Annotated in this window: 61 protein-coding genes, 1 tRNA gene and 1 pseudogene (1 of these 63 running past the window's edge); 16 read left to right on the top strand and 47 right to left on the bottom strand. The window is 45.7% G+C overall.

Going from position 1 to position 56,582, the window contains the following annotated elements; all coding sequences use genetic code 11:
* Positions 1–175: 175 nt before the first annotated feature.
* Positions 176–568, bottom strand: a pseudogene (locus AC3ITG_RS10305) (phage holin family protein); the annotation flags it as partial.
* 439 nt (positions 569–1,007) lie between these two features.
* Here AC3ITG_RS10305 and AC3ITG_RS10300 point away from each other — a divergent pair.
* The gene (locus AC3ITG_RS10300; protein WP_024629188.1) at positions 1,008–1,604 is read left to right on the top strand and encodes a helix-turn-helix domain-containing protein; all 597 of its coding nucleotides are present in this window, start codon (positions 1,008–1,010) and stop codon (positions 1,602–1,604) included.
* Between the two features lie 665 nt (positions 1,605–2,269).
* Here AC3ITG_RS10300 and AC3ITG_RS10295 read toward each other — a convergent pair.
* Positions 2,270–3,424, bottom strand: a complete 1,155-nt coding sequence (locus AC3ITG_RS10295) for a sn-glycerol-1-phosphate dehydrogenase (RefSeq protein ID WP_489253667.1) — start codon at positions 3,422–3,424, stop codon at positions 2,270–2,272.
* A 159-nt stretch (positions 3,425–3,583) separates the two neighbouring features.
* Here AC3ITG_RS10295 and AC3ITG_RS10290 point away from each other — a divergent pair, with 159 nt between their 5' ends.
* On the top strand, positions 3,584–3,763 hold the full coding sequence (locus AC3ITG_RS10290; protein WP_063564909.1) for a hypothetical protein: 180 nt from the start codon (positions 3,584–3,586) through the stop codon (positions 3,761–3,763).
* A gap of 59 nt (positions 3,764–3,822) precedes the next feature.
* Here the strand turns inward: AC3ITG_RS10290 and AC3ITG_RS10285 are convergent.
* A tRNA-Leu gene (locus AC3ITG_RS10285) sits at positions 3,823–3,906 on the bottom strand.
* Between the two features lie 232 nt (positions 3,907–4,138).
* On the opposite strand from AC3ITG_RS10285, the gene AC3ITG_RS10280 reads away from it, so the two are divergent.
* The 4 genes from AC3ITG_RS10280 (at position 4,139) to AC3ITG_RS10265 (ending at position 7,373) form a co-directional block, all read left to right on the top strand.
* Positions 4,139–5,326, top strand: a complete 1,188-nt coding sequence (locus AC3ITG_RS10280; protein ID WP_489253666.1) for an adenosylhomocysteinase — start codon at positions 4,139–4,141, stop codon at positions 5,324–5,326.
* Positions 5,327–5,366: 40 nt separating this feature from the next.
* Positions 5,367–6,359 carry a Gfo/Idh/MocA family protein gene (locus AC3ITG_RS10275; protein WP_489253665.1) on the top strand — a complete coding sequence of 331 codons (993 nt, stop codon included), beginning with the start codon at positions 5,367–5,369 and terminating at the stop codon, positions 6,357–6,359.
* A 56-nt stretch (positions 6,360–6,415) separates the two neighbouring features.
* On the top strand, positions 6,416–6,811 hold the full coding sequence (locus AC3ITG_RS10270; protein ID WP_489253664.1) for a DoxX family protein: 396 nt from the start codon (positions 6,416–6,418) through the stop codon (positions 6,809–6,811).
* 202 nt (positions 6,812–7,013) lie between these two features.
* Entirely contained in the window at positions 7,014–7,373 is a 360-nt protein-coding gene (locus AC3ITG_RS10265; protein ID WP_376032877.1) for a winged helix-turn-helix transcriptional regulator, read from the top strand.
* A 77-nt stretch (positions 7,374–7,450) separates the two neighbouring features.
* Here AC3ITG_RS10265 and AC3ITG_RS10260 read toward each other — a convergent pair whose 3' ends face one another.
* The 5 genes from AC3ITG_RS10260 to AC3ITG_RS10240 all read right to left on the bottom strand — a co-directional run bounded on the left by AC3ITG_RS10260 (position 7,451) and on the right by AC3ITG_RS10240 (position 12,179).
* Positions 7,451–9,067, bottom strand: a complete 1,617-nt coding sequence (locus AC3ITG_RS10260; RefSeq protein WP_413377076.1) for a sensor domain-containing diguanylate cyclase — start codon at positions 9,065–9,067, stop codon at positions 7,451–7,453.
* A 180-nt stretch (positions 9,068–9,247) separates the two neighbouring features.
* On the bottom strand, positions 9,248–9,997 hold the full coding sequence (locus AC3ITG_RS10255; RefSeq protein ID WP_489253663.1) for a spermidine synthase: 750 nt from the start codon (positions 9,995–9,997) through the stop codon (positions 9,248–9,250).
* 97 nt (positions 9,998–10,094) lie between these two features.
* A complete protein-coding gene (locus tag AC3ITG_RS10250; RefSeq protein WP_053783582.1) occupies positions 10,095–10,997 on the bottom strand; it encodes a LysR family transcriptional regulator in 903 nt (300 codons plus the stop codon).
* Positions 10,998–11,139: 142 nt separating this feature from the next.
* A complete protein-coding gene (locus AC3ITG_RS10245; protein ID WP_489253662.1) occupies positions 11,140–11,877 on the bottom strand; it encodes an SDR family oxidoreductase in 738 nt (245 codons plus the stop codon).
* Between the two features lie 26 nt (positions 11,878–11,903).
* Complete coding sequence (locus AC3ITG_RS10240) at positions 11,904–12,179, bottom strand: Atu4866 domain-containing protein (RefSeq protein ID WP_489253661.1); 276 nt, start codon at positions 12,177–12,179, stop codon at positions 11,904–11,906.
* A 165-nt stretch (positions 12,180–12,344) separates the two neighbouring features.
* Here AC3ITG_RS10240 and AC3ITG_RS10235 point away from each other — a divergent pair, with 165 nt between their 5' ends.
* Positions 12,345–13,277, top strand: a complete 933-nt coding sequence (locus tag AC3ITG_RS10235; protein ID WP_489253660.1) for an AraC family transcriptional regulator — start codon at positions 12,345–12,347, stop codon at positions 13,275–13,277.
* A 61-nt stretch (positions 13,278–13,338) separates the two neighbouring features.
* Here AC3ITG_RS10235 and AC3ITG_RS10230 read toward each other — a convergent pair whose 3' ends face one another.
* Positions 13,339–13,776, bottom strand: coding sequence for a MerR family transcriptional regulator (locus AC3ITG_RS10230; protein ID WP_413377066.1), 438 nt, complete (start codon positions 13,774–13,776; stop codon positions 13,339–13,341).
* Between the two features lie 206 nt (positions 13,777–13,982).
* Between AC3ITG_RS10230 and AC3ITG_RS10225 the strand changes: the two genes are divergently transcribed.
* The 3 genes from AC3ITG_RS10225 to AC3ITG_RS10215 all read left to right on the top strand — a co-directional run bounded on the left by AC3ITG_RS10225 (position 13,983) and on the right by AC3ITG_RS10215 (position 17,462).
* Positions 13,983–14,867 carry an SDR family NAD(P)-dependent oxidoreductase gene (locus AC3ITG_RS10225; protein ID WP_489253659.1) on the top strand — a complete coding sequence of 295 codons (885 nt, stop codon included), beginning with the start codon at positions 13,983–13,985 and terminating at the stop codon, positions 14,865–14,867.
* A gap of 216 nt (positions 14,868–15,083) precedes the next feature.
* Positions 15,084–16,247 (top strand): oxalate decarboxylase family bicupin, encoded by a 1,164-nt coding sequence (locus tag AC3ITG_RS10220; RefSeq protein ID WP_413377062.1) that lies wholly within the window; start codon positions 15,084–15,086, stop codon positions 16,245–16,247.
* A gap of 75 nt (positions 16,248–16,322) precedes the next feature.
* Complete coding sequence (locus AC3ITG_RS10215) at positions 16,323–17,462, top strand: zinc-dependent alcohol dehydrogenase (RefSeq protein ID WP_489253658.1); 1,140 nt, start codon at positions 16,323–16,325, stop codon at positions 17,460–17,462.
* Positions 17,463–17,568: 106 nt separating this feature from the next.
* Here AC3ITG_RS10215 and AC3ITG_RS10210 read toward each other — a convergent pair whose 3' ends face one another.
* The 4 genes from AC3ITG_RS10210 to AC3ITG_RS10195 form a co-directional block, all read right to left on the bottom strand.
* Positions 17,569–18,354 carry a class I SAM-dependent methyltransferase gene (locus tag AC3ITG_RS10210; RefSeq protein WP_489253657.1) on the bottom strand — a complete coding sequence of 262 codons (786 nt, stop codon included), beginning with the start codon at positions 18,352–18,354 and terminating at the stop codon, positions 17,569–17,571.
* Positions 18,355–18,552: 198 nt separating this feature from the next.
* Positions 18,553–20,547: a PTS fructose transporter subunit IIABC gene (locus tag AC3ITG_RS10205; RefSeq protein ID WP_489253656.1), complete on the bottom strand. Its 1,995-nt coding sequence runs from the start codon at positions 20,545–20,547 to the stop codon at positions 18,553–18,555.
* A 135-nt stretch (positions 20,548–20,682) separates the two neighbouring features.
* Complete coding sequence (gene pfkB / locus AC3ITG_RS10200; protein ID WP_489253655.1) at positions 20,683–21,594, bottom strand: 1-phosphofructokinase; 912 nt, start codon at positions 21,592–21,594, stop codon at positions 20,683–20,685.
* 2 nt (positions 21,595–21,596) lie between these two features.
* Positions 21,597–22,343 (bottom strand): DeoR/GlpR family DNA-binding transcription regulator, encoded by a 747-nt coding sequence (locus AC3ITG_RS10195; RefSeq protein WP_489253654.1) that lies wholly within the window; start codon positions 22,341–22,343, stop codon positions 21,597–21,599.
* A 262-nt stretch (positions 22,344–22,605) separates the two neighbouring features.
* Here AC3ITG_RS10195 and AC3ITG_RS10190 point away from each other — a divergent pair, with 262 nt between their 5' ends.
* On the top strand, positions 22,606–23,289 hold the full coding sequence (locus AC3ITG_RS10190; RefSeq protein WP_090948877.1) for a G1 family glutamic endopeptidase: 684 nt from the start codon (positions 22,606–22,608) through the stop codon (positions 23,287–23,289).
* A gap of 114 nt (positions 23,290–23,403) precedes the next feature.
* Here the strand turns inward: AC3ITG_RS10190 and AC3ITG_RS10185 are convergent, their stop codons facing one another.
* The 4 genes from AC3ITG_RS10185 to AC3ITG_RS10170 all read right to left on the bottom strand — a co-directional run bounded on the left by AC3ITG_RS10185 (position 23,404) and on the right by AC3ITG_RS10170 (position 27,638).
* Positions 23,404–23,853: a hypothetical protein gene (locus AC3ITG_RS10185; protein WP_489253653.1), complete on the bottom strand. Its 450-nt coding sequence runs from the start codon at positions 23,851–23,853 to the stop codon at positions 23,404–23,406.
* 167 nt (positions 23,854–24,020) lie between these two features.
* Positions 24,021–25,448 carry an NAD(P)-binding domain-containing protein gene (locus AC3ITG_RS10180; RefSeq protein WP_489254448.1) on the bottom strand — a complete coding sequence of 476 codons (1,428 nt, stop codon included), beginning with the start codon at positions 25,446–25,448 and terminating at the stop codon, positions 24,021–24,023.
* Between the two features lie 598 nt (positions 25,449–26,046).
* On the bottom strand, positions 26,047–27,000 hold the full coding sequence (locus AC3ITG_RS10175; RefSeq protein WP_489253652.1) for an SDR family NAD(P)-dependent oxidoreductase: 954 nt from the start codon (positions 26,998–27,000) through the stop codon (positions 26,047–26,049).
* Between the two features lie 116 nt (positions 27,001–27,116).
* Positions 27,117–27,638, bottom strand: coding sequence for a TetR/AcrR family transcriptional regulator (locus tag AC3ITG_RS10170; protein ID WP_489253651.1), 522 nt, complete (start codon positions 27,636–27,638; stop codon positions 27,117–27,119).
* Positions 27,639–28,202: 564 nt separating this feature from the next.
* Here AC3ITG_RS10170 and AC3ITG_RS10165 point away from each other — a divergent pair.
* The 3 genes from AC3ITG_RS10165 (at position 28,203) to AC3ITG_RS10155 (ending at position 29,683) form a co-directional block, all read left to right on the top strand.
* Complete coding sequence (locus AC3ITG_RS10165; RefSeq protein ID WP_063568299.1) at positions 28,203–28,622, top strand: MarR family winged helix-turn-helix transcriptional regulator; 420 nt, start codon at positions 28,203–28,205, stop codon at positions 28,620–28,622.
* A 27-nt stretch (positions 28,623–28,649) separates the two neighbouring features.
* Positions 28,650–29,300, top strand: a complete 651-nt coding sequence (locus AC3ITG_RS10160; protein WP_413377043.1) for a nitroreductase family protein — start codon at positions 28,650–28,652, stop codon at positions 29,298–29,300.
* An 86-nt stretch (positions 29,301–29,386) separates the two neighbouring features.
* On the top strand, positions 29,387–29,683 hold the full coding sequence (locus AC3ITG_RS10155) for a putative quinol monooxygenase (RefSeq protein ID WP_053783565.1): 297 nt from the start codon (positions 29,387–29,389) through the stop codon (positions 29,681–29,683).
* 146 nt (positions 29,684–29,829) lie between these two features.
* On the opposite strand, the gene AC3ITG_RS10150 is transcribed toward AC3ITG_RS10155, so the two are convergent.
* The 6 genes from AC3ITG_RS10150 to AC3ITG_RS10125 form a co-directional block, all read right to left on the bottom strand.
* Positions 29,830–30,879, bottom strand: a complete 1,050-nt coding sequence (locus AC3ITG_RS10150; protein ID WP_489253650.1) for an NAD(P)/FAD-dependent oxidoreductase — start codon at positions 30,877–30,879, stop codon at positions 29,830–29,832.
* Positions 30,880–31,073: 194 nt separating this feature from the next.
* A complete protein-coding gene (locus tag AC3ITG_RS10145) occupies positions 31,074–31,889 on the bottom strand; it encodes a helix-turn-helix domain-containing protein (protein ID WP_489253649.1) in 816 nt (271 codons plus the stop codon).
* A gap of 192 nt (positions 31,890–32,081) precedes the next feature.
* Entirely contained in the window at positions 32,082–33,089 is a 1,008-nt protein-coding gene (locus AC3ITG_RS10140) for a FecCD family ABC transporter permease (RefSeq protein ID WP_489253648.1), read from the bottom strand.
* Entirely contained in the window at positions 33,086–34,093 is a 1,008-nt protein-coding gene (locus tag AC3ITG_RS10135) for a FecCD family ABC transporter permease (protein WP_489253647.1), read from the bottom strand. Before AC3ITG_RS10135 ends, AC3ITG_RS10140 begins: the two co-directional genes overlap by 4 nt.
* A 12-nt stretch (positions 34,094–34,105) precedes the next feature.
* Positions 34,106–35,080, bottom strand: coding sequence for an iron-hydroxamate ABC transporter substrate-binding protein (locus AC3ITG_RS10130; RefSeq protein ID WP_489253646.1), 975 nt, complete (start codon positions 35,078–35,080; stop codon positions 34,106–34,108).
* A 115-nt stretch (positions 35,081–35,195) separates the two neighbouring features.
* Positions 35,196–36,842: a helix-turn-helix domain-containing protein gene (locus tag AC3ITG_RS10125; protein WP_489253645.1), complete on the bottom strand. Its 1,647-nt coding sequence runs from the start codon at positions 36,840–36,842 to the stop codon at positions 35,196–35,198.
* 567 nt (positions 36,843–37,409) lie between these two features.
* Between AC3ITG_RS10125 and AC3ITG_RS10120 the strand changes: the two genes are divergently transcribed.
* Both AC3ITG_RS10120 and AC3ITG_RS10115 read left to right on the top strand, forming a co-directional pair.
* Positions 37,410–37,634, top strand: coding sequence for a type II toxin-antitoxin system HicA family toxin (locus AC3ITG_RS10120; RefSeq protein ID WP_076328831.1), 225 nt, complete (start codon positions 37,410–37,412; stop codon positions 37,632–37,634).
* Between the two features lie 84 nt (positions 37,635–37,718).
* On the top strand, positions 37,719–38,045 hold the full coding sequence (locus tag AC3ITG_RS10115) for a type II toxin-antitoxin system HicB family antitoxin (RefSeq protein ID WP_489253644.1): 327 nt from the start codon (positions 37,719–37,721) through the stop codon (positions 38,043–38,045).
* A gap of 75 nt (positions 38,046–38,120) precedes the next feature.
* Here AC3ITG_RS10115 and AC3ITG_RS10110 read toward each other — a convergent pair whose 3' ends face one another.
* From AC3ITG_RS10110 to AC3ITG_RS09995, 24 genes are all read right to left on the bottom strand, one after another.
* The gene (locus AC3ITG_RS10110; RefSeq protein ID WP_489253643.1) at positions 38,121–38,996 is read right to left on the bottom strand and encodes a DUF3037 domain-containing protein; all 876 of its coding nucleotides are present in this window, start codon (positions 38,994–38,996) and stop codon (positions 38,121–38,123) included.
* Complete coding sequence (locus tag AC3ITG_RS10105) at positions 38,966–39,970, bottom strand: HipA family kinase (protein ID WP_489253642.1); 1,005 nt, start codon at positions 39,968–39,970, stop codon at positions 38,966–38,968. Before AC3ITG_RS10105 ends, AC3ITG_RS10110 begins: the two co-directional genes overlap by 31 nt.
* Positions 39,971–40,122: 152 nt before the next feature.
* A complete protein-coding gene (locus AC3ITG_RS10100; protein WP_489253641.1) occupies positions 40,123–40,851 on the bottom strand; it encodes an N-acetylmuramoyl-L-alanine amidase in 729 nt (242 codons plus the stop codon).
* Positions 40,844–41,281 carry a phage holin family protein gene (locus AC3ITG_RS10095; protein WP_489253640.1) on the bottom strand — a complete coding sequence of 146 codons (438 nt, stop codon included), beginning with the start codon at positions 41,279–41,281 and terminating at the stop codon, positions 40,844–40,846. The genes AC3ITG_RS10100 and AC3ITG_RS10095 overlap by 8 nt, the downstream gene beginning before the upstream one ends.
* A gap of 73 nt (positions 41,282–41,354) precedes the next feature.
* Positions 41,355–41,486 carry a hypothetical protein gene (locus tag AC3ITG_RS10090; protein ID WP_489253639.1) on the bottom strand — a complete coding sequence of 44 codons (132 nt, stop codon included), beginning with the start codon at positions 41,484–41,486 and terminating at the stop codon, positions 41,355–41,357.
* 55 nt (positions 41,487–41,541) lie between these two features.
* Positions 41,542–42,123 (bottom strand): hypothetical protein, encoded by a 582-nt coding sequence (locus AC3ITG_RS10085; RefSeq protein ID WP_489253638.1) that lies wholly within the window; start codon positions 42,121–42,123, stop codon positions 41,542–41,544.
* A gap of 12 nt (positions 42,124–42,135) precedes the next feature.
* Complete coding sequence (locus AC3ITG_RS10080) at positions 42,136–45,000, bottom strand: hypothetical protein (RefSeq protein ID WP_489253637.1); 2,865 nt, start codon at positions 44,998–45,000, stop codon at positions 42,136–42,138.
* Positions 44,954–45,172: a hypothetical protein gene (locus tag AC3ITG_RS10075; RefSeq protein ID WP_489253636.1), complete on the bottom strand. Its 219-nt coding sequence runs from the start codon at positions 45,170–45,172 to the stop codon at positions 44,954–44,956. The genes AC3ITG_RS10080 and AC3ITG_RS10075 overlap by 47 nt, the downstream gene beginning before the upstream one ends.
* Positions 45,162–45,407 (bottom strand): hypothetical protein, encoded by a 246-nt coding sequence (locus tag AC3ITG_RS10070; RefSeq protein ID WP_489253635.1) that lies wholly within the window; start codon positions 45,405–45,407, stop codon positions 45,162–45,164. The genes AC3ITG_RS10075 and AC3ITG_RS10070 overlap by 11 nt, the downstream gene beginning before the upstream one ends.
* Positions 45,408–45,467: 60 nt before the next feature.
* Positions 45,468–46,076 (bottom strand): DUF4352 domain-containing protein, encoded by a 609-nt coding sequence (locus AC3ITG_RS10065; protein WP_489253634.1) that lies wholly within the window; start codon positions 46,074–46,076, stop codon positions 45,468–45,470.
* Between the two features lie 105 nt (positions 46,077–46,181).
* Complete coding sequence (locus AC3ITG_RS10060; protein ID WP_489253633.1) at positions 46,182–46,730, bottom strand: stalk domain-containing protein; 549 nt, start codon at positions 46,728–46,730, stop codon at positions 46,182–46,184.
* 43 nt (positions 46,731–46,773) lie between these two features.
* Positions 46,774–48,837, bottom strand: a complete 2,064-nt coding sequence (locus AC3ITG_RS10055; RefSeq protein WP_489253632.1) for a bactofilin family protein — start codon at positions 48,835–48,837, stop codon at positions 46,774–46,776.
* 4 nt (positions 48,838–48,841) lie between these two features.
* On the bottom strand, positions 48,842–49,201 hold the full coding sequence (locus AC3ITG_RS10050; RefSeq protein ID WP_489253631.1) for a DUF6711 family protein: 360 nt from the start codon (positions 49,199–49,201) through the stop codon (positions 48,842–48,844).
* A 12-nt stretch (positions 49,202–49,213) separates the two neighbouring features.
* The gene (locus tag AC3ITG_RS10045; RefSeq protein WP_489253630.1) at positions 49,214–52,231 is read right to left on the bottom strand and encodes a phage tail protein; all 3,018 of its coding nucleotides are present in this window, start codon (positions 52,229–52,231) and stop codon (positions 49,214–49,216) included.
* Positions 52,232–52,597, bottom strand: a complete 366-nt coding sequence (locus AC3ITG_RS10040) for a Gp15 family bacteriophage protein (RefSeq protein ID WP_489253629.1) — start codon at positions 52,595–52,597, stop codon at positions 52,232–52,234.
* Positions 52,566–52,877: a hypothetical protein gene (locus AC3ITG_RS10035; RefSeq protein ID WP_489253628.1), complete on the bottom strand. Its 312-nt coding sequence runs from the start codon at positions 52,875–52,877 to the stop codon at positions 52,566–52,568. The genes AC3ITG_RS10040 and AC3ITG_RS10035 overlap by 32 nt, the downstream gene beginning before the upstream one ends.
* Positions 52,878–52,902: 25 nt before the next feature.
* Positions 52,903–53,355 (bottom strand): phage tail tube protein, encoded by a 453-nt coding sequence (locus AC3ITG_RS10030; RefSeq protein WP_489253627.1) that lies wholly within the window; start codon positions 53,353–53,355, stop codon positions 52,903–52,905.
* Positions 53,356–53,364: 9 nt separating this feature from the next.
* Positions 53,365–53,754 carry a minor capsid protein gene (locus AC3ITG_RS10025; protein ID WP_489253626.1) on the bottom strand — a complete coding sequence of 130 codons (390 nt, stop codon included), beginning with the start codon at positions 53,752–53,754 and terminating at the stop codon, positions 53,365–53,367.
* On the bottom strand, positions 53,751–54,137 hold the full coding sequence (locus AC3ITG_RS10020; RefSeq protein WP_489253625.1) for a hypothetical protein: 387 nt from the start codon (positions 54,135–54,137) through the stop codon (positions 53,751–53,753). Before AC3ITG_RS10020 ends, AC3ITG_RS10025 begins: the two co-directional genes overlap by 4 nt.
* Before the next feature lies 1 nt (position 54,138).
* Positions 54,139–54,468, bottom strand: a complete 330-nt coding sequence (locus tag AC3ITG_RS10015; RefSeq protein WP_489253624.1) for a hypothetical protein — start codon at positions 54,466–54,468, stop codon at positions 54,139–54,141.
* Positions 54,465–54,830, bottom strand: a complete 366-nt coding sequence (locus AC3ITG_RS10010; protein WP_489253623.1) for a head-tail connector protein — start codon at positions 54,828–54,830, stop codon at positions 54,465–54,467. Before AC3ITG_RS10010 ends, AC3ITG_RS10015 begins: the two co-directional genes overlap by 4 nt.
* An 8-nt stretch (positions 54,831–54,838) precedes the next feature.
* The gene (locus AC3ITG_RS10005) at positions 54,839–55,162 is read right to left on the bottom strand and encodes a hypothetical protein (protein WP_489253622.1); all 324 of its coding nucleotides are present in this window, start codon (positions 55,160–55,162) and stop codon (positions 54,839–54,841) included.
* Positions 55,163–55,193: 31 nt separating this feature from the next.
* Positions 55,194–56,069 (bottom strand): capsid protein, encoded by an 876-nt coding sequence (locus tag AC3ITG_RS10000; protein ID WP_489253621.1) that lies wholly within the window; start codon positions 56,067–56,069, stop codon positions 55,194–55,196.
* Between the two features lie 36 nt (positions 56,070–56,105).
* Positions 56,106–56,582 carry the 3' portion of a phage scaffolding protein gene (locus AC3ITG_RS09995; RefSeq protein WP_489253620.1) on the bottom strand. It continues 114 nt past the right edge of the window, so only the last 477 of its 591 coding nucleotides appear in the window; the start codon falls outside the window, past its right edge; the stop codon is at positions 56,106–56,108.

The following is a 56,582-nucleotide window of genomic DNA, read 5'->3' as shown; positions in this document are numbered from 1 at the left end:
AAAAGACAATCTAATCGGGGCTGCTTTCATTCGCCTTTGATTTCTCTTGAGACATATTATCCGTCTGCTCACTTTGATTTGTCTGTTTTTCCGGGTCAACTTCTGCTGCTTGTTCTTTTGTCGCCTTATTCTCCACATTCGGCTGTGGTTGAGGCCATTCCCTGTCAGACAACCCCTCCTGTTTTTTCAGCACCGCTATAGCCTGTCTCAACTTGTCAGGCAATGGAAGCCCAATGCGGGCATAATTTTCGGTAATGGATATCAGCTCATTCACCAGATAAAAGTAGATGGCTCCCCCTTTAATGATGTCAGTTCCCATGAGCAGGTCAATTCGGTGGGCAAGCAGAATAACCGTTAACATGAGGCCTTTGCGCGCGAGCCCCCAGAATCCAACATTACTATTTAATCCCTTACCCGTTCTGACTGCCGCAGCGAGACCCGTAATATAATCCACAGCCATTGCAACCGCCAGCAAGCTAAGCAGCTGATCCCATCCACCAAAAGCAAACGTCAGGAACGCCCCTGAAATGGCAGCAAAGGTACTTACGGATGGACTCACGTTCCTCACCTCTCCCTCTCACTTGATCTCCATACAAGATATGTAAGAGTAAGAGATTTTGACAGTCCACATGCCTTGCTAAACAAGCGGATTTCTAATTTCAGATTTGTGCACATTGGAAATTGGTTCCTTTAACGGAAAACGAATATTTATGGGTAAATCAGGGAAATAAACCGCATCATATCAACAAAAAATAGATAAAAGTACTATAGTCTCACTAATAGGTAATTAGACTCATTTTATTTTTATTCATTATCTATTTGATCCCTTAAATTTAGTGAAACATTGTAATCTAGGAATATACTAGGATGTGAATTGCGTCTGGTCTAGTTCATAATTCCTCCTTTGTAGCGGATTCACGCATCCGTTCATTTGAAACAGGTGCACCCGGCACTTGAAAGTACCCCCATACTTATTGTAGTATTTGGTTAAAAAAATCGGAGGAAATATGCCTAATCAACCAGAACAACATTCCATCCAGGCGTGGTCTCTGATCAACCGTAAATATTTGGGAAAAGGCGTCCGTGTTAAACGATTCCGAAAACCGACACGCTGTCAAATCCGCAACCGTGTTCTTCTTGCCGTGCTGATGGCCAATGATATCAAGTTGTCTCAGCTCGCCGAAGATCTATCCATCTCTTCACGCAGTGTCAGCGCGTGGGTGTATGAAGGACGGATACCCGGCAGTACCAATTTGGACAAGGCATGCCAATTGCTCGGCTACCCGCGCCACATTCTTTTTAATGAAGAAGTGGTACGCAAAAGCCCTGTCATTTGTCAGCCCGAGCCTTCCCGCTTCATGAAGCGTACGGTGACCCGTTCTCCGGTTAGCAACCGTATTCTGACAGGCTTGTGTATGGTCCATGATTTGTCGGTGACAGATGTCAGCCACTGGATCGGGGTTCACCCCGGCACTTTCCGCAAATGGCTGCATCAGGGAACGCTGCCTTCTGCTGCGTTTCAGGAACAAGCGGAACAATTTTTCCGCATCCCGAAAACTATTTTGTTCGCAGATGTCATCTTGAAAGATCGCCACAATAACTAAATTAGCGAACAACCAAAAGGCTCTGTCCTCCCCCACGGGAAAGACGGAGCCTTTTTAAAGTACCATTTTTATCGTACAGATTATTAGGTTACCATTTCTCCAGTCGGATGCACTTCATATCGTCTCTCAGGGACTGTAAGCGGCCCTCTTGCCCTCCAACCAGCTTTGGATGCATGATCCCTTCCTCCCCAGTCACTCCTTTACCTGCGCCGATACAGCTTGCTCTCTGAACGAGGCGAAAATCACATTGTATAAAGGGACGGCGACTTATACCCATATATACCTCATGGATGCTAACTACCACTTCATTAAATCATTGATCATTTAAAGAAATAGAACTTCATCGTTAGCTTCATTTTCACAATATATTTGTACGAACAATTTATCTCACAATTTTTATAGAAAGTGAAAAAAGCCTGTTCCCCAAAGGAATAGGCTTAATTCACCCTCTATTTCAGCTTGAATAACGTTTGGTCCGATCCATTCCAAACCCTTGTATGACCGTGTTTTCCAAAAATCCATCTGGATATATTGCTTTCGATCAAGCACTAGCACCTCTATTGTAAACAACGGCACTTCCTTGTCTCGTACATTACATCCCGCACTCTTAATTTGTACGTACAACTAAATGCATGAGATAACATCTGTTCATATTTATTTCAACCTTATTTCGAACCCACGTTAAGAATTTCGTTGATATATTTCAGTCCTGTATAACGATTCCGAAGCAAATGAGCTGTGGTGAAAGCATGTTCTACCATCTCCATGGATACACCCAGTTGTTCAGTTGTTGTAGGTCCCCCAACTTGCTCAAGCCAAGCTGTAAGCTGAGATGCATCCGGAAGATTATCGTATATACGGAAAACCGGCTCGTCGGATTCTTGTGCAAGATCTTTGTATTTTACGGTCAGCAGTGCACAGGCCACTCCCACCTTGGCACCATGCAAAACAGGCTTGTGCCCTGCCTCCATCAGGTCCATCTCCCACCGATGGGACAGATGATGTTCTCCACCAGATGCAGGACGGGAATGATCAATGATCAGCATGGAAATGCCGGAAGCAATCAGCGCATCCATCAATACAGTCACACCATCGGCCCGTCCTTCAGCGATACCTTGTACATGCTCCACACAGGTCGTTAGTGCTTCTTCTGTCATGCGATAAGCTACGGGGCAGAACGGTTCTCCACCCAGATCCCTGGAAACCACCCAGTCCGCCAGTGATGTATATTTACCAAGCATATCTCCGAATCCGGCAGCATTCATCTCTTGGGGGGCTTGCTCCAAAATATCGATGTCCGCGAAAATAGCTTCAGGCGGTACCGCCTGGAAAGTCTGTTTGACGCCGCTTACAATAAGAGGTGCACCTGCCGAAGTAAATCCGTCAACCGAAGCTGCCGTGGGTACAGACAGAAAGGGCTTGTTCATTTTGGAGCAAACAAACCGCACCAGATCATGAATGGTCCCTGAACCAGCAGCAATGATTGCCTGACTTTCTTGTTTCACACCCAGAAGTACCTGCATAATCCCGGCCTCGTCGGCGATCACGTCCCCTGCTTTGTTCTCTGGCATGCATATCTCATCCACATGAACGCCCGCTTCTCGAATGTTCGTTACCACCTCGTATCCTGCTGCCGGACCCGTAAATCGATCATATACCACTGTTACACGTCTATACCCTTGCTCGGACAAATAGCCAGGTAACCGCTGAATAGCTCCATGCTCCAGATAGACCTGCATTTGCACCAATCGATGATCATGCCCACAAGTACAATTCTGCGCTTCTTCGTTCCATGCGGCAATTCGCTCGTTCATATTCATTCCCTCTTAACCTCCCTTAAGAAATATCATGCATAATTACATGGTTAAAACCACAAAATGAAAAAAGGAAATAAAATGTGAGTATTTTCCTGATCACACTTTACTTCCTGTTTTAAAAATTTGCAAACCCCAAACTCACATTCCCAAGCAGGTGAACCTATGAAATTAACCAAAGAAATAGGGATTTCTCTCGGATTTCTCGCAGGAACGACATTTGGCAGCGGCATAGCCTTTTTGTTTCGCTTTCAGGCATATGAGGTGATGGCCAGTGTTGCGCTCTTTGGTATTGCCGGAGCGATAGCAGGCCTATGTGTGCAACAATTCATATTCAATAAATAAAAAAACAAAAAAAGCTCGCGAATTGCCTTAATAGCAATTTCGCGAGCTTTTTTCTTCGATGCGGTCGAGAGGACTCGAACCTCCACGGGGGTTAGCCCACACGGACCTGAACCGTGCGCGTCTGCCAATTCCGCCACGACCGCATAATATGTATCTTCTCATCATGGATGAAAAGTACTCCGGTCAAGCAATTGCTTGTTTTACCGTAATTAAGAGTATACATGCTCTGAAATAAGTTTGCAATACCTTTTTCCCAGGTGCAATGAATAGGACATATGTCCTTTTTTAACCCCATCAAACTCCCTATCGTAGACATTACGCAGTTCAAGTGTCCTGTTGGACACGCTATACCTTGCATGAAAAGGAGAGTTTTGCATGACGATCAAGAACACAACACATGAACGTATTGAAGAAGGAAAACGCAGCATTCACTGGACGGAAATGCATATGCCACTGCTGGGCGAATTGAAATCCCAGTTTGCCAAAGAGCTTCCTTTTACCGGTTTAACCATCGGTATATGTATTCATGTGGAGCCCAAAACAGCTGTGCTATGCCGCACACTCCAGGCAGGTGGAGCCAACGTTGTATTGACTGGCAGCCCGGGCACAACCAAAGACGCCGTCGCTGCAGCTCTGCAGGAAGAAGGCTTCACGGTATATGGTCAACGTGCGGACAGACGCAATGAGCACCTGCAAAATATCCACAGCGTACTTCGTCACCACCCCCATCTCCTTATGGATAATGGAGCTGATCTGGCGCGCACGCTCATTCAACAGTATGATCCTAACTCTCTTATTGGTGGTACGGAGGAGACAACGACCGGGGCCAATCTTCTGCGTGAAGAGACGGGTGAGAACATTCCTTTCCCGATCATTGTTATTAATGACAGTCCACTCAAACGAATCATGGAAAATGAACACGGTGTCGGACAGACCATTATTGAAGGTTTCATGCGTACCACAAACCTGATTCTGCCCACACGTCGATTCGTCATCGTAGGTTATGGAACCTGTGGACGAGGCATCGCCAGGTATTTGCGGAATCTGGGCAGCCAGGTCGTCGTTGTTGAAACCGATCCGATTGCTGGCCTGGAAGCGGCGCTTGATGGATTCAGAGTGGCACGATTGGAGGATACATTTGCATTTGCCCAAGTGTACATTACTGTCACTGGCCGTCCTAACGCCATTCTGAAGGAACATTTTAATCAAATGAATGATGGAACGATCCTCGCCAATGCCGGACATTTTTCTTGGGAGATGGATCTGGAAAGTCTCCGTCAGGAGGCGGAGCATACGGAACAACTGACATCGGATATCGAACAATTTACATTAGCCAACGGACGTCGACTCATGCTGCTTACTCAAGGCGAGATGCTGAACCTGACTGGTGGCAGCGGCAACCCTGCCGAAACGATGGATCTGGGCTTGTCCCTGCAAGCCGCCTCCCTCCTATATCTTGTACAGCAACGCCAACATCTCACCCTCGGACCACAGCCGGTTCCTCATAGCGTTAACAACACCATTGCCGGACAGATGCTGAAGCATTTAAGCTACAAAATCTAATCAGTGTGATTGGTGATCTGCATTTAAAGGAGAGGTTCACATGAAAAAAGCGAAACTTTGTTTTATCGGTGCAGGATTCCATGCATCCACGAATATATATCCATCTGCTGTTGAAGCAGGAGCAGACATTCAGGCCATCGCCACCCGCAGTATTGAACGGTCAGGGGCGGCTCTCCTCCGTTTTGGGAGCAGCGGGAAAGCGTATGATAATACTCAGCTGATGCTGCAGAATGAAGACTGTGACGGCGTCGTTGTTGTGGCGCAACCAGAGGATCAGACAGCACTTGCCCTTGAATGCATCCGGGCTGGCAAAAATGTATACGTCGACAAACCCCTCGGATGGAACGCTGCCGAAGCTGCTGCTGTGGCTGAAGCTGCCCAAAAGGCAGGTGTGGTTGTCATGGTTGGATTTATGAAACGATATGCTCCGGTCTACATGAAACTCAAGGAACTGATTGATGGTGGATCATTGGGCAGAGCACGTTCTTTCCAAATGAAATTCGCTGTAGACAGCACACCATTCTGCAAGGATGAGGAACAATTCATAAAGCTCGCTGCCATTCATATGGTCGATCTGATGCGTTTTCTGTTCGGGGAAGCCATACAGGTCACAGGCACAACGGTTACGGACGGAGAACATATTAACCAGAGCATTTCCCTGAAATTTGATCATGGTGTGGTGGGCAGTGCCTACTTTGTTGGCATGAGTGCATGGTCACGCGAGAGCGAAAGTGTACTAGTCACCTTTGACAACGGATTTGCGTTAGCAGATGAAATTAACACACTTACGGTTCATCAATCTCGTACAGGGGATAACCTTCCCTGGAAATCCCTTGAGGAGCAGGATACTGTTTTCACCCCATCGGGCTCTCCCATGTCAGGGGCTTATCGCGATCTCTACTTACGAGGATTTGTAGGTGAGATGGCTCATTTTATGGAATGCTGCCAGAGCAAATCTGATCCACATTCCAGTGGTAAGGATAATATTGAAACCATGGCGCTATGTGATACCATTCTGGCGTCGCTGATCTGACGTTTACATGAATAAGGCCAATCATTTTATACAACCAGAGAAGAGGAAAGAAACACATGTTAGACGCCGGATTACTTATCATTCGACTTGTTATTGGTTTCATTATGATGGGTCATGCATGCAAGAAACTGTTTGGCTGGTTTGGTGGAGAAGGCATATCAGGAACAGCCGAATTTTTCGGGGCAATTGGTCTGAAGCCTGCGAGAGTTATGGCCGTCTGTGGAGGCCTTATTGAATTGATCGGCGGATTCCTGTTTGGGGCGGGTCTCTGGACTGGTTTTGCTGCCATTTTGCTCATTATCCCTATGGTTGTTGCCATAGCGAAAGTCCATGCAGGTAAAGGACTTTGGAATCTGAACGGAGGATTCGAATACAATCTGGTTATGCTCGGATCGCTGATCGGTGTTGCACTTGCGGATGCAGGAGCGTACTCCCTGGACACTTTAATCTAATCAAGCCTTACATTCGTGAGAACCTCGATGTTTCGTGATACGAAACCGGGGTTCTTTGTTGTTATAACATTATGACGATGCATGGGGTTTATAATCCAAGGGAGAAGTGATATGCTCATAGATGAATGATATATACATTTATGTGCTGTAGTACTCTAATGGATACTATTATTAACCACCACGAACTGGAGGTGCAATTATAATGAGAAAGAACCCGAACGATGCGTGTCCCTCGCCTTATGGCTGTTCCGTTGAAGTCACGCTTAGTGTCATCGGAGGTAAATGGAAAGGTGCGATTCTATATCACCTATTCTCCGGTTCGTTAAGATTCAACGAGATCAGAAAATTATTTCCTGATATTACCCAACGGATGTTAACTCTCCAGTTAAGAGAGTTGGAAAGCAGTGGAATTGTTCACAGGGAAATATATCCTCAGGTTCCACCCAAAGTGGAATATTCGCTTACACCGTTTGGAGAAACGCTCCAGCCGATTATTTACAGCATGCGAGACTGGGGAGAACAATATACAAATGAAGTCTTGGCCAGATCACAAGAGGTCTAAACAAAAGACAAAAGAAGCTATCCCTTTCTTAGATGGGATTAGCTTCTTTTGTTTTCGATATGAAAGATGAGTAAACCCTATTTTATGACCGTTTGAATGGTAATGGTACGATTACGGCCCTCTTCCTTGGCTTGATATAACGCATTATCCGCCAAATGGAACAACTCTGTCGCCGTTGTGGAATGCAGCGGATATTCGGCAATGCCTGCCGAAATGGTCACAGAACGATCAATGGGTAATATACTTTGTTCCACCGATACACGGATATGCTCCGCAATCTGATACGCTGTTTTGGAATTCGTATGTCGCAATAACACAACAAACTCCTCCCCGCCAAACCGGGAACATACATCCTGCGTCCGAACCGACAGTTTAATGATATTCGCGATATGCTTCAGAACCTGATCCCCCGCATGATGCCCATACGTATCGTTTATGGATTTGAAGCGATCAATATCCAGTACCACAATGGAGAACGGAACTTCTTCATCAATCCACTGCTGAATGACTTCTTCAAATGTTCTGCGATTGGTCATTCCGGTTAATACATCCGTTCTGGCATCATAGGTAAGCTGATCCTTCTGCTTTCGAAAATTCGCCAATGCAGTCAGCACGGTTCGTGTTAACAAGTCCGCTTCCCTGTTCCAATGCGGCTTCATTACAGGCAGATCTACTTTACCCTGATCCACCTGGTTAACCAGGTCCGCAAGATAAACAAACGGACTAGCCAGCTTGCGCGCTACACGAATAACGATAAGCGTCAGAATGATAAACGGAATTGAAGTGTACAACAGCAACATGCGAATATGTTGATTCAGCTGATCGTATACCATCTGGGTTGGAGATACAACGACAACTCCCCAATCTGTTGTTGGAACCTTATAATAACCTGCCAGTGAATCCACACCAGCCAGATTCTTGTATTGTTCTTTCCCTGTCTGGTCGTTAAGCAATTTCTGCACAACTTGATTTTTGCTTAGATTTTCACCGATTCTTTCCGTATCCGGGTGAAACAACAACGTTCCTTTGGCATCAACAATATAAAAATAAGAGCCATTACTGGTCTTCAGCTGGCTGCCAAATGACAGGTTCAAGATGTTGTTTTCCTGTAGATAGATGCTCCCACTAATTAAACCTTTGAATTCACCTGATGGACTGAAGATCGGTTCACTCACAAAAACGACTCTGCGTTCCGAATAAGGCGCACGATACGCTTCGGATATAAAGGAATCCCTCGATTTGAACGCATATTTCGCTGCATCAGAAGTTATAGGCTGTCCGAGGCTTTTTTCCAAATAAGGAGATGAACCCCGAATGATTCCTGATTCATCTATCAGAGAAACCGAATTGAAATAATTACTGCTGTTTCGAATCAAATCCAGTGTGGAATCCAGTTTTTTGGCGTCTGCATAGTCTATATCCGGAAAATAGTTGGCTGAATACTTCAAACTGCCCTGCATGGATTGAAACAACGAGTCCAATGTTTGGCTCATTTGAACAGCACTTGAATAATTAAGTGAGAGCGTATTGTCAATCAGCGATTGCTTCTGGGATGTATAAGACGAAATAAACATAATGGTCAATGTCATCAAAACGGCAATGGTGACCAATCCACTCAACAGAGCGGTAAGGCTGATTTTTTTGATCTCCCTTACTTTTCTTCTTAATCTGGATGTTTTATTCTTTGCGATCATTATTGCTTCCCCCGGTTTTTCATGAAAAGGCATATTCCTTCTATCTTATACGAAAGTTGTTAAGAAGAAATAAATAGTTTGTGAAGTTCGAATAATTACATAGGAACATTGACGAATTAATGACATTCGATTACATGATATGACACTTTTCTTCGAAATTTTCTGGATCTGTATTCGAGATTAAGATTCATTTGAATCCACAATAACATATCCCTCGCCAGGCTGCTGTTCTACAAACCCAGCCATATGACGTGATTGAAACGAAATGGGTCCGTCACTACCCACCAAAATACGATTTTGGATTTCATCAGTTGTTTCAGCTGGTAATGCAAACGAGCGCGTATAAGCGAAGTGTTCCTGTAACGTGGTGTGAATCGCATTCACTAGTCTGTCATTGCCCGCACGCCCAAATACATTCAGCAATACGATACCACCAGAATGCAATTTGTCTTTTAGCATCGCGAAAAATGAGCTTGAAGTAAACTGTACAGGTGTTCCCGTAGCCGTAAAAGCATCTACAATAATATAATTATATGAGCCTGAGGTTTCCTGCTCCAATAGTTCACGACCGTCACCAACCAACACATGATCTCCAATATATCCAAAAAAAGTTCTGCTGAGCTCAACGACTTCCGCATCGAGTTCTGCCACTTTTACTTGACGGTTGGACAGATAGGTTGATAAGGCTCCAATGCCGTGGCCCACCACAAAAACCGATTCATATTCGGGATTATTTCGTTCCATCAGGTGCACCATCGCTCTTGGATACTCCAGCACCATTCGGGATGGCTCGTCCAGATCCATCGCCCCCTGTACTGCTGCATTGGAAAATTCCAGCACACGAAATCGGCCCTTTTCCCCATAAAGCTTGGATGTATCATATATCGTCAACTCATTCTGTTCACTCTTATTTCGGTATAAAACTCGCACTGACCGTTCTCCCTTCGTACTTTTACGCAAATGATTATACATGTGTTTCTAAAAAAAACCGACTCCGCTGGAACGGAAACGGTTTTTTCATGACCATTTAGGACTGAATCGCCTCATGCAGAGCCTGGACATACTCCACGCCCAGATTGGAAAGCGAAGCATTTTTGTGGCTGATCCAGCCAACATTAATGGTCTCTTCACACTCCAGCGGGACGGGGATGATCTCATTCCCATTCAGGTCGGCACTAAGCACACCTGTCGAGATGGTGTATCCGTTCAAACCGATCAGCAGATTAAACAGTGTGGCTCGGTCGTTAACTTGTATGCTTTTGGGATGAGAAAGCGTGCTTAGGATCTCCTCTGAAAAATGGAAGGAGTTATATTCCCCCTGATCAAAGGACAGGTATGGATAATCCTGAAGCTGTTCAATCGCAACCGATTCCTGCTTCGCCAGCGGATTTTGCACACTGATAAAGATATGCGGCTTGGCAACAAACAGACTGTTGAACACCAGCCCGGCATCCTTAAGAAGCTTGTTAATAACCTTGGAATTGAATTCATTCAGATAAAGAATGCCAATCTCACTGCGAAGGCTTTTTACATCCTGGATAATCTCATACGTCTTCGTCTCCCGCAGAGCCAGTTCATATTCATCCTGTCCATACTGCTGCACCAGCTTCACGAAGGCATTTACTGCAAACGCATAGTGCTGTGTGGAGACGGAGAAATGTTGCGGAGACGGCTTCGCATTCAAATAGCGATTCTCCAGCAATTCCGCCTGCTCCACCACCTGGCGTGCATAACTTAAAAATTCAACGCCTTCTTTGGACAGGGTTATCCCTTTATTCGTGCGTTCAAAAATGGTAATCCGCAGCTCCTGCTCCAGATCCCGAATGGCATTCGACAGGCTGGGCTGGGAAATAAACAGCCGCTTGGCGGCTTCATTCATCGAGCCACGCGTGGCGACTTCAATCACATATTTTAGCTGTTGCAGCGTCAATGCATTATTCCCCTCTCTCTGGTGCGTTACTTGATCATTACTATACCATATTGCAACCTAGACGAGCTCTCTTTCAGGGTACAAAAAGACGCCCCCAACCGTATATATGGTTGTGGACATCTTTGGTGTCTTACAGCGAGGTTTAAGCCATGCTTGCTGTGGGTCTCACCACGATTTCATTCACATCCACCTCAGCCGGCTGGTTGATCGCGTACAGAATGCTCTGAGCAATAGCCGTGGCCGGAATGGATATCCGACGATAATCTTTCATAAGCTCGCGTGCTTCATCATCAGAGATCGATTCGGCAAGTTCGGATTCAGTCACACCTGGCGATACGAGGGTCACGCGGATATCTGCGCCTACCTCCTGTCGCAGACCCTCCGAGATCGCACGGACTGCGTATTTGGTTGCACAATATACCGCGGCTGTTGGTGTCACGGCATAGGCTCCGATGGAGGCGATATTAATAAACTGACCAAAGCCCTGTTCTTTCATAATCGGCAGCCCAACTGCAATGCCGTGTAGAACACCGCGAATGTTAACATCAATCATACGGTTCCACTCGTCCACTTTTAGTGCTTCAAGGGGCGATAGCGGCATGACTCCGGCATTATTAACAATTACATCCAAACGTCCATAACGATTGAGCGCCACCCCTACGATCGTTTGCATTTCTTCCAGCTGTGTAACATCAAGGGTATGATATTCCACCGAACCTCCTTCCGAGCGAATGGAGGACGCCAGCGCCTCTAGGCGATCCAACCGTCTTGCACCAATGACAACATGTGCACCATGCTCTGCCAACAGACGCGCTGTTGCCTCCCCAATTCCGCTGCTTGCACCAGTGATCACAACGACTTTCCCTTTTACATTAAACATATTGATTTCTCTCCCTATTAGGTATTTTATTGTGCATTTTCTCTGTACAAAACCATGCCCGCATGATAAAGCACGCCGTCCTTAAATTCTCCATCCGCGGTAAAGCCAGTATCATCCACATATTCAATATGGTCTCCATCGACTACATATCGACCTTGATATGCACTTTGCCTATTTCCCCGCGCTTCATCATAGCGACCGTCAGGGAGAAGTTCATGCCTGATGTACCCGTCATTCGTCACCCACATCCCAACATACGGGTGTTCCACTTCTTGTCTTTCTCCTGATCTATTGCCTACCATATTTCCACGACACTCCTTTCTGTTGCCAACAGATTCAATTGCTTACCTTCATTATGTAAGGGATCAGTCTCTGTACGATAGAAGAATCCCACAGTATTCTTGCCTATTCGTCCAGCACATTCTAAAATAGTTAAACGAGCACGAGGAAAGGAGGGCCTGCAATCCATGCTTTCAAAAATGGAACCAGATACAGCTATTATTCAGCAGCAGCAGGAATTGGCCCGCTTAATCGGGCGTTTTACCCACGAAGACGGGGTTCACCTAACAGCAATTCCTTCGCTTGCTTTGATCCGTGCTTCCCAGGTTTCAGAGCCCATTCATGCCGTGCACGAACCCGCCCTGTGCATTGTGGCCCAAGGGTCCAAACTGGTTATTCTCGGACAGGAGAGCTACACCTATGACTCTTCACAGTATTTGGTTGCTTCCATAAACTTGCCTATTTCAGGGCAAGTTGTACAGGCTACGACAGAACATCCCTATCTCTGCTTGCGACTTGATTTTGATTCAGGGCAGATTTTTGATCTTATTCAGGATTCTCCTACCGTACAAACCAAACCCGACAAATCAACACGTCGTGGGTTGTTTGTAAGCTCAACCAAACCTCCGCTTCTGGAAGCCGTAATCCGATTGGTCAGATTGCTGGATACACCTGAAGACATTCCTGTACTTGCACCGCTTATGACTCGCGAGATTCTATATCGCCTGATTCAGGATGAACACGGACATTCCATCAGGCAGTTTGCAGTCCAGAACAGTCATGCACAGCACATCGCTCAAGTCATTGAAGTGATCCAATCAGAATACGCTCATCCACTGCGAATCGAGCAATTGGCTTCCATGATTAACATGAGTACGTCCTCATTGCATTATCATTTCAAAGCCATTACCGCCATGAGCCCACTGCAATATCAAAAACAGATTCGATTGCAGGAGGCCCGGCGAATGCTGCTTGCAGGTTCAAACGATGCAGCTGATGCTGCATTCCAGGTTGGGTACGAGAGTCCTTCCCAATTCAGTCGGGAGTACGCCCGCATGTATGGCCTTCCTCCCAAAAGTGATATCAAGCGCCTTCGCCATACACTCCATATTGACTGCTAAATATAAGCAAAAAAACCACGTCATAATGACGTGGTTTTTTGGTTCCGCTGGCTAGCAGCGTTCAGGAGAAGATGTTCTTCTTTTCAAATACAGACATCTGATTCTCCCCGGTAATCGGGCACTCATCCGGAAACATGCTTCGCTTCTCCATCTTCTCATCAATAAAATCGACGATCTGCTGCAAGGATGCAATCTGCGCTTCGATCTTCTTCCGATGGTTTAACAGCATTTCACGCTCATCCGGGAAATCTTCCAGGTCCGAATCCATCGACATCTGTAAATAAGGCTTCATCTCCTCCAGAGACATGCCTGTTTTTTTCAGACAAGTAATAAGCTTCATCGTCTGAATATCCTCTGGACGGTATACCCGATGGCGATTGGCCTTGCGTTCAGCCCGGGGAAGAAGTCCAATCTTCTCATAATAACGAATGGTATCTTCCGATAATCCGGCCTGTTCTGACGTCTCTTTAATGGAGAACACTTCAGCATCATTCATCATCGTCGACCTCCTCCGCCTCTATTGATCTCTATCTTACAACTTGGAGTCAGCTCCAAGTCAAGTTTGTTATGAGTTCAAACACTCCACTTACAAAAAAATTAAAATATAAACCAACAGTACGCTTGACTTGGAGTCGACTCCAAATTATAGAATGAGCGCATTAGACAGATTGGCTCTGTCATCCCATTCACTCAGGAGGTATTTATATGAATTCAAACCGTACACTTCGTACAGCCTTAATTACAGGTTCAACTTCGGGAATCGGTCTTGAACTGACCCGCACCTTGTTAGCCGAAGGCTGGCAGGTTATCGGCCTCAACCGTTCTGCTTTCCCGAAGGAAGACAGTGATATTCAGGACGGATTGCGCTCCGGCCAACTGCGTTGGGTTCAGGCTAATCTTACCCAGTACGACAGTCTGAGAAAAGCGCTGAATCAGATTAAATCCGAAACGGATACCATCGATGTGTTGTTTAATAATGCCGGGGGCAGCGGTTACGATCTTCGTTTGTCGGATCAAGGGCATGAAATGCACTTTGAATTACAGACCGTGGTGCCGTACATCATTTACGTGGAACTACAGGATCTTCTTCACAAAAGCACCTTGAAAACCGTTATTAATACATCCACCAGTGCGTTCAATATGGTCAAACAGTTTAATCTGGACATCCTGGAACATCCAGCCGAGTTCAAAAAGCTGTTCGGTCCTTATGCGACTTCGAAGCTCGCACTGTCTTTATGGACACGCGAAGCTGCTTCTACCCCTGCGGCTAAAGGAATTCGGTTACTCAGCGTGGACCCCGGAGGTAACAATACACTCAGAGGTAATAAAACATCCGGACTGCCCTTTTATATCAAACCAATCATGAAGCTGTTCTTCCCACATCCAAGTCACGGAGCTTCTCTGCTTTATAACGCTGCCATTGCGCAAACCAGTCTTACATCCGGTACGTTCCTGATGAAAAACAAACCCACTAATCTCCGGTTTACGGAGCAAGGCTCAGCCATTCTGAACAGAGTACATGAAATTTATGAGCTTGAATTTTTGCAGCTTGACTCCAAGACCGACCCAGTAAGCAAAAAAAGTGTCTGAGCTTTCTTCTGTACTCATCCAAAAAGACGGGACCGAGCGTATCGGTTACGTCTTTTTGTTGTTCCTTTGGATTCATTTTTAATCCGTACTTTCCCTTCAGGAGCGGATTGTTGGATATAAATTCCCCGTCCCTCATAATTGCCAGGCTCTGGTTCATAATCTTCTCTATAACGACATCTATCATGGGATGAAGTGATGAACTGGGGGAATCTGGATATGAAAAATGAAAACAACAACAATGGCAAGCCATTAATTATACCGCAGCCGATACGAAAAGACGGTGCCGGAGGACCCGATCTGGGACCTCGGGATGTAATGAGAGATCTACAAAATCCGGATATGCTGGTTCCTCCGGTAACCGACAACGGCTTATTACCCAACTTGAGAATGTCTTTTTCCGATACACATATGCAGTTGAACCATGGCGGATGGTCCCGCGAAATTACGGTACGGGATCTGCCCATCGCTACGACACTGGCTGGTGTAAATATGAGTCTTACACCTGGAGGTGTACGGGAGTTGCACTGGCATCAGCAATCGGAATGGGCGTATATGATCTGGGGTACGGCACGAATTACGTCCGTGGATCAGCAAGGTCGTAATTTTATTGCAGATGTAGGGCCGGGAGATCTGTGGTTCTTCCCAAAAGGTCTGCCCCATTCCATTCAGGGCCTGGCCGATGGGTGTGAGTTTTTGCTTGTATTTGATGACGGGTCCTTCTCCGATCTGAATACATTATCCATCTCTGATTGGTTTGCGCATACGCCACCTGAAGTGTTATCCGTCAATTTTGGCATACCGGAATCCGCGTTCCAATCCATGCCAACAGAACAAGTTTACATTTTTCAGGATCAGGTCCCGGGTTCCCTCGCAAGCCAGGAAGTGCAGTCCCCCTATGGCACGGTTCCGCTCTCCTTCAAACATCGGCTGTTAGCCCAGAAACCGATCATTACACCGGGAGGCAGTGTACGCATTGTGGACTCCACCAACTTTCCGATCTCCACAACCGTTGCCGCAGCACTCGTGGAAATCAAGCCTGGAGGCATGCGCGAACTTCACTGGCATCCCAACGCGGATGAATGGCAATACTATTTGACAGGGCAAGGACGGATGACGGTTTTTGGAGGGAATGGCATTGCACGCACATTCGATTATCGGGCTGGAGATGTTGGATACGTACCTGTAGCCATGGGGCATTATATTCAGAATACGGGCACCGACACGTTATGGTTTTTGGAGATGTTTAGAAGTGATCGCTTTGAGGATATCTCCCTAAATCAATGGATGGCATTAACCCCGGAAGAACTTGTACATGACAACCTGAACGCTTCCCCTGAACTGCTTCATGCACTGCGTAAAGAAAAATGGCCTGTTGTTTAGTGGGCTATATCTCTATCAAATAGAGGAAAATCGGGTAAAAGTTAAATAATCCCAATATGAAGGAGGAATATAAAGATGAAAGCCGTTACTTTTCAAGGAACCAAGGATATTCAAGTAAAAGAGGTTGAAGACCCGAAATTGCAGCAAAAGGATGACATCATTGTGCGTATTACTTCTACAGCCATATGTGGATCAGATCTTCATATATATCAAGGAGCCCTACCAGCCCAGAAAGATTATGTCATTGGCCATGAGCCGATGGGCATTGTTGAGGAAGTGGGACCTGAGGTAACGCGCGTAAAAAAAGGGGATCGTGTGGTGTTACCATTTAACATCTCCTGCGGCGAATGCTTTTATTGCAATCACGACATGGAGAGCCAGTGCGACAACTCTAACCGCAATCCGGAGATTGATACCGGTGGTTATTTTGGCTTCACGGAACGGTACGGAAATTATCCGGGCGGTCAGGCTGAATTTTTGCGTGTTCCTTATGGGAATTTCATGCCCTTTGTGATTCCCGAATCATGTGAGCTGGAGGATGAAGCTCTGTTATTCCTATCCGATGTGCTTCCTACTGCCTACTGGAGTGTTGAGAACGCCGGGGTGAAGCCGGGAGATACTGTAGCTGTGCTTGGCAGCGGGCCGATTGGCCTGATGGCACAAAAATTCGCTTGGATGAAGGGTGCCAAGCGAGTCATTGCTGTGGATCGCCTTCCATATCGACTGGAAAAAGCCAAACGAATGAATGATTCCGAAGTATTTAATTTCGAGGAATACGATGATATGGGTGAACATATTCGCGAAATAACCCGAGGCGGAGCGGATGTTGTCATCGACTGCGTAGGCATGGATGGCAAGAAATCCACTTTGGAGGAAATCGGACAGAAGCTGAAAATTCATGGCGGTACATTGAGTGCGGTGGAAATCGGCATCAAGGCTGTGCGCAAATTCGGGACGATGCAACTGACGGGTGTTTATGGCTCGTCCTATAACATGTTCCCCCTAGGCAATCTGTTTGAACGAAACATTAACCTGAGAATGGGACAAGCCCCTGTCATTCACTATATGCCGGAGCTTTTCCGCAAAATCACGGCTGGCGAATTCGACCCTACCGAGATCATCTCCCACCGCATTGCGCTGGAAAATGCGAAGGAAGCTTACCGGATTTTCTACGAACACGAAGACGAGTGTACCAAAGTTATACTGAAACCTTGATTATGTGACGACGATCTAAAAAGGCAGATGTCCCTTACGCGGGCCCTCTGCCTTTTTTGCTTTTGCTTTTGTTCACTTAAACGAATTAATTAATAATGGCGAAACCTTATTTTCCTTTTACCGCCTGAATATATACACTTTCTCCTTTGAAGCTAACGAGTCTGCCAGAATGCGTCACTTCAAAATTGAAATACTTCTTAATCACAGATGGCGCGCTCAGCATGCTTGCTTCAAGCTCTCTACTTTCCGACTCCGGGAGTCCAGCCCTATTGCACCAGTCTTCAAATATAAAGTGTTTCTCAAAGCAAACCATCGCTTCCATTCGAAATCCGGCAAGCTCCAACATCCGAATCCATTCCGTCTTACGCCATGCCCGAACATGACTTCCATCACGCCACTTCTCGATTTCATTGTAAAATTGGTCATTCTCATCACGTTCAGGTGCCACATTATCAATTAATAACAGTCTGCCACCAGGTTTCATTACTCGAAGCGCCTCGGATACAAAGGAAGATACGTCTGGAAAATGGTGTGCAGCAATGCGACAGGTCACAAGGTCAAAGAAATCATCCTCGAAAGGGACGTGTTCAGCATCTCCTGCAACAAAATCCACATTCTGGTGCCCATTTCCCCGGATAAAATGTTCAGCCACTTGTAACATCTCATCCGTTAAATCCAATGCGATAACCTGCTCCACAAGCGGAGCTAATGCATTGGCAACATGTCCTCCGCCAGTGGCAATATCCAGCACCTTCATATCCAAGCTTGCTTGAGATGAAGCCACAAGCAATGCCAGATCATCCCCTTTGGCATGACCGGCACTAGTCACATATTTCTCCGCATTTTTCGCAAATTGTTTGCGTACCTGTCCTTTAATCTGATCATTAGACATGCTGTTCCCTCCTTATAGTTTCATTAGATGAAACGTTGTTTCATTAATTTAGATAATATTTATCTTATCACAGAATGACCTGCAGTGAAATAAAAAAGCATCTCCCCAGTGAATTTCACTGAGAAGATGCCATGTTATTTTAAACAAACTATGAGATAGAGATTGTTTAAAACTTTTAGGGAAACTTTACCCTTTGACTTATTTCACAACGGTCGGCGATTTCTTCCACAGGCCGAGGATCAGACCGGAGATCACCGCACCGATTGCTACAGCAAGCAGGAAGAGTAATGCGTGATTCGCCAGTGCCGCAACGAAGATTCCGCCATGCGGAGCAGGTACGTTAATACTCCACAGTTGAGTCAGTCCACCTGCAACAGCAGAACCGAGAATACAGGATGTCAGAACACGCAGCGGGTCAGCCGCAGCAAATGGAATGGCGCCTTCTGTGATGAAGGAAAATCCGAGCACGTAATTCGTCAAACCTGATTTGCGTTCTTGCTCCGTAAATTTGGATTTGAAGAACGTTGTAGCGAGTGCAATCGCCAGTGGCGGTACCATACCGCCCGCCATAACAGCTGCCATCCAAGCACCATCTGTATTGCCGCTGGATGTGAATACACCGATAGCAAATGTATAAGCCGCTTTGTTAAACGGTCCACCCATATCGATGGACATCATGCCGCCAAGCAGCAAGCCAAGCAATACAGCATTTCCTGTACCCAGGTTTCCAAGTGCATCTACAAGCCATGTGTTAAGGGAACCGAAGATTGGATCAAAGACATAGAAACTTATTGCACCAACGATAAGCAATCCGAACACAGGATAGAGCAGAATTGGTTTCAATCCGTCAATTGCTTTAGGCAGTCCTTTAAATAGTTTGCGCAGACCAATTACAACGTAACCTGCCAGGAAACCGGCAGCCAGACCACCAAGGAAACCGGCGTTCGAATTCACAGCCATCAATCCACCGACCATACCAGGCATCAGGGCCGGACGATCACCAATACTCATCGCAATAAAACCGGCAAGGACAGGAATCAGGAAGTGGAACGCTCCGGTCCCGCCACCAATGGTCTGCAACAATTGCACAATAGGATTGTCCGGACTCGCAATTTGTTCAAACAAGAAGGATATGGCGAGCAAAATCCCGCCACCTACAACAAATGGAAGCATATGCGAGATCCCGTTCATTAAATCTTTATAAATCTTGCTGCCCATGCTCAATTTGCCTTGGCTTTCTCTTTCACCCTTCCCACCGTTGCCGCCTTGGCTTCGGTAGATCGGAGCGTCCCCGTTAACTGCTTTGCGAATCAGTTCTTCGGATTTGCGAATGCCATCGCTTACGGGTCTTTGTAATACCGGTTTGCCATCAAAGCGGGCCATTTCCACATTTTTATCTGCCGCAATGATAACCCCTTTGGCACGAGCGATTTCATCAGCTGTCAGTACGTTCTGTGCTCCTTCGGAACCGTTGGTCTCTACTCGGATATTAATGCCCATTTCCTGTGCTTTCTTCTTGAGAGCGTCTTCAGCCATGAACGTGTGAGCAATACCTGTTGGGCAAGCGGTTACTGCAACGACAAAATCTTCAGATGCCGCATCACCAACAATAAGGCCTGATGTATTCTGCTTCTGTCCATTCGCATTGCCCGCGCCAGATACAGCGTTTGTTCCATTTGCAGCATTTGCTGCTTTCTCCGCTTCGGCTTTTTCTTTGGCAGCTTTTTTCTCCGCTTCTTCCGCCTGTTTGGCATCGAATAATGCAGTCACTTCTTCAGGAGTGTCCGTGCTCATTAGCTGCGAGATGAAATCGCTATCAATCAACAGCCTGGAAAGAGCCGCAAGTGTACGAAGATGTGTATTGGCCGCCCCCTCTGGAGCTGCAATCATGAAGAATATATGAGCCGGTTCATCATCAAGCGCTTCAAAATCAAGTCCTTTCCGACTCTTGGCAAATACAACTGTTGGTTCATTTACTGCTGTTGTTTTGGCATGAGGCATGGCAATACCGCCACCAATCCCCGTGCTGGATTCCGCTTCGCGTTTATAAATCATTTCCTTAAACAGAACCGTATCATTAATACGTCCGCTACGGTTTAAACTTGCAATGAGTTCATCAATAGCCTCTTCTTTCGTCGTGGCTTGCAGGTCCATGATCATCGTTTCCTGGATCATCAGGTCTGTTATTCTCATTTGGTACACTCCCTTAAATTCAGTCAGCCTGCGTGATACAGACCGACTTATAATTGTACTTCTTACGCTGTTATCTGCTATTAACTGAATCCCCTCTTCTAAAAAGGGGCCTGTATTCCATTCATTTTGTACGGACTATATTTTGGTTATGGTGACTTGAGTACGCAGCTCTTCGATGAGTTCACGAGTCGCCAGGTCATCTGAGAAAGCCGTTGCACTACCCGAAGCAACCCCCGTTCGGAACGCTTCAAGCAGGTCTTCGTTTAATCCAAATGTACCTACGAATCCACCGATCATGGAATCTCCAGCACCAACCGAGTTTTTCACGACACCTTTTGGAACGCTCGCATGGTAGACATCTGTTTTGGTAATCAACAGCGCTCCTTCTCCTGCCATGGAGATCAACACATGTTTGGCACCTGCTTCCAAAAGCTTGCGACCATAGGTCACCAGTTCCTCTTGAGTGTCGATGGTTACTCCGAAAAGTTCAGCTAGTTCGTGATGGTTCGGCTTCACCAGCAGCGGTTCATGTACCAAAGCATCCATTAAAGCGGGTCCTGTCGTGTCGATTACAAATTCGGCACTCGTTTGTTTGCACACGTTGATCAGACGATCGTAGAAATCAGCTCCCAGTGAAGGTGGTACACTTCCCGAAAGAATGACGATATCTCCTTTTTGCAATGCGGATAACTTGTTAAGCAACCCCGCTGCTTCCTCTGGTCGAATAGCTGGTCCCAGTCCGTTAATCTCTGTCTCTTCCCCATGCTTCAGCTTGATGTTAATTCGGGTATCATCTGCGATGGTAACGAAGTCCGTCAGAATCTTGTCTTCCTGCAATTTGTCATTAATGAAACGGCCTGTGAACCCTCCCAGAAATCCGAGTGCAGTGTTTTTGGCTCCCAGTTGATTAAGCACTCGCGATACGTTAATGCCTTTGCCTCCAGGAAGTTTCAGGTCCCGATTCATACGATTCAAATCACCAAGCTTCAGATCATCCACTTCCACGATGTAATCAATGGAAGGATTAAGTGTTACGGTATATATCATGGCTATCCCTCAATTATTTTAGTTTTCTGGGCGATTACAGAGCGCCAGTGTTCCGGCATACGTTCTGTGATCAAGTCTGCCTCCTCAAGGTCAAACAGTTTGGCAAAAGTAATTTCCCCAATTTTGCTGGAATCAGCCAGCACGTAAGATTTCCCGGACAATTGATGTGCACGTCTTTTAATCAAGGCTTCCTCCGGATCGGGAGTTGTATACCCCATTTCGGCATCCACTCCGTTGGTTCCGATAAAACATTTATCAAAACGGAAGTTGTCCATGTTCTGTAATGCGATACTGCCAATCACGGCTTTGGTGTGAATTTTCATCATTCCGCCAAGCAGATAGCTGCGTATTCGTTTACTTACCAGCGCTTCTACATGAGAAAGTCCGTTCGTCACTACCGTAACGTCCTTGGCCTCAATATAGGCAATCATGGCTAATGTCGTCGTCCCTGCATCCAGATAGATAAATTCACCATTGTTGATTTCCTGCGCAGCTAAACGAGCAATCGCTGTTTTCTGTTGAATGTTTTTGAACGTTTTTTCTTCCATACCGGGTTCCGGCGTCTTTTCATTCACTAGAGCAGCACCACCATGTATGCGTTTCAGCATCTGACGGCTCTCCAGGTCAATTAAATCACGCCGTATCGTTGATTCAGAAGCACCCAGCACATCGACGAGCTCTTGCAGTTTCACAATGCCTCTTTCGTGTAAGCGCTCTATAATTGCAGCATATCGTTCTTCAGTTAGCATTTTCATTCCTCCAACTGCTTTTATAGTAACATAAATCCCTCAAAAAACAATCACTTTCATTCAAATTAATTTAAAATCATTCAAAAACCATCAACATTCGACATTTTATAGACATCAAAGATCGCATTCTACCCTAAATATCGTTCAAAATCATTCAAACCTTATTTCTTTCTCAGATTGTCCATGTCCTCTTTCGTCTTCCATGCATTTGATAATATCGAACGAATGATTTCGTCTCTATTTTCACATGGGAGGTGGCCGTATGGCGAATAATCGAAACAAACGCCGAAAACCCTGTATACCTCATACAGGCAAAACAAATTCTTCACTACGCTTCGGGTGGATTTCCTCCAACTGGAGTGGTTATGCCCGAGCGGGTGACAAAGCTGAATTCAGACGTATCTCGGCTGAATGGAACGTGCCCTTTGTTTTACCATCGTCCAAGTCCTCATACTCCTCAGCCTGGATCGGAATTGATGGATACGAGAATTCCAATCTCATTCAGACTGGAACAGGCCATGATTGGGTTAACGGCCAAGCTAGTTATTATGCCTGGTGGGAAATTCTTCCGGACGTTGAAACGATCATCCCTTTTCCTGTATCACCGGGAGATCGGATGAGAGCGGCCATTTACAGAATCAATCGAACTCGCTGGTGTATCACACTTCATAACCTGACCCAAAATTGGACTTTCCGCACCGTTCAGCAATATACAGGCCAGCAATCATCCGCGGAATGGATTGTAGAAGCTCCATCATTGGGAAACACCATCTCCCGGATGGCAAAAATCACGCCTGTCACCTTCAAGTGTTGTCGCCTGAACGGTCGCTGCCCCGGCTTCATCGTCAAAGAGAAAGGCATCATGATTCAGCAAAAACAGGTTGTTTCCATTCCAGGAACACCGGGACCAAGCGGAGACTCTTTTGTCGTGAAACGAAACGGCTGAGACTTCTTCGTAGACAGTTCGTTAATGAAAAAAACTGCAATGTGCCGTATTCGGCGTACCATTGCAGAATGGATATTCGGTCATTATGGAATTGACACGAGTCTCTTTTTTCAATTATAGGAATAGCTCAGCCCTGTCTGGTTTGGGTTTTACCCAATTTCCTTCTTCATTAATAAATGCACCCTTGAAACGCCCCATCTCCAATTTCTCTACTAGCTTCATCTCATCCAGTACCAGAATTTCAGACAACTGCTGCAAACTATAAAAATCACTTGGATCATAATCCAGCAGGATTGGAACAGCCATGTCGTACAGTTCTTTAATTAGGTTCTCCAATGAATGACGCCCGAGGTTGTCCATGGTTTGGAAATACTTCAGATCATGGGACACCAGATTGCGGAACGATTTATCTTTCAAGTTCATCCACAGCGTATTACACGCCTGAACACTCATATAGTTCTGTTCTACATCATAATATTGGATCTCATCAATCTTCATATACTTTTCCTGAAAAGCTACAATTTTGATCAAGGGTTCATTTCGTTTGCGTGACGCTTTCTTCAAATGGGTTCTGAACCCCTCATAATCCATGATTCTCACAATAATCTATCGCCTGCCTTAACGCTGTATAATTCGATATTTTACAGCATTATATAAGCACCCGTAAATGTAACTTTAGAAAAAGGAAAACCGTACAGCATCTTACCCCGCTGTACGGTCATTTTGAATACTCAGATTCCAACTTCACTCTTCACCCAACTCGCAGTAAACTCCTGTTCGTTATACTTCAAAAATTGCTCCAAGATCTGCTCACGGTCATCCAGGAAAAGCTGGTCGGCTACAGCTGAAACCAACTTCGGCACAGCATTCTTTGTCCCCGATATTGCCGAGGCAGAGAGGCCGCAACTTGCAAGTGCAGAGTAGTTAAAGACAAACAACCCACGCAGCTTAACCTGTCCCTCCTCATCTCTGCTGGTCATTGCAAACCCGGGACTAAGGTAGGGATGTGCGTCAAGCAGTGCATTTCTTTGTTCCGTCGGAGCTTGAAAACGGTCTGCCCAGCGTGCAATGTGCGCCTCCACCATTCTGAGCTCGGGACGCAGTGACGGATCACTCACCATCCCCGTGCTTATGACCAGAAAATCAAAGGAGTGCTGCCCCTGTGGCGTAGTCACTACCGCTTTCCCATCCTTCATCTGTACATCCAGCCAAGGCGCATGAAGATGTAATTGGAAGCCTGGCCATGCAGCGGCCCGGTTGAAGGTATCGTTGGTTGGCGGCTGATTGTATTTAAAAAAGTTGGAAATGGTCGCATACTTATCCTCGTCTGATAATACGTGAAAGCGTTCGATCATACCGGATTGTTCCATCTGACGTATCGGGTTAACGCTCGGTAATTGTTCCCGCCGCACAAATACGTGAGCCTTAGCCACCCCTGTGGCTAGTGCAAAGTTGGCATTATCAAAAGCAGACGCCCCTCCGCCAAGTATGGCAATCCTTTTTCCTTTTAACCGTTCAAAATCAATCAGTTCTGATGTATGAGCGTACAAATGTCTAGGTACTTTCTCAGCGATCAGGGGTGGTACATGCCACTCCCCGCCACCCTGGATGCCCGTAGCCAAGACAACCTTCCGTGCCAGCAATATATTACTTGGAGCCCCTGCACCTGTAATGTGCAGTCGGTGTATGCCTTCATCTGCAGGTTCAATCAGTCTCAGTTTGACTTCATTTATGACAGGCAGATTAAGCACTTGCCTGTACCAGCGCAGATAGTTCATCCATTCATTGCGCGGAATTTTATCAACTTCATCCCATCCCGAAGGACCTGCTTGCGCCTCCCACCATGCTCGAAACGTCAGCGAAGGGATACCGAGATCAATGGAGGTCAGATGTTTTGGTGTACGTAACGTGACCATACGCGCGTAAGTTTCCCAAGGTCCCTCCAACCCTGCGGCATTTTCATCAATGACCAGAATGTTGGATATCCGCTCACGCAGGAATCCAAAAGCAGCACCCAAGCCGCTCTGCCCACCACCTACGATAATGACATCATAGATATGGCCTTCGTCAAGTTCCCGGGGGCGAATCCAATCCGCACCTCCATATGCGAGATAAGCCAGATCATCTTGTACTCGTTGGTTTAATGTTTCAAGGCTCATCATTCCTCAACCCTTTCAACGTCCTCTCGTATACTTCTACGAACCGCTCGTTTAATGTTATGTTGGTGTAATAATTTGTTTTGTTGATGGATATTTTGTAAGTCCAAAGCAGCCTAATTCCTTTATCATATGGATAAGGAAGACGATTCCATCTCAATCTCTTACATCATTTTCATTAGGATAGCGTTATTATATGAGTTTGGGCCATTTTTTTGAATATCACGACAGATTTCTTGTCATCAGACCTAAAAATATCTAACATGCTTGTTAACTATAACGAAACCGAATTTATAACGACTTTGTCCTGTATGTAAAAAAGACAGATCAGGTTGGATATTAACGATAGATCCAACCTGATCTGTTTTCGTGTTGTCTTATTTCAAATAGATGAAGTGCTAATTAATTAGCTCACGTCAATTCGTATAGAGGACATTTTCCGCTTTTGCAATACTACACTCTATGTCTAGGACATGTTTTGTGCACCGCCCATTAATGAAGTCATATCAGCATTCATCATTTTGGTTTAGGTCGTAAGCATTAACCGAGTCTTAACTCATTTTAATTATTGATTGATCAATCACAAGTCAACATAACATATTTATTTCTTTTGAAGCTCACCTATTGTCTGTGTAATCCCTTCTTCAAAAGAAGTCATCTTCACCGGCCCAATGCTGTCCTCGTATTTCTTTTTACTCAACACCAGCGGTTCTTCTGTCAAATATAACATTTCAACAACTTCTTTCATTACCGGTACGGCCAATCCAAGCAGCGAAAGTCCTGTTTTGCCGAGGGCTATCACCGGTTTCGCTCTACCCGCCGCCTGTTGTGCAATACGTACGATTTCCTTACCCGATATTACGCCAGCACCAGGGATATTCCAGTTCTGCCGATAGGCATCATCTCTGCTCGCCAACTCCACAACCATGACCGCTGCATCTGGCAAATAGATATATTCTCGTGGCATTTTCATAGTTCCGATAAAAAAAGTCATTTTCCCTTCCGCTATTGCTTCAAGCGTAGACCCCAGGTAAGAAGCCTGATTGGCAGTAGGACCATAATAATCAGGCAAGCGAACAATCATCACTTGCGCTTTACACCATTGGCTGCTAAATAACATCTGCTCAAAGGCAAGCCGAGTCTTTCCTTTTCGAGTATGCGGCTGCTTTGGATGTTCTTCAGTCACTTCTTTCATTTGTCTTCTGCCATAAGGATAAATCCCGTCAATGACGACTACCTTCAGGCCCAGTTGTTCTGCCGCCTCCATAACGGATTCACCCAGAGGGATTAGCTTGCTCTCCATTTCGTTATACGGTACATTCGCACAGTGAAACATTACATCAGCTCCTAGTGAAGCAGCTACAATATCATCAGGTCGGAACGCATCTCCCACAGCGATCTGAAGGTAATCAGGAGATTTCAGCTTTACCGCAAGTTGCTCCAGTTTTTGACGTGAGCGGCCAAAAATGATTGTAGAAATGCCACGTTTAATCAATTCCTCTGTAATCGCTGCGCCCGTTCCACCTGTTGCCCCAACTACGATTGCTTTTTTCATTTCATCTCAACCTCTTTCTTTCAATTAGTTATTGATCAATTACTTACTTAAACACAATATAACGCAAATTTAGTGATTGATCAATAACTGAAATACAAAAAGGGACTTTTCCCTTTCTATCTCTCCTTAAGCTCTGGCATATCCAGTGCGGTCGATACATTACATAACATGCCGATTGCCAGGAATATTAACGTTCTTTGCTTTGGATTGGCACTGCCTGCCGCTGTGAAAGCTTCCAATACCATGTCTCGCACCTCTGCGAATCCTTTTTGCATTGCTTGACGGATGACTTCCTCCTGAACCGTCTGCGCCTGCATTTGCAGCAAAATTTCGTTCTTGTGAGACTTAAGAATCTCTTCATAGGCTTCAGTTAACTCGTTCTCCAACTGATCTGGAGTAGCTGTCTCCACCACCGCTCGGAATGAATCAATCACTCGTGTCCAGGATACCTCCAGTGCTGTTAACAGCAAAGCTTCTTTGGTTTTAAAAAAACGAAAGATATACGGTTGCGAAATTTTGGCTCTTTCTGCTACCTGAGCTGTGGTCGCCCGGAAATAGCCGATTTCAGCAAACACCTCAATCGCTGCGGATATGATATCACTGCGTCGATTAACCGATACCGCTGCATTTTTAGCCATGATAATCACATCTCCATTCCTTAGTAATTAATTGATCAATAGCTTGAAGTATATAGGAAAGTCTAGTGCATTGCAAAGAGACTCATCACTCCGATCCAGGATAAACTGAACCGACTCGCGCCTCCAACATGCTGTTATCGTCCGGCAGGAATTTACATGCATCCTCCAATCTAAGCACTGCTTAAAAGCTCTTTTGTCTAAACATCTCTGTGACCACAATTTCATCCATATGTACATTACCTTTCATTATAGTTGATAATTATTCTCAATCACAATATAAATCGATATAAAGTTACTTGAATGGATAACCTACACCTACGGAATTAAGGAGACTATCGCTTTGGAATAGATGGATTTATCTTCTCATGACTACCCTGTTGCAAAATCAAAACACCCATGATATATTAATTGAGCCATCAATGATTGATGCATCAAATATTGATACGTCAAAGATTAACTTAGCAGATTTCACTAGCTAAGCAATGGCACTGTATAATGGCAACTTTATGTATTTTTTTCACATAAGCCGTTGTCATGGTCGAGATTCACCCGGGAGGTCTAGTCATGACACGTGTTTTTTCCAAAGAGGAGCAGATCATCAATCTGCTTAACGGGCTGGGTAACAAGATCAGCCCCAAGTTCGAACGCTGTACGGGCATCAGCTCATCACGCTTTGAGATTTTGCATGAATTGGATCAGGTGGACGAGATTAATCAGTCCATGTTGCAGAAAATCATTAATATCGACAGTGCGGCGATCACTCGCCATCTGAAGCAGCTTGAAGCCGATTCGATGGTCACCAGACGTAAAAATCCGGAAGACAACCGCGTTACCTTTGTCCGCCTTACGGATGAAGGACGGAAGCAAATCGAAGGTTATAAAGTTGAGAAAACCAATTTTATCAATCAGATTCTACAGGATTTTAGTGAAGAAGAAGTTCATCTGCTTGCTGATTTCCTGGAACGAATGCAAAACAATTTCTAAACCCATATATAGAGGAGAGAACCATACATGAGTACATTCCAAAGCACTTTTCAAAAGACAAATGATTTTAACGAAATTACTTACGGCCGCCGGTCTGTAAAACTATACGATCCTGAAGTCAAAATCAGCCGTGAAGAAATGACAGAAATTCTGGCAGAAGCTTCTCGTGCCCCATCTTCCATCAATTTGCAGCCTTGGCGTTTTCTCGTTGTAGATACGGCTGAAGGCAAAGAGAAGCTTGCTCCTCTCGCGAAATTCAATCAAAATCAGGTTTTGACCTCCGCAGCAGTAGTTGGTGTATTTATTGATATGAACAATGTCGAGTACATGGACGAAATTTTTGGTAAAGCTGTCGAGCTCGGTTATATGCCACAGGAAGTCAAGGAAATGCAGCTCAAAACTGTAATGCCTTATTATGAAAATATGCCCGCTTCCGCTCTTCGCGATGTCAATCTGATTGACGCGGGTCTGGCTTCCATGCAATTGATGCTCGCTGCACGTGCTCATGGTTATGATACCAACCCAATCGGCGGTTATGAGAAAGATCAAATTGCTGAAGCATTCGGTATGGATAAAGATCGTTACCAACCTGTTATGCTGATCTCGATCGGTAAATCGGCCAAAGAAGGTCACCCTTCCTACCGTCTGCCTGTTGAGAAAATTACGACTTGGGCATAATATCAGTCAATGTTTTACGTGCTCCAGCACCATTTACATTTCAAACAATAACAACATTCTAAATACACTAATGGAGGTTGAATATTATGATTATCATTCACGCTCACTTGCAAGTTAAACCAGACCAGGAACAAGCTTTTTTGGAAGCGACAAAAGTGCTAATCCCTGCAACACGTAATGAAGAAGGCAACATCAGCTATGATCTCGCTAAAAGTACTGAGCGCGAACATCATTACACGATGATTGAGCTGTGGAAAGACGAAGCCGCTACAGCTTCCCATAATGCAAGCGCCCATTTCCAGGCTTTCGTTCAACAAGCAGCAGCATTCATGGCCGCTCCAATGAACGTTGAAGTATTCGCTGGAGAAGCGGTTAAACGCTAAAATATGAGCCTTACATTAATTAATTAAGCAGACCGACGAGATCGTCGGCTTGTGAAAAAGAAACCGCTCCTCGTCATACTGACGGGTGAGCGGCTTTTTTGATATTGAAAGAAAATCTTTATGATGGCCATTTTAGTTTGTGTATTTTATTTGGTGTATAGATGTTTCATCAGCTCACGGTTCTTCTGCGTGAACAAGTCATTGTGCGAGGAAACCATCCCGTGTGTATTGGCTTCGGGTGCCACGTACAGTTTGGCTTTGTTCACAGCATTGGCTGCGTCCTGGAACGCTCCTGCGATCAAATGAAGCTTCCCTTCATGATGTAAAATATCTCCCGCAGCAAAAATGCCCGGTACGGATGTTTCGCTGACTGGTGTGCCTGCGATCCAATGATCCTTCATATCAATCTTAATATGACTGTTCACCAGCAATTCCTTGTCCCGCTCATAACCGTAGTTAATGATGACTTCATCCACAGCCAGCTCCAGTGAAGCCCCGTCCTCATTACGTTTCAGTACAACCGTCTCAATCTGTTGATGATCGTCTGTAGCGACCAACTTCTCAATCATTGTATTGAGCAAGCATTCGACTGGACTGTTCTCAAGACGTGACACTTCAGCTTCATGACCTTTCAGCGTATCTTTCCGATACGTTAAATAGACTTGCTTGGCAATAAGGGCGAGCTCGTTCGCCCAAACAATCGCCGCATTACCACCACCCGAGATCAGAACCGTTTTATCCTTGAAGCGGGAGAGCGATTTGACTGTATAATGTAAGTTCGTAACCTCGAAGCGGTCTGCACCTTCAATCTCCAGTTTAATCGGCTTCAGAATTCCTCCACCAATGGCTAAAATCACGGTTTTGGAGTAATGTTTTTCTTCAGAGGCTGTGTGCAGTACGAAGGTTCCTTGCTCATCCTTGGATATGGACGTGACCTTTTCTCCTAGAACAACCTCTGGCTGGAAAGTCAGTCCCTGATTGACCATTTGTTCGATCAGTCGTGCGCCCGGAACGGGTTGTAATCCCCCTACATCCCAGATCATTTTTTCAGGATACACATGCACCTTACCGCCCAGATAGGACTGAAATTCAATAATTTTGGTTTTCATTTCACGCAAACCGCTATAAAAAGCTGAAAATAATCCGGCAGGCCCACCACCAATAATCGTTACATCAAACACTTCATGATCTTTCATCTTGAATACCCTCATTTCCGAATTGGTTTGTCCAACATTCTTCTTCAATTTATTCCTGCATGGTTGGAACGGCCGAGGACTTCCAAACCTTTTATAATAATGATTCTCATTATCATTTAATACTATAGCAAGGATCATTGAAAATGCGAATGCACAAATCACCAATTTGGGATGTATTATTGTCTAATGGAGGCTTAATCAAGATACGTGTATTCCGAAGGAGAAACACCAAATTTACTTTTAAAAATTCGACTGAAATAGAGCGGATTGGTATAACCAACACTGATCGCAACATCGCGAATCAAATAACTACCTGATTTCAGCAGCTCCCCTGCCCTCTCCATGCGATAATGGATGACATAGTCAATTGGGCGGAATCCCGTGTATTTGTGAAAAAAGTAGGAGAAACGCTTTGAACTCATGCCATGTAACTCTGCTAACTCGTCCAGTGTCAGCAGATTCATGTAATGTCCATGAATATATGAGATGGCTTGCTCGATCACCTTCTCACTCAGCGAAGTTCCACCTTCCCGTTGACTGCAGCCTGTAAAAACCTGAACCATGATGCTCAAAAATAATTCCTTGACTCGAAGTTTGCCAATTCCTCCTTGCGCGTGCAGTTGTTCCTGCAGCATAACCAGTAATTCAACAACCCTTGGATTGGCCCCGGAGTCCAATTTGAAATGAGAGTCACATTCCTGAATGCTGACGCCCTTTTCCAATTGGTCAAAATTATAAAACAGTAAATAATATTCATACTCCGAATGGCCATTCACCTGTGAGTCCAACTGCATGCCTGGTGCAGCATGAAAAACGGATCCGGGCTGTAACTCGTATACCGTTCCATTCACTGACATGCTGGCTTCTCCTCGTACCACAAAAAGAAATCCATGATTTAATGTTCTGAATTCACGCAATATACTTTTGGGCTGCAAAACCAATCGATTGATTCCATCTATTTTAAAAGAATTATCTGCAAATATTGAAGCTAATTGATCCACATCTGTCATGGTAATTCCACCTATCTTTTAGAATCGGTTTTAAACTGTGCTTTTTTTATCTTATCACACGTATCAAGTCATACTGGGTAGCCTAAGCTTTACCTTCTCCACGTCAAAACTATAAACAAAGGCTATCCCTTGTCTTGACGACAAAAGATAGCCTCATTAGCTATGTGTTCAATTAGTCTAAAGCTTTTTAGATTATTTCTTCAATAATAAATAGACAAAATAAGGCACACCGATTAGGGAGACCATAATTCCTGCGGCAATTCCATCAGGATCAACCAGGTTGCGCCCAACGGTATCAGCAATTAATAGAAGCCAACCTCCAAGCAGAACAGCAACTGGAATAAATAACGAGTTACGTGGACCAACCAGCGCTTTGGCGATGTGTGGAGCCATCAAACCGATAAACGCGATTCCTCCCGTAACGGATACAGCAGAAGCGGCGGCTGCAACAGCAAACACCATGAGTACCAAGCGTTCTCGCTCCAGCTTCAACCCCACTCCGATCGCTGTTTCTTCGTTCAGCCCCATCAGATCAAGCCGTCTGGTTCTGAACAAAGTAAGCGGGATTAACACAATCAGCCAAGGCAGCAAAGCCCATATGAATGGCCAGTCTGCCCCCCATATGTTTCCGGATATCCATTTGGCAATAAAGTCGACCTTGGAGCGCTCCGCCGAAGATATGATGACAATCATGATGCCTGACAGAGCCATCGAGAATCCAACCCCGACCAGCACCATTTTTATGGGATCAAGCCCCTTGGTCCGGCTATAGGAAAACAGATAGATGAGCGCCGCTGTCAGTAATGCACCGATAAAAGCAGCTAACGGCAACATATAAACGAACGTGCCCGCTTCAATCGGGAAATACAGGAAGAAGATCGCAACGGCAACACCTGCACCGGAATTGATTCCGATGATACCTGGATCGGCCAAGTCATTACGCGTAATACTCTGCAAAATGGAGCCTGACAGCGCAAGCGCCATACCAGCTAGTAATGTAATAAAAATTCGAGGTAATCGGACCGAAAACAGAACAAAGTCTTCTTTAAATGTGCCTTGACCAAATAACACCGGAATTACCCTTTTGAAAGACAACGAGGAATAACCCCAGCTCATACCTACCACAGCCGTGATGAGGATCAGCAGCAAACACACGAGCAGAATTAGTCGTTGCTTGCGAATTCGCGCAGACATTGTCATGAGAATGCTTTGCCCCCTCTACGCACAACGAACAGGAAGAAAGGTAAACCAAGCATGGAAGTAATGGCGACCACAGGTGTTTCGTAAGGTGCATTTATCGTTCGACCCAGTGTTTCGGCAAGCAGCATAAACGATGCTCCGGCAAAAATGGATACGGGTATAATATACCGATAGTCCGTGCCCACCAATTTACGGACAATATGGGGGATCATTAAGCCGACAAAGGCCATGTTTCCGATCAATGCAACCGACGCTCCGGTCAGCACGATGACCAGCAGGAACAGAATAGTTTTGACGAGTACAAGCTTCTGCCCCAGTCCAGTCGCCACCTCATCGCTCAGGCTAAGAATGTTGATCTGGTTGGAAAGGAACGGAACTACAGCTAGACCAATCAGTATGACAGGCGCAATGGCTTGAATCTGGCCCCATGTCGTTCCGATGAGTCCTCCCGAAGTCCACATGGATACATCCTTGGAAATTTTGAAAAAGATACTGATGCCATCCGAGATGGCATACATAAAAGCGGATACAGCTGCCCCGGCCAGTACTACCCGGATAGGAGATAAGCTCCCTCTCCGCATCGAGCCGAGCACAATAACCCATGCTGCTCCAAGTGCAGCACCAACAAAACAAGCGACCATAATCCCAAAATATCCGAGTGATGGCATGAAGACAAAAGCTAGGGCGAGTGCCATATTGGCACCTGAAGTCAGACCGAGCAGTCCAGGATCAGCCAGCGGATTGCGAGTAATTCCCTGCATGATGCCTCCGGAGACGGCGAGAGCCGCTCCGATCAGCATGGCAGCGAGTTCCCGTGGAAGTCTGATCTCTCGCAGAATAAGAATATTATCGTTCTTAGTCGCAGAGGTCAGGGTCAGCCACAGATTGCGGAATGTCGTTTCTTCTGCGCCAAACATCATGGCGATGATGAAGCACACAATAAGTATGAGTACACTACCCAGCAGCTTGGTTGCAAACCGAAAAGGAAGTCGTTTATTTTTCATCGCATTCAATGTTTACTTGCCAAGAAAATGTTGGATAAAGAATTCCAGCTGGTATTCCATGCTCAATGGATCATTGAAATAGAATGCCTTGGCATCAGCTTCAAATACTCGATTATTTTTCACCGCATCAATATTATTGTATGTTTCGGTATTTTGGAACGAATTGTCCTCGTCGGCATTTTTACTGAATATTACAAAGTCACCCATGTAGTCTTTCAGTACTTCGTTCGATACAGCAAAGAATCCGTCTTTCTTGGTAGCTTCCTTGACCTTATCTGGCATACCTAAGCCGAATTGATCATACAGTATTTCCGTTCCACGTCCGAATTTTTCGCCATAAACATAGAGTTGCTTATTGAACGTTTCAATAACGGATACAGTCGCATTGGCGCCAATTTTGGCTTTGATTTCTTCCCCTACTTTTTTGCTTCGAGCGTCAAAATCGTCAACCCAGGCCTGTGCTTCTTTTTCTTTGTTCACAAGCTTTCCGATCTCCAGTTGTTGCTTGAGGAAGTCCACCTTACCATATGTATAGGTGACTGTTGGAGCAATCTGCTTCAGCTTATCTACGTTCTTGATATCCGACAGGCCGATAATCAGATCTGGGTTCAATTCAATAATTTTCTCCAGACTTTCGTCGGTAACCGCCTCTGTATTCGCCAGTTTATCTTTAAAATTCGGGTTCTCCTTGGACATTTCATCCACACCAACCAGTGGCACATCCAGTGCCATCACGTTTCCTGTCAGGAATCGGGTCAGCACAACCACACGTTGCGGGTGGGAAGGAACTTCCACAGGACCTGTCTCCGATTGATAAGTGAACGTACCTGAATCTGACTCGGATGAAGAACCTGCTGAATCCGTGTTCGAAGAAGTGGATTCGTTGGATGTAGTTGCATTCCCCGTTGTATCTTTGGCTGAGTTGCTTCCACAAGCGCTAAGCAATAAAACCAGAACTAATATAAATGGAACAAAAAGCTTTCTCATTAGATGACTCTCTCCCTTTTCTCTTTGAATATGAAAATCATTCTCATTACAATAGCTAATTATAGGCATGCAGGATGAACCTAACCATGCCTTTTTGTTTGAGAAAACCTTTGGATTATTGGATGCCAGTCCATAAGGATACAGCCCGTCCAAGCTGCAAACGAATGGAAACCGGATTGTAGGGTATCCACTCTTCCTGCTCCAGATGATAGATCCGATTTTGCTTCACTGCCTCGAGCCCTTTCCAGTATTCCGAGTTAAATATACCTTCTGAGTGAGCCTTTGACCCTTTTTCATCTGGAAAAACAATGACGAGCATACGAGTGCCCTCGTAATCCTGAAGTTCAGACAGTTGGATAGATACCGAATGAAATTGATCGCCAAACTTCTGTATTTCCTGGGCAATCTTGGCCGGAGGACGTAATGCGAGCGATTGATACATCACATATCCGACATTTCTGATTCCATATATTTGTAATGTATCCGGTTTTATGACGAGAATGGTCAGCGTCTCATTCACAATCTGGCTCGTTTGAATGGCTTCCCGTGCCTGCTGTTCTTCCCTTTCAAAGTCTGCCAGCCATTGTTCTGCCTTCTCCACCCTTTGAATCGCCTGTGCGATAAACCGCAGATGTTCTTTCCACCCAAGCTCCATCCACGCAATTTCAACAATAGGAGCTATTGATCTCAGACGTTCAGAACTTAATCCGTTCATATGTAGATGCTGATTTGCTGCAATGATGAGCTCAATATTGGCATCCAGCAATGCCGACTTTATTTGTTCAGGTGAACTGTCAGAATGGATAAAACGTATCGTTTGAGGTGGGCTAACTCCCTCTGTGCTTACATATTCGCTGCTTTCCGAGATGACGACCGCTGGTTCCAATCCAAGTAACATCAGATGGCTCGCATAAGGTGCACACCACACAGCCACTCGTTGAAAAGGTCTGCGGCGTGTGTAACCTGAAGGACTTTCTCCTGTCTGCTGCTTGAAGCGGCGGCTAAGATAGAATTCATCCTTATATCCAACTTTGAGCGCGATCTCACGAAGTGAAGCGGACCCGCCAATCAATAACTCTTTTGCACGGTGAACACGCAAGCGTGAGAGATACTCATTCGGTGCGAATCCAGTAATCTGCTTAAAAAGAGTGGAGTAGTGAGACCGACTGACCCCCGCAATTTCGGAAAGTCCTTCGGTTGTTATTTTCTCACTAAAATGGTTCTCCATAAATGCGATGCTGCGTTCCATGGACGGCTGCTCACTCGCAATATATCTTGCTTCCATTCGCTCCAACAAACTCAGCAGAACTTGATGAAACAGAATCTGGTTACTCATATGCTTGACTTCATTGCCAGGTAAACGATACATATAGAGCTCCTCAAGCTGAGCTGCAATCGCAGGTTCATAAAACTTAATAAGAGTTTCTGCTGCAAGCACACTGGACCGTCCCATGGCTATCATTGGCAGTGATCTCTTCTGTTCTTGCGTGCGAATGGAGAGGGTGTATATATGAAGTGGATGCATCTGATTCCCCTGTATAACAACATCACTCTTCGCCGGAATAAGGATTACCATACCATCGGTGAGTTCGTATATGTGGTCGTCGAGATGAAGTGAACCCTGACCACTTGAAACGGCCAACAGAACGGTTAGGTTCTCATGGATTCTATGTATCGGCATGGTTGACGTACTATACAATGATTGAATGCTGTCTGCTGTATATATTGGAAAATAGGACTCTGCCCATTCCGAGTTGTTCATTTTCTTATCCTCCGTGACTGTTATGACTGTTAGCGGAAAACTAAACTAATCATTCCGTTCTGGGGTCACTCAGTCCACTTACTGATGATGGGATGATGCCTGAATAAACGGCTCTGCATGACTATTTTAACATTATGGCTTCCTCCAGAATACTAGCGTTCAATTATAAATAGCTTATACGAGTGACTCCCTAACTATGTGAGAGGTCACAAGGATGATTAGCATCGTTCAATTCAATGCAAAAACACGCCATAAATGGCGTGTCTTTTTTACTGCTATATGGAGCCTAGGGGGATCGAACCCCTGACCTCATCGCTGCCAGCGATGTTGGGGGCTCAGAACAGCATTCCATCAATTCTCAAGAATGCTGGTACATCAATGTTTTTTCTAATACTAGTGGAATTAAATAGACTGTTTTCTTTGCTTGGAAATGAATTCGGACCCCAATTCGTCCCCATTGTCCCCAACTTGGCCCCAGTATATTGCTGGGGTCTTTTCATTATATAGGTATGATACGCCTTGATTTATTAGTACTATATATGGTACTATAAATGTAGGAGGTGAGACATGGCTAGGATAGAAAAATTGGTCCAAAAAATGAAAGACCGCCCCAGTGGTATCCAATATGATGAAGTTGCCAAGGTACTCCGGCATCACGGTTATGGATTAGTGAGAAGCAACGGCTCACACTTCCATTTCCGAAACCAAGCAGGAGACTTGATAACCATCAAAAAGGAACAACCACTAAAGGCGGCATACGTCAAAGACGTACTGGACCGGATCGGGGAGTAGCACCTCCCCTTTCCTTAATTCTCATCATATCCTAGCCGATTATTAATGGCAAATCACAGCCAAAAGAAGGATTTAGCGTACTACATGGCCCTCCCGTATACGATACAAATTAGACCCGTTAAAGACGAGAGCGGTGATTATTTCTTCGCAACTGTTGCGGAATTAGATGGGTGCCAAAGTAATGGAGATACCTTTGCTGAAGCATACGAGAGTGTTCGAGAAGCTATGGAGGGATACCTGGCAGTAAAGCTGGAATACGATGACGTCATTCCTGAACCGATTGGTGAGGATGAGTACAGTGGCAAGTTCAATTTGCGGGTTCCAAGGAGTCTACACCGGCAGTTGGTTGAACGTGCTGCTGCCGAGAGTGTTTCGTTAAATCAGTACTGCCTGTACAAATTAAGCAGATAATCCAAAAGAGCCCTGCGAACCATTGAAGGTTAACAGGGCTCTTTGATAATCCAAGATTATTTACTACTTACATAGCTACATCGCAATCAATTCAGATTCAAATTGAGTAATGTCCTTTGCTTCTTTTTCTACCTTATGACATAGGTTTTCAAAAGAAGATGATTTGATTTCAGCTAATTTAACTCTGTTATCTTCTTTTTGTAAGTATGTGACCATGTCACTAAGAGTGTTATCTTCATTCATTTGATCATCTTTATTGTAAATTAAATATACATCACTTTCTCTCTGATAACTGCTCAACATTGTTTTTGTTTTTGAGAACCACTCAATAAGTTTATCATTTGAGGTATTTGAAGGCGTTGCCTGAATAAGATTCCATATACCATTTTTAAATACAAAATCCACTTGGAAATGCATATTCTGTAGGTCTTTAATAGGATGAATTTTAACATTAGATTTAACTTTTGTTCCTATCCAGTTATTATCAGTGAAAATGCTCTTAGTATAATTCTTAACATTTATAGTTGGGATATCTTTTATTACCTCTTTTGAAGTTATCTCGCCTATATATGTTTTAAATAGTGAATCAAACAATTGATCAGCATCTCTGGACATTGAAAAAGTTGGTTCGGATAAAATGAATTGCTTAGGAAATATCGTTAAAAGATTTGATAAATAATTCTTCTCGTATAAATTAGGTTTAAATAGATCAAATTCTTCATACATCTGTTTGAAATAAAAATCCACCTCATCTTTTTGAATCTTGTAAACCTTGGTTGATATTTCATCGTAAAGTAAACTTTTCATTTTTGTTGTGTTTTCGTCAAGAATTGAGTGGAACAATTTACCTTCAGTATAATTGTGTAACATAACCCCAACGTTTATTTTCTCTCCTCTGATTTCATTCGGACAATATTGAATTATTGAGTACCAGTAGGCTTTTCGCTCCATTGAAATTCACCTCCAAGATAACTGTGGAATGCACCTTGACTCGCCATTATTGATATATACTGTCTAATACGATTTTTATTATTCAAAATAAAGAACTTATAGTATGCCATTTGTTCATTTCTATCTATGAACCACTCACTAGGCATTCCTTCAAACCATAAATCGATCTGCTCACTTGTGATGTTTTCAACCAGATGAACAACACTATAAAAGCAGTGATTATCTGGATCAGATACATCAATAAACTGGTCTAGAGCTCTAAATACTTCTCCAAGGCCTGACATTGGGACAGGATATCCACTATTTTGGACTAAGGCATTAGCCCAGGCATTGATATAATGAGGCTCATTCACTGAACGCATCATGTCTTGTTTATGTATATTTCTCCATGCAGGTCCATAAAAACAATGACCATGATCAATACAATAAACCTTTCTAGTTCCGTCTGTAGAAGCAATCAAAAGGTTTCCTGTATTTCCAAAACGATCAAAATTCGCAGTAAGTAAGTCAAGAACTATAATTTTGGCTACATCTTCTTTGTTTGCAATATTATTGAAAAAGTTGTTCCATGGACGCTTCATATATTTCTTCCCAGCACTCATTAAATTTAAATAACCACTCATTAAGTTATTTTCAACACCTTCAATAACATTACTGGCAAAATGGTAGCCTGGAACATATCTATGCGTAAATCGTAATGAAGGTGCCTGATCAATAAAAATCTGATCAACCGAAGCTATTGCGCACTCTGGTACTGTAATTTCGAGGTATTTAGCAATTCTATAAACTAATACCTCTTGAAGGAACATACAATCCCAGTATTCCCAATCTTTTGAACTTTCATTATAAACATTCTGATTTTTTAAGAGATACTCTTTCCCGTCACTACCAATGACATGTACAGGCTTACTCATGCCGCCCGTGTCATCACCGAGAACTTTAACAAAAGCATCCACTTCAATATGATCAACCAATCTATAGTCACCTCATTCGTAAGCTTGCAGCCTTTTAACTTAAATTAAATCATATACTTAAAGAATTGGCTATAAAAAAAAGGGACCCACCAGCATTATGCCAGTGGATCCCTTTTTACCGATGCTATCGGATTTGATTTAATTTACCACAATTATCCTTTTTGGTCAACATAGCGCAACATCCGGCTCACTACAGCGCCCAGTTCCTCGCGTGTAACCGTTGCACCTGGACGTGTACCGTCGAAGAATCCTTTATCCGTTACTTCCTTCCACGTCGTCTCAGCCCACTTGCGTGGCTCGTTAATATCTCTCCCCTGTGTCACCGGATTGTCCTCCTTCGATTTGGCCAGCCCCAGGTATGTAGCAATCCCTTGGACATGGCCATCGATAATTGCATCGATCACACTCGCTTGCTTCAACCGATCCGCGTCAGCTGCCACATCGACAAACAGGTTTTCTGTTAGGACTGCCGGCATCTTGGATTCACGGACCATGTGAAGGTTCTGCGCCTTCTGCCCACGATCGGTGCCGCCCAGTTTGGCCGTGATCGCCTTGTGCAGCGTGTCCTGCAGCTTAATACTAGATTGGGAAGCTGACGTATACCGGAAGGACTCAAATCCGCCCTTACCGCCACCCGCATTACAGTGGATGGAAACCAGAATGTCTGCACCGGCAGCGTTCGCTTTGGTTGTCCGATCGCGAAGCTCCAGGAATACGTCCGTGGATCTAGAGAGTAACACCTGCACATCCTCATATAACGATTCCAGTCGATCCTTGATCCCGAGCGATACCTTTAGTGCGATATCCTTCTCCTGGATACCGTTAGCGACTGCTCCCGGATCCTTACCACCGTGTCCTGCATCAATCCATACTTTATACATTCGTACCAGCTCCTTTATCTTTGTCGTTGCCGCCTTTGCCTTTCAATACTTCAATAGCCTGCTTGATTACAGCCGGGATAGGTGCTCCCATTTTCCCACCATTTTCTGTGATGGACAGCAGCTCATTCGCGATATAAAAGAATGCCACAGTGTCACGGAATAAATGCCCGTCACCCAGGATGCCATCTACCAAGTGACCCACCGCAACCATAGCGAAAATAAATACCTTACGAGCGATGCCGAACATCCCGATTTTGCTTCTGAGCTCCCCCGACATCCAACCAGCAGCAACCCCAGTTAAATAATCAAAAATCACAAACACCAATAACACCCCAAGCACAGCGGACCAACCCCCAAATAAATAAGACACCGACCAACTACCCACAGCCAAAGCCCATTTCCCCACGTTTTCCAACTTCCTATCCCCCATCTATCTGAATATAGAAAAGCCCTCTGACCACTCCAGAGGGCACAAAAATAGCGCTCCATAGTTGGAACGCCTGTTACACGATATTTCCGTTTTGGTCCATCCCCGCTGCTTCCAGCGCAGCAGCCACTTTATCACGGCTTTGAACTGGTACAGAATCCAATTCGATCAAGCCTTTATGGATCATCATTACGTATACAGCTAACATGGTGTCACCTCCTCTCATGAGTTTCACAGCCCAACGGATCAGCAGCCGAGCAAGCTTAACCCTCATCCGGTGATACCACACTTAGAACGAGCATATGCAGCTCCATGAGGGCCAATTGGTTCGCGTTACTTTCTTCAGCCAGACGTTTATTTTCCGCTTCCGCTTCAAGCAGTCGCTGCTGAAGCAGATCCAACTCTGTTGGCTCCGTTGGCTGTGGCTTGGTCAGTTCGTCAATCTCTTCCTGGCTTAATCCTTCAACCCACAGTTCAGGCATTGCCGGGCCTTCATATTTGGGCGCATCTTCTCTTTCTTCTTCCGGCAGATTAAGCCAAGCATCATAAAGAGTTTGATACTCAGCCCGTGCATTCACCTCATCTTCGTTGAATGCCTCCCAGGCTGCCAGATCAAAACGCGGAAGGAACAGGCCAGTAGGAACCGGCACGCCTACGATGTACCCGGCAACCTCCGGCTCAACCTCTCCCTCGTCCTCCGGCGCTGTTGGCTGCTCGATCTGTTCAGGATCAAATACCACAGGCTCAGGATCGGCATAAAAAGGGACGACACCAGAAAAGGCATCGTCCACCAACTCGTCCTCCAGATAGAGGCCGTCTATATTTACTTTAGGTACGGCTTTCATATGATCCCTCCTTTATAGATTGATATTAAATGATATGCCTTCGAGGTTTAGCCAAGTTTCAGAAGCACTCGTTCCTAAGTATACGTTTCCGTCTTCTGTTATTTCGACTGTCGTACCTATCGGAGTGGTGGTTCCGAAGGAAAGTACATTAAATATCCGTCTTGTTTTTGGGCGAAATCCTTCGGGCAAGACAAACAATCTCTTACCTGCATCCCTAACTCCGCCTTTAATCAATCCTCTAATGTGTACATATTCGCTTGAATCCTTAACATATTGTGCAGTTGGATAACCGGGATATTGTATCCACCCATTTACCAACGTAGGCGTAATCCACGCAGGACTATCCTTCTCTGCCTTTTTCGACTCCAGCACCGATATCCGTGTCGTGTTCTCCTGAATGGATTTAACGGCATCCAGTAGCAGAGCCTTTTCATTCTCGGCATACGTTCCAGCGAAGTCCACAGCAGGATATTTATCCAACATCAGGTATGTGACGCTGTAGGCGGCTGATGGTTCGTAGGCGGATAGCACCGCTCGCTCTAGTCCGTATGCATCTAACGTATTCCTTACCCAAGAAGGATCAAATTTTCCGTTTTTAAATAGAGTGAGAATTTTGCTTGTCCGATACTTTAATTTTGTTTGCTCGAAACCCGGAAAAGCTGAGTTGATGTACGTCCCATAATCACTTATTTGAGGCTTGGCGCTCTCACGTAACACAATACCTGTACCAACCTCGACTTGATTAGCTCCCTCAACAAACGTCAATTGTCCCTCAGACGTGATCGGCTCCACGACTGGCGTTGCAAGCTGGTATAGAAGTTGATATGGAGGATACGATAACCCTGCGCTATCTTGGCCTGCAACGAACGTAGGCAAGGTAGTTGTGTAATCACTTCCAGCAACCATGGGAGTACTTAAGTTTTTTATCATAGTGGTCTTAATCCAAACTTTTGTACCAGATCCGTTGTAGGGCGTGTATCTCGGTTGCCCATTGATACTCATAGTCCAGCCCATGAAATACGCCTTAATCTCATCAGTGGTTAAATTTGTATAATTGTCTCCCCACCCACTGTCGGTACTTGGAATAGAAATATATACATCCCCTGCTGCTGTGACTGCGTTTGTATCAGGCGTGTTGCCCGTGCTTCCTTGGGCCAATAACTTACCGTCAAATTTTGTACCGATTCCGCTCCCAGCTACTGCATTCGGTGCTAGACCTGAAGCCTTTACCTGTTTTAGCCCAGCAGATCCACCAGCCTCGCCAATTACCCATGTCCTATTACCATCCAACGTTAATTTCTTCCACTTCGCCAACCTGAAATACTGCCCATCTCGCTCAAAAACCGTATCCGGGATAGCTCCTGTATTTGGATTGGCATGTAGCTCTGTTTGCAAGGCAAGCATGGCGTCTTGGCGTGGCTTGAATGGTTTAGCGGAAGTACCGACGTTCAAGGTCACATCTCTAAAGACTGCTGTCCCTGTCGTCCCGTTATCCAATCCCAAGACTAAACGAACATACTTCGTATTTGCAGGGGATTTGAAACTTCGAACCATCGTTTTTGTCCCGTTGGTTGTGACGAATGGGCCTTGCGTAAAGTCCTCTATTAAAGTTCCGTCTTCCGCGTAAGCTCCTGCATTCCAGTAAGCTCCGGCTGATATAGTCCCCCCTATCCCTGACATATCCACCGTAATAGCCAGCGTATAATCAGTTAGGGATGCAGCGTTCACTTTACAAGCCAAAGTATTAAATCCTACTACACCTGAGGCTTTAACCATTTTTAGTTGGTACGGGTTATCAAAAGTATTTGACCCAGCTAATGCCGCGTCACCCCATTCATAAAACGGCGGTAACAGATTCGCCCCATATCGGATCACATACGGGTTAAGCACCCCATAGATACCGATCTGACTTTGGTAGTTAATCACTGTCCGACCTTGCAGACCCGTCAGCGAAAATGGCGAATCCTGATCTGCTTGAACAACTTGGATACCTGGTTGCAGTGTAATAGCTGATCGTTCAGGAGTATCCAGTCTATCCGCAATCCCTTCAATTTGCCCATCGGTATACGCTTTGGCTGCTGTCTCTGCCGCGTCAGCCTTTGTCTGCGCTCCTGATTTGCTTTCGCCATCTTCCCGGACAAACTTGGCATCGGCTCCACTCATCAGGCCACTGGCTCCACCTGTCACGGCGTCAGGAATAACGTCTGATCCACCAGTAACGTGGGATGTCGCATGGGCTCCAGGAGTGGCCGTTCCTGTTGCAGTTACCGTCACCCGTTTAGTGGCCGGATCAGTTGTAACCGTGATCCCGGTACCGCCTGTCAGTTGCAGCGTATCAGACTTGCTGGAAGCTTCCACGTCATTCACCTTGGCAAATGCGTTTTGATTGACCTCAGCTCCTGCAGCAATTCCATCCAGCTTGTCATGGTCATCCGCAGTAACGTGGATATCTGTATCCGCTGCATGACTGTCCAGATTCGTTTGTACGGCGTCTGTCTCTGCCTTCCGGGCAATGTCATCGGCTGCGGCTGGAGCCGTCACCTTGGCGCGGCCTGCTGCGTCACGTTGCATGAGCGTGTCCGGGGTTGCGGCGCTGGTACTGGCGTCCGATTTCAGTTTGTCAGCAGCCGACATGAAACCAGCAGCGTTCCCCTTTGCTGTGGGATGCTCATCGGCTCCGCGTGCCTTGTGCGCTGCCAGGGCTTCCGCTGCGGCAGCAATAGCAGCCGCCTTGGCAGCGTCCGCTTTAGCTTGGGCATCTGCTGGCGTACCTTTGGTGTCCATTTCTGCCTGGACCCTATCAAAGCCGATATTAATGTTATTAAAATCCTCATTGATCTTTTTCGTTCCGACCAGGTTCGCATACCTGTTTGCCATCTGTCTCAGCTCCTTTCAATAGCGTATCAACGTCCTGTCGGATTGCCCGAAGGAATGCAACCTGAGAATCCATCGTGGGCAATGTCTCCAACATGGCGCGGATCACCAATGGACTCTCGCGAAAAATGTCAGTCACGTCCACGGACAATTCCAATACTTTTTTAATTCTCATTCACATCCCCGTCCCTCAATGTTAAGTCAGATTCTGTCCACCGCTCCCCGCAAGTAGCACAGCCCGGCTCTTGATCAGCGAGTGGATCAGCCTGCGGTGGAATCCCTTTGGATTTCAAAATACTTTCCGGAATCTGTTCATATGCCTGAACGTCTTTATGCAATACAAAAACAGGCGTGCCGCAAAATTCGCAGCATGCCAGTGGTTTTTTATAGGTGACACCATTTACGATCATGCAGTCCATCTCCTTTTTAGGCAACAAAAAAGAGCCCATGCATATGGACTCTCATTAGAACTATTTATTTGGCAAAACTATCTTTACCTCACCATCGTTACTAAAACTTAACTTTGTGAGATCAACATTAACTTCAAGTTCCTTCCAATCTTTCGGTACCTGGTAAACCAGAGTACCTCTGATTTTTTTACCTGCTGCCAGAGCACCATCCATCGTCTTTTCCGAACCTTTTAAAGCATGTCCTGTTATGTCTTCATTAATAGAAAATCCATCTTGATAAGCATCGAACATGATCATTGAACTAATCGTGTAGTCTTTTTTAGAAATGTTCTCAATTAACAAACCTACTGAAACGAATTCATTTCCTTCTTCAGGATTAACAAACATATTATCGCTTTTTGGTTTGGACAAACTTTCTACAGAAACCTTAAAATTCTTGGTTTGAATTCCTGTGCCGATCTCTGTAATTGCAAGTTCTTTCGGCTCTTCTTTAACAGTCTCTTCCTTAACAGCCTCTTTCTTCTCAGATGTTGAAGTAGACGAGGTCTTCTTCGCTTCAGCAGTGACAGGCTTTGCCTCATTGTCTTGCATGTTTGATCCAAACACACCTACAACGAAAATAATAATCAACCATACCCACCATTTTTTGTACCATGGCTTCTTGTTCACACCATAACCCCCACTATATTCCTAATTTATAGGAATATAGTACCATGCATAACCGAATGTGTTAAGTGTTATTTTGGTATTATTTGTCGCTTTACGCCAAATAGGCTATTTAATTGCAGCCAATGCCTCGTCGATCAGCTTCAGTTCAACTTGTGCATCGTCCACCAATTTTTGATATTCAGCAAGTCTTTGTTCAGCCTGTGCAATTGAATCTTTATTTCCTGTGCTTTTGACTTCTTCAAGTGCAGCGGCTACTTTATCGCGTCCCTCTAACAAAGGAGGCAAAATTTTATTGTTGTATTCACTCTTCATCGATTCAAGATATTCCTTAGACTTACTTGAATAAGTATTAGAAGACGAAACTGTTGTTCCTGATCCAGATGTATCAGAATCTGTGGAAGTAATTGTTATCGTTTTACCCGACACTTGGACATCAGCTCCTAACGCTTGAGATAAGGCCCGAACGGGGACGTTAGCCTTGCTATCAATTATAGCGCCTTTATCTGATAGAGATTTACCATCAACAATAACGGTGTACTCTCCTGTCACTTTCTTTCCTACTAAACTTTTTATCTGATCGGCAAAAGCCCCCGTTGTTGTCGAAAAAACAAAACCAATCAGAATACCGCCAGCAATGTATGCGATTTTTTTCATAAACACTACCTCCATAATGGTGCAATTTACCTATTATGATACATTACGGAGTAGTAGATTGGAAGGTTCCGCCTCCAGATGTTTGGTTAGCAGTGTTCCCGTGATTATGATTTGGAACGGTAACAGAATGCCTATGAGTATTAAACGAAGATAACAAACTTGAAATTTGAGTCTGCAATGATGTGAGCTGGGATTGTAATCCTGAAATGTCTGATATGCCAATCCCATACACAAATCCTGTTCTGAACGTAGCGCTTCCGCCGAATGTGGTAGCACCTTGCAGGCGAATTGGGTTTGCATTGCTATTAGATCCAAGCCATAGATTATTGCTGAATATTGTCAACTGCCCACTAGATTCATAGGAGTTGATCTCTCCCACGGATGACCCGTTGGTATCTCTCCAAACTACCGCAGCTACCGAAGAATCGGTTGAAGTGGCAATTTGTACACGGTTTCGCCCATTGGAATCATAGGACCGGAAACCAGCCGAATCAATCTCGATGCGCCTTCCTCTATTAGCCGTCTTCAGGACTGAACCGATGATGGTAGATCCATTGATTGTACCCCCGTTTATCGTAGCTGCCTGAAGTGTACCTGAGAATGTACCATCCACCCCGACCAGCGTTCCGGTAAACGTCCCGCCTACTGCTTGCAGATTACCCTTAAAAGTACCCCCAGCAGCACTGAGGTTACCCATAAAGGTTCCGTCAACGCCTTGGAGCGTTCCGGTAAAGACCCCATCCGTGGCTTCTAGCGTCCCGTTAAACTTATAGCGTCTGCTTGGGATATCGAAATAAATGGCATCTTGCCCGTCAGCCTGGAACGACATCTTATCACTGTTCAGAATGACTTTGCTGGCATGGTCCTCACGTTCAATCGTCAGTCCCTCGGTTCGGGTAATGGTTGCTCCATAATAGGACTTGCCTTCTTTGACCGCCGTTTTGTTGAGGTTGTTCACGGCCGTTGTTAACGTGCCATCGACCACAAACTCACTCTGCTGCTCAGAAACAGAAGGTGCTTCCAGCGTCATCCGTAGACCACCAGCAAAGTTGAACACTTGATGAAGGATGACCGTCTTGTACCGCATGATACCGTCCCACGGTATGTGTGTATCCTGCCAGGTCGATACCGTCTCGTCCCAGGTTGTCCCTTCCTGCTGTTCAAACCCGATGACGTCACCCTGTTCAAGCTGCGGGAAGCCCCTCGCGTCCATAGTGAGTGGCAGATAGGAGAACCCGTTCAAAGCTGCTAGAAGGCCGTTTGTGACCGCCTGAGTAGCAAAGGGATTTTCCACATACAGTGTATGGTTATCATCACCCGTCCCGGCTTCGTACTGCAATTCATCTTCGGTGTTGTAGGTGACCACAACTCGGGTGTATGTCTTCACTGGATTGGTTTGCTTCACCTGTACGTAATCAGCCGTGGTCATATCGAACACTGGAGTATCGGCAGCCGTGAACCGTTTGAATTTCACGGTGCCCGCCTTGTCGATGTAAATGCTGGCGCTATTGGCAGAAGCGATATAAGACAGCACCTGACGCATACTGTACCCCGCTGGCCCTGCCTGTATCTGATACGCTGGATTGATCACCACGCTGCTGTCATACGTCCAGCCCAGCCGGTTGCAAATTTCGTTGAACACGGCACGTTGCGTGGTCGGATAAGTCAATGATGAAATGTAGGCCACATCCGCAAAGACCAGCTTGTCATAACAGGTGAAGGTCCATACGTCATTGATCTTCTCCCGGCCATCAACAAAGAACTCTCCCAGCGGCAGCCAGTCCGTTCCGTCACCTGTCCAAGACACATGCATATCCTGCCAAGGGTACTGAGCCTGTAGCCAAGTCATACCCGCCATGGATAAGGACAGGTACGGCACGATTCGGGCATTCGCTGGGATGACTTCATTCGTTCGCAACCTGATCGTAAGTTTGCTCGGAATGGCCGTTCCGATCTCAAAGCCATTGTTCAGGCTCAAGCTATTTTCAATACTAAAGTCCACAATTTTGCTGCTATCATATTCCTCCGACTGTACCAGAGCCTTGACGATAAATTCCCGGTCGGGCCGTCTTAAATAATCTGTGTAGAGCGGCGATATTGGATACATCCGATCACCTCTCTGTCAGCGTCAATTTGAGTCCGTTCCAGTACATGACGCCGCCACTCATCACACTGAACGGTGCAGGCCGATTGCCGACATACATCCGCTTCGTTTCGTGCTTGCCAGTTTGTGGGTCTGGGTAGGTAAAATCAAAAAACACATTGGACATGGCTTGTAGAATGGAGGACATTTCAGCCCATGTCAGCATCCCCCAAGCCATGTCGATCTGCCGTTTGACTGCTATCCGGTCCCGGTTCAAGGTACCATTTGCTGTACGAACGGATGAATTAGCGTCATCCAAGTCAAGCACCGTCACCTGATACGTGGAGGGATAAGCAGCAATTTCTTGACCGTTAATTTTGATTTCCAAATGTCATCCCTCCTATGTCGTTAATGGCGAACGGCCTGTACGCCTTGTGATGTCGTTTATGGCACTCACGGCAGCTCGCCCCAGTTCGGTACCATTGAGCTGTATGACGGTCTGTTTGTCGTTGTTCCGTAGGGCATCCAAGATCAGCAAAAGCACTTCCACCATTGGCTGATTATTCCCGGAAATCATATCTTGCAACTTGGACAGCGGTGACACAACTTCCGGGTCAACGGAAGCGCCCCGGTTATCCCCGACCATAGCAAGTGTAGGCCCGTAAGCCAAACCGCCTTTAGCCAGTTTTGGAATCCGTGGGATATTCGGAAGGCCAACATTGCCCCCGCCAACTTTCTGCCCAAATATCTCGAATTCCGGAATGCTCACACTCAAGCTATTAAAGCCGTCTATAACCTTGTTAATCCCGGCAATAATTAGATTAAGCGGCGCCTTGACCAGTCCATATAATGAATCGAATATGCCGCCAAAGATGTCTTTAACGCCTGTCCAAGCTTTCTTCCAATCACCCGTAAATACGCCTGCAACAAAATCAATGATCCCGCCAAGTGTTTTCAGCAACCCTTTGATAATGTCACCTACGCTTTGTACGACCGTGGTGACAATGTTCAATACGATATTGAAGCCCTTCGTAAAGCTTGGAGCCAGTTTGTCTATAATGTAGCTGATTAACGGCACAATAAACTTGTTGTAGATATCCAATGCCGCCGCTACCAGCTTCATCACAACTTCCCCGACTTGCTTAATGATCCCCTTCAAAGTACCGTCCCAGATTTCATTCAGCTTCTTCAAGAAAGGCTCTATGATCGGTTTCAGCACGTCGTCCCACAGCTTCTGGAACAGCTTTCGTGTGTTCTCCATCATCTCAGATATCTTGTCAAGGATATCCTTTCCATACTTCGCCCAAAGGTCCTTAACGATCTGGAGCGTGTCCAAGACAATTTTCTTGATCAATTCAAACACGGGTTTCAACACCGTGTTATAGATGTCATTGATCATGTCCACGGCCCATTTGAATGTTTTGGCCGCTTCCTCAAATGCTTTCACCAAAACGTCTGTAAAGATCGGGACCAGCGTCTCTGTGATCTTGGAAGCAATCGGGATAATGAATTCATTCAAAGCGTAATCCACAAATGGTTTAATCGTTCCATTCAGCAACTTGTCAAATGAATCACCGATCTGCGGAATGACATCCAGGAACATATCCCGGAATTTCTCCAATGACGGGAGTAATGTCCCGTCCCACAGATCATTGATGTGGTTAACGGCGTTTTCAAATGTCTTAGCGAAGGTATCAATAGCCCAGACAAGTGTATCCGTGAAGATGGGTACGAACGTCTCGGCCATAGTTGTTGATACGGGAATAGCAAAATCATTGATGATGAAGTCTGTAAACGGGTTAAGCGTCCCATCCAGCAAGCTTTGCAAGGATGCTGCAATAAGAGGCATGTTTGTTACAAATGCGTTCTTAGCCTTTTCCAGACTAGGCAGCCATACCGTGTCCCACAGCTTAATAGATTGGTCAGTAGAATTCCGGAATGTCCGGTCAAAGAAGTCAAACGCCCAGACAATTTGTTTAGCAATGACTGGAGCGAACGATTTCACGAATCCGGTAACGATGGTAGGAATAAAGTCACCAAGAATGTATTTAGCTACCGGAACCAGAACCTTGTCTTTCAGATCCAAAAACGTCTTGCCCATGTTTGAAATGGATTGACGTATCGGAACCATCATGTCAATGAATGGTTGCAATGCTGGCCGCATCTCACCCCAACCGGAAGAGATATACGCCCAAGCTTTTGAGAATCGGGATTTGATATCTTCCAGGAACGCCGCAACCTGTTGTTTGGTCGGATCGACGTCAATTGAAGGCGTACCCAAGTCCAGGTCACCAAACCCGGCCATACTGCCTAAGCCGCCAATTCCTTTGCCAGCTCCTGCAGCTTTTGACCCTGCATCATCCAAAGCAGAAGCTGCCGATTGTGCCAGCGTATTGAGCTGATCGAATCCGGCCAGGCTGCCCTTCATGTCTTTTCCGGCTTTCTTCGCCTTCTTGCCTGCTTTCTCAGCCGCTTTACCCGTATCCTCGACGGCAGGAGCTGCGGCAGCCGCTGCATCACCCATGCCGCCCATGGCATCGGTAGCCACGGTTATTCCAGCTCCACCAGCGTTCACAGCGTCACCAAAGACCAATTCTGTGAATGCCTTAAAATAGGCTGCTGCAACCTGTAACTTGGCTATGATCCAATTGAGCCCTTTTAGGATCGGCGTCAGAATGTTAATGAATCCCGCACCCATCGTGCCCTTGAAGATGTTCCACTGTTCCGACATCATACGGACTTGGTTCGCCCATGATTGGCCGTTACGAGCAAAGTCACCCTGAGCATCAGCCGTTACTTGTAACAAATAGCCATACCGAAGCATGGCCTGTTCTGATTGCGTCATGGCTAACCAGGACTTTGTGATGCCTTGTGACATGGCGTATGCTTCCATGTTGACCACGGACATGTTAACGCCCAATTGTTTCAATGGCTCAGTCTCACCGACCATACCGCTAAATACTTTATAATACGCTTCGTCATTCGTGATGTTATAAAAAGAAGCCATGTCAGCAGATAATTCCGTCAACTTGACAGACATCTGTTTCATGGCTTCTCCTGTAATACCTGACGACTTGAGCATGGCACCCATGGTGGATGCATATCGTTTACCGGACAACTCGGACAAACCGAAAGACTCAATCAGGTTCGATGACCAGTTGTTAATCTGGTTTGTCATTGATCCGAACGTGACGTTAACCACGTTCTGGACCTCTGCCAAGTCGGATGCCAGGTTAATGGCTTCCTTACCAAACTCTTTTAAGCTATTGACAGCAAAGGCAGCGGCAACGATCCCGCCCAGCTTCTTAAAGGCCCCGCCAACCATATTCGTGGCTGTACTGGAAATACCGTTGAGCTGCTGTTGAAAGGCTCCGTAGTTCAAGCCCAAGTCTAAATCTACGCGGCCTGCGCTTGACATCTACTCACCCCCAAAAGCCCGAGCTATTGCGGCTTCCAGATTCTTCATCTGGTGATCCAACTTAACAGGGTTGTCCAACTGTTTGACTGCCTGACGTTTACGCCAATCGTTATAGATGCGGCGCTGATCTGCGTTGAACCCCTTAATGGTCTTGGGATCTTGCTCTGCACGGATCGATACTATGCTTCCCAGCGGTGTATCCGGCATCAGACCCCCGACTAAGATACAAAACTCTTCCCAAGGCATATCCCCGTGTTGGCGTATGCGGATTCCATATTGCTTGGCAAGACTGGATTCAATTAGCCCCCAATCTTCGTACAAGTCATACCATCCATCAGGACTGGACTTCCCGCTGAAATCGCGCATTCGCTTCCTCATAGGTGATGTTCATCATCGCCGCAAGAACTGCCGATGCCAGAACCATGATATTCCCCATGCTCATGCCCTCGACATCCATTTCCTTATATGCCTTTTTGCCAAACGCGCCTTCCAGTGCTTTCAGGATGCCAGCAATCCCACCCGTTGCCGCTTCTTCAAACGCCAACATGGCTGAAATACCGTTATTGACCGGATACAACTTATCGCCAATTTGAATGGACGGTAAATCTTTTGAAAACTTATCTGTGATATTAATAACATTTGACATGGATGAATCCCCCTTGGTTTATGAATTATGGTGTAGTTGGTGCTTTCACAAATTCCGGCTTACCGTCAGACAACAATTCAAATTCCAGACCGTCGATGTTCGTCGAATCGCCGCCTGCTGGTGTAGTCAAGTTAATGACACAATCCATGGTCAGCTTCGCACCGGATGGCATCGTCCATTCGAAAATCGTTTCCACCTCTTGCCCTGTTCCAAGCAGCAAACCAGCAACATAATCGTTACCTGGATCGCCATAGTTCCGTTTACCTGAAAAGCTGAAAGACAGGGACTTACCCGTTACCGCACGTCTCGTCCAGCCCCCTTGGTCCATCGAACTCCATTCCTCGGTGTTACCGTCGATAGCTGGAGCAAAGTTCTCCAAATCCTTGATCGTCTTCATATCCGAAGATGTAGATGTCCGCCCTTTGACGCCTACTTTGAAAATATTGTTATGAACCGGAAAAACGCCTGTTGTCGCCATATCTAATCCCTACCTCTCGTAATAAATCGTTGTCTCAATCACATATTCGTAAATCCCTGCATCATCCGTGCCCACATCAATAGGCCATGGTGTCCGCATCTCAAAGGCAATAACACGGTGCCCGGCTATCTCGCCATCAGAACGACCAAATAGCGCAGCATAGACCTCATGGGCCTTACGCTCCGCTGTATCTGCATTCTTGGACCAGTGAACCAAGATGGATATGGACTTGCTGGCATAGCTGGTGTTCTCCAGCCCTCCGATAGCAATGTAAGGTTGTCCGGTGTTCAGGTTGTAGATTCCAACGGACTGTTCCTTTTTCCCATCGATCTTGCCAATGTACCAATTTTGGGAATCGATCTGCGTTTTCAGCCAATCCCGAATCTCGGACAGCATCATTTGATGAACCCACCCCCAAACTTCTTGACCAGCTTTTCAAACGTCTTACGTATCCAGCCCTTCTGTTCCTTCTGCCAGGCTTCCAGCCACAACCCCTGAGCATTAGCATTCTTGTCCCTACGGAAGTTGTATTCTGGGTGCCAGTAAAGACGGCGTGCATATGGCGTGTCATAGACAATCTTCACCTGACCCTTTTTCAGCCCTGTTTTGTCCACCCAGGCGCTTCGCTCCAACTCACCTGTTTGCTTCGGAACAACACCCGCATTGGCAATCTCGGTCAAGATGCTTTGTTCCTTCCCGTTCACCACAACCTCAAGCGCTTCTATGGGTGCTTTGGCAAGCTTTTGCATTGCCCTGGGATCCATCGTCACTTTAACCTTCATATCAACTCAGCTCCAATTCCGTAGAAAAGACGCTGCCGTCTGGATGCTGTGGCCGTGAAGCGCTAAATATGATTCGATCCGTACCACCAACCCGCACAAAGCCCTCAATCAATTCTCCTGGTAGGATATCCCCGCGAAGAATCACCTTGCCGGACAGTGTAACCAAACGGCGTTCCTTGTCCAGCTTCTGACGCATCTTCTCGTCATAACAGGCGAGCCCGTCAAAGATTAGATCCTCGACAGGCTCCCCATCTTCTGACAGCTTGGTGTGAAACACTTGAACCGGTGTTTTTAGTATCCAATGTGGAAATGGAAACTTACCCCGCATCATCGTATTTCCCTATTCATCAACCCTGTGGCTCTCAGCAGACTTGTAACCCCTTCGGTAGTCTTAACCCCTCCGGGGCCATCAACGGCCTTAAATGATACGCTCACGCTGCCTGCGGAGTATCCAGATAGGGGGAAGTCCAAGTAATCACCGTATTGGTATTGAAAATCCGCTTGCTGGCATACTGCCTTAACCACGTTCCCCCGCTGAAAGGCTGTCAGGCCGTCCAGATTGCGTTGTACGATGCGATTATAGGTCAGGCTGTCTATTTGGTCGGATGCCCGACTGAGAGCCTTATTCAAGTCCTCAGCCGGAATCATGCCGTCTCCATACAATTCATACTCTTCTGCCGTTACATATGACATGCCATCACCTACTTGTCATCAGGTGTAGTTGCGGCTGCAAGCTGCTTTTTGAGTGATTTGATTTCCTTGTTCGCGTCATCCAACTGGGTTTGCAGACCCTTTAGCGCTTCCGGTGTACCAGAACCGGATTCCGCAACCTGATTCCTCAGCTCTTCGTTCTCTCTGACCAAGGCTTCATATTCTTTCCAAGACACCTTCTTGCTTGAAGAGTTTTCTACCACCTCAAGCGTATTCCCCGACTGTTCAGCGATATCGTAGCCGAGTTTAAGATAGATATCCCGGTCAGCATCGTCAATCTTCAACTGTGTATTTCCCTTTACTGCAATCAACATGTGATTTGCCCCTCTCTATTGGCTGTTATGTTTAGGCTTGAACGTTCATTTGGATTGCTGCCGCTTTACGCTCGATCAAGAAAAGATCCGTGTAACGGCGGTTTTGGTACAGGTACCCGTCACCTTGTGTATGGCTGCTTGGCTCCCACAGATAGATTGCACTGTGTTTGATCGGTGCCAACACGCAGTCTGGATGAACAAGGATCAAGTTAATCTGTTTCGCTCCCACACCCGCTACAGCACCGTTTGTGAAGTCATAAACCGTCTTCATGCGGCTGGACGGCACAGATTTCAACGTAACTTCGTCCAAGCTGCGAACAGAACGATCAACCACACCGTTGTTCTGTCCTACAGTAACAATCTGGCGAAGCTTTTCAGCCGATTTGAGCAGTTTCATATAGTTTGGCGTTACATACATGATCCGGCCTTCCTGCGGCACCTCTGCTTCGTCCATGTTCATCATCATTTCGTCAAACACTTCCAAGGCATTGGCTGCATCCAAAACTGTTGTATCTGGGGTGTATCCCATTGCCACATAGTCCGCATACATTTTGGAGAAACGATATTTATCAAGCTCAGGAATGGCTTGTTCCTTCTCGAATGTCGCTGTCAGATTAGCAGCAGAAACGATTTGATTCGTTTCATCTACGTCCATTGCATCAACGAAGAACTCCACGTCACGGTCAAAGCCCAAGGTCATCGTCTCAAAACCATTGCTGACGGCTTGTCGGTTCCAGCCCCCATTACGGTTGTGGTTCTTATATCCTGCTACATCCAAACTCGGTACCTTAATTGTTTTGTTATTCACCCAGATCGTATTTTGCGTGGTCAGGGCATCGGAAGCCAACTCTTTCGTATACTTCTGCTGCAATGTTGTCAAAAAACTTTCTACATAGTTGAACGCCATGTGTCCATCTCTCCCTTAAATTAGTAAATTGGTTTATTACTTCGTTTCAGCAACGCCGAAAATACTTGCCAGTTGATCGTTCATGGCTTGCCCGGTTCCTTGCCCTGGATTACCTACACGGAAACCACCCGCGCCGCCACCGTTACCACCACCTGCTTCATCAGGCTTGAACAAATAGGCATCCGATGTTTGAAGCCCCTTCAATTGCTCATCCAGCCCTACCACCTTGCCGTCATCGCCAATGACCAACTTGGCCTTGTCGATCATGCCCGTAACCACCTTCTCGTTATGGACCTTCCCGTTAAGAGCGGCAGAAATTGCATTGTTCATCTGAATATCCTTCAAATCAGATTCATACTGCTGCTTGGCTGTGGTGTTCTCCCCCTGAAGGCGGGCAATCTCAGCTTTGAGCGATTCCGAAGCCCCTGCGTCCTTACTGAGCGTTTCAAGCTGTGCGTCCCGATCCGTGACGTCCTTCTCCAGCTTCTTCTTCACATCCGATAAGTCGTTGTA

It is taken from the genome of Paenibacillus sp. GL_099_B (genome assembly GCF_057835695.1).
The sequence above is the reverse complement of the archived record's forward strand: the minus strand, read 5'-3'. Positions and strand labels throughout refer to the sequence as shown.

Coding starts and splice junctions, on each gene's coding strand:
- AC3ITG_RS10025 (WP_489253626.1), bottom strand. CDS start 53,754: ATGATGCTGTCCGAGATTCGGGATTGGCTGAAAACGCAGATCGATTCC.
- AC3ITG_RS10160 (WP_413377043.1), top strand. CDS start 28,650: ATGAGTACATTCCAAAGCACTTTTCAAAAGACAAATGATTTTAACGAA.
- AC3ITG_RS10155 (WP_053783565.1), top strand. CDS start 29,387: ATGATTATCATTCACGCTCACTTGCAAGTTAAACCAGACCAGGAACAA.
- AC3ITG_RS10130 (WP_489253646.1), bottom strand. CDS start 35,080: ATGAGAAAGCTTTTTGTTCCATTTATATTAGTTCTGGTTTTATTGCTT.
- AC3ITG_RS10210 (WP_489253657.1), bottom strand. CDS start 18,354: ATGTCTAATGATCAGATTAAAGGACAGGTACGCAAACAATTTGCGAAA.
- AC3ITG_RS10040 (WP_489253629.1), bottom strand. CDS start 52,597: ATGCGCGATTTCAGCGGGAAGTCCAGTCCTGATGGATGGTATGACTTG.
- AC3ITG_RS10035 (WP_489253628.1), bottom strand. CDS start 52,877: ATGTCAAATGTTATTAATATCACAGATAAGTTTTCAAAAGATTTACCG.
- AC3ITG_RS10235 (WP_489253660.1), top strand. CDS start 12,345: ATGCTTTCAAAAATGGAACCAGATACAGCTATTATTCAGCAGCAGCAG.
- AC3ITG_RS10275 (WP_489253665.1), top strand. CDS start 5,367: ATGAAAAAAGCGAAACTTTGTTTTATCGGTGCAGGATTCCATGCATCC.
- AC3ITG_RS10140 (WP_489253648.1), bottom strand. CDS start 33,089: ATGACAATGTCTGCGCGAATTCGCAAGCAACGACTAATTCTGCTCGTG.
- AC3ITG_RS10055 (WP_489253632.1), bottom strand. CDS start 48,837: ATGTATCCAATATCGCCGCTCTACACAGATTATTTAAGACGGCCCGAC.
- AC3ITG_RS10125 (WP_489253645.1), bottom strand. CDS start 36,842: ATGAACAACTCGGAATGGGCAGAGTCCTATTTTCCAATATATACAGCA.
- AC3ITG_RS10270 (WP_489253664.1), top strand. CDS start 6,416: ATGTTAGACGCCGGATTACTTATCATTCGACTTGTTATTGGTTTCATT.
- AC3ITG_RS10100 (WP_489253641.1), bottom strand. CDS start 40,851: ATGTATAAAGTATGGATTGATGCAGGACACGGTGGTAAGGATCCGGGA.
- AC3ITG_RS10000 (WP_489253621.1), bottom strand. CDS start 56,069: ATGGCGTTCAACTATGTAGAAAGTTTTTTGACAACATTGCAGCAGAAG.
- AC3ITG_RS10145 (WP_489253649.1), bottom strand. CDS start 31,889: ATGACAGATGTGGATCAATTAGCTTCAATATTTGCAGATAATTCTTTT.
- AC3ITG_RS10240 (WP_489253661.1), bottom strand. CDS start 12,179: ATGGTAGGCAATAGATCAGGAGAAAGACAAGAAGTGGAACACCCGTAT.
- AC3ITG_RS10110 (WP_489253643.1), bottom strand. CDS start 38,996: ATGGAGCGAAAAGCCTACTGGTACTCAATAATTCAATATTGTCCGAAT.
- AC3ITG_RS10165 (WP_063568299.1), top strand. CDS start 28,203: ATGACACGTGTTTTTTCCAAAGAGGAGCAGATCATCAATCTGCTTAAC.
- AC3ITG_RS10225 (WP_489253659.1), top strand. CDS start 13,983: ATGAATTCAAACCGTACACTTCGTACAGCCTTAATTACAGGTTCAACT.
- AC3ITG_RS10205 (WP_489253656.1), bottom strand. CDS start 20,547: ATGAGAATAACAGACCTGATGATCCAGGAAACGATGATCATGGACCTG.
- AC3ITG_RS10280 (WP_489253666.1), top strand. CDS start 4,139: ATGACGATCAAGAACACAACACATGAACGTATTGAAGAAGGAAAACGC.
- AC3ITG_RS10085 (WP_489253638.1), bottom strand. CDS start 42,123: ATGAAAGCCGTACCTAAAGTAAATATAGACGGCCTCTATCTGGAGGAC.
- AC3ITG_RS10090 (WP_489253639.1), bottom strand. CDS start 41,486: ATGTTAGCTGTATACGTAATGATGATCCATAAAGGCTTGATCGAATTG.
- AC3ITG_RS10170 (WP_489253651.1), bottom strand. CDS start 27,638: ATGGCTAAAAATGCAGCGGTATCGGTTAATCGACGCAGTGATATCATA.
- AC3ITG_RS10175 (WP_489253652.1), bottom strand. CDS start 27,000: ATGAAAAAAGCAATCGTAGTTGGGGCAACAGGTGGAACGGGCGCAGCG.
- AC3ITG_RS10005 (WP_489253622.1), bottom strand. CDS start 55,162: ATGTTGATTGCAGTAAAGGGAAATACACAGTTGAAGATTGACGATGCT.
- AC3ITG_RS10260 (WP_413377076.1), bottom strand. CDS start 9,067: ATGATCGCAAAGAATAAAACATCCAGATTAAGAAGAAAAGTAAGGGAG.
- AC3ITG_RS10215 (WP_489253658.1), top strand. CDS start 16,323: ATGAAAGCCGTTACTTTTCAAGGAACCAAGGATATTCAAGTAAAAGAG.
- AC3ITG_RS10135 (WP_489253647.1), bottom strand. CDS start 34,093: ATGAAAAATAAACGACTTCCTTTTCGGTTTGCAACCAAGCTGCTGGGT.
- AC3ITG_RS10060 (WP_489253633.1), bottom strand. CDS start 46,730: ATGAAAAAAATCGCATACATTGCTGGCGGTATTCTGATTGGTTTTGTT.
- AC3ITG_RS10010 (WP_489253623.1), bottom strand. CDS start 54,830: ATGTCATATGTAACGGCAGAAGAGTATGAATTGTATGGAGACGGCATG.
- pfkB (WP_489253655.1), bottom strand. CDS start 21,594: ATGATATATACCGTAACACTTAATCCTTCCATTGATTACATCGTGGAA.
- AC3ITG_RS10150 (WP_489253650.1), bottom strand. CDS start 30,879: ATGAAAGATCATGAAGTGTTTGATGTAACGATTATTGGTGGTGGGCCT.
- AC3ITG_RS10190 (WP_090948877.1), top strand. CDS start 22,606: ATGGCGAATAATCGAAACAAACGCCGAAAACCCTGTATACCTCATACA.
- AC3ITG_RS10070 (WP_489253635.1), bottom strand. CDS start 45,407: ATGATCGTAAATGGTGTCACCTATAAAAAACCACTGGCATGCTGCGAA.
- AC3ITG_RS10195 (WP_489253654.1), bottom strand. CDS start 22,343: ATGCTAACTGAAGAACGATATGCTGCAATTATAGAGCGCTTACACGAA.
- AC3ITG_RS10030 (WP_489253627.1), bottom strand. CDS start 53,355: ATGGCGACAACAGGCGTTTTTCCGGTTCATAACAATATTTTCAAAGTA.
- AC3ITG_RS10265 (WP_376032877.1), top strand. CDS start 7,014: ATGAGAAAGAACCCGAACGATGCGTGTCCCTCGCCTTATGGCTGTTCC.
- AC3ITG_RS10015 (WP_489253624.1), bottom strand. CDS start 54,468: ATGATGCGGGGTAAGTTTCCATTTCCACATTGGATACTAAAAACACCG.
- AC3ITG_RS10115 (WP_489253644.1), top strand. CDS start 37,719: ATGGCCCTCCCGTATACGATACAAATTAGACCCGTTAAAGACGAGAGC.
- AC3ITG_RS10290 (WP_063564909.1), top strand. CDS start 3,584: ATGAAATTAACCAAAGAAATAGGGATTTCTCTCGGATTTCTCGCAGGA.
- AC3ITG_RS10045 (WP_489253630.1), bottom strand. CDS start 52,231: ATGTCAAGCGCAGGCCGCGTAGATTTAGACTTGGGCTTGAACTACGGA.
- AC3ITG_RS10080 (WP_489253637.1), bottom strand. CDS start 45,000: ATGGCAAACAGGTATGCGAACCTGGTCGGAACGAAAAAGATCAATGAG.
- AC3ITG_RS10245 (WP_489253662.1), bottom strand. CDS start 11,877: ATGTTTAATGTAAAAGGGAAAGTCGTTGTGATCACTGGTGCAAGCAGC.
- AC3ITG_RS10300 (WP_024629188.1), top strand. CDS start 1,008: ATGCCTAATCAACCAGAACAACATTCCATCCAGGCGTGGTCTCTGATC.
- AC3ITG_RS10230 (WP_413377066.1), bottom strand. CDS start 13,776: ATGATGAATGATGCTGAAGTGTTCTCCATTAAAGAGACGTCAGAACAG.
- AC3ITG_RS10095 (WP_489253640.1), bottom strand. CDS start 41,281: ATGGGGGATAGGAAGTTGGAAAACGTGGGGAAATGGGCTTTGGCTGTG.
- AC3ITG_RS10180 (WP_489254448.1), bottom strand. CDS start 25,448: ATGAGCCTTGAAACATTAAACCAACGAGTACAAGATGATCTGGCTTAT.
- AC3ITG_RS10220 (WP_413377062.1), top strand. CDS start 15,084: ATGAAAAATGAAAACAACAACAATGGCAAGCCATTAATTATACCGCAG.
- AC3ITG_RS10295 (WP_489253667.1), bottom strand. CDS start 3,424: ATGAATATGAACGAGCGAATTGCCGCATGGAACGAAGAAGCGCAGAAT.
- AC3ITG_RS10075 (WP_489253636.1), bottom strand. CDS start 45,172: ATGAGAATTAAAAAAGTATTGGAATTGTCCGTGGACGTGACTGACATT.
- AC3ITG_RS10120 (WP_076328831.1), top strand. CDS start 37,410: ATGGCTAGGATAGAAAAATTGGTCCAAAAAATGAAAGACCGCCCCAGT.
- AC3ITG_RS10020 (WP_489253625.1), bottom strand. CDS start 54,137: ATGAAGGTTAAAGTGACGATGGATCCCAGGGCAATGCAAAAGCTTGCC.